Here is a 56,284-nt window from a genome sequence, read left to right as displayed (position 1 = left end):
TTAATCTCTGATACTTTGATTTCTTCTTTACTGTCTTGTTTTAAGGATTTTCCGATAAAACTTGCCCAAAAATAACCAGCTAAAGATACCGGAATGGAAACCGCCAAACCCAATACCAATACCATCCCTAAATCAGCTCCTAAAATTGCTGCTGCAGCCAAAGGACCTGGTGTTGGTGGAACGAATACATGTGCCGCATAAAGACCAGTGGCCAATGAAATGGCAAAAACCAAAACTGGAATACCAGTCTTTTTGCTAATGGCTTTGTTTAAAGACGAAAGAATTATAAATCCCGAATCACAAAAAACAGGTATGGAAATGATATATCCGGCCAAATTCATGGCCAAAGGAGAACGTTTCAGTCCAACAAACTTCAGTACTGTATTTGCCAAGACCTTGGTGCTTCCTGTTTTTTCCAAATAAATCCCAATAACGGTCCCAAAAGCAATAACCAAACCTATTCCTGAAAGTGTTTTTCCAAATCCATCACCAATCGTTGTCATAATATCCTTTGGAGAAAGTCCAAGCAAAAATCCTGTAGTCAGGGCCGCAAGGGTCAATGAAAAAATTGGGTGCATTTTAAACTTCACCGTTGCAAAAATGATGAACAGGACAACTCCTGCCAATATCAGTATTTCCATGCTTAAGTTTTAGGCTACTATAAACTAAATATAAGCTAATATTCCTATTTTAGTATCCATGCGAACAGACAAGGAACTTTTGGTAAAAGGGCTTAAATTTATAGGGTATACGGTGGCATTTATGTTTTTGGCACCTTTTGTACTATCGCAAGCTTTCAAAAATCAAGAACACCCAGCGTACATTCCAGTTTTAATTATTGGGTTAGTATTGGCCGTAGCTGCAATTGGCCTGGGGTTTTATAGCATTAAAATTTTTATGGACGCACTTTTCGGAAAGAAATCGAAAAACTAATTTTTCCCATTGGGGTCATTCTTCCATTTATTGTTAAGCTGGGCATAGTCGTAGTCCAAAACAGATTCTTGCCGCTCTAGCCTATTGGACGCAAATGCTCGTTGTAAAATATCCTCAATCAAATAGTCTTCATGTATTGCTTCAGGATGAAATTCTTCTTTTATGCTGATTTTAAATGCCTTGGCCGTAGTATTGTACCAAAATGCTCGCCAACCACTTCGTAACTCCTTCACCAAATTGAACGCTGTTATACCTGTTTGACGATAAATCAACTTGATTAAAATCTGTCCTTCCGTACGTGTCAGTTTTTTAAGTTTATCGGAAAACTCACCTTCAATATATTTCTGAACTTCTTTGGTATATTTTTTTTTGTGCCTTTTCTTTTTGATTTTGGCCAAACTATCATTCAATTCCACCAAACGTTCTGCTGCAAGTTTTGCATAAGGATATACTTTCAATGTTTTTCTTCGGAGAATATAATATCTGAGCTTTTCCTTTCTATCGGCAAACTCCAATTTTCCAAAAATATAGACTTCATCAAGTTCAATGGAGCTCTGTAAAATGGAATCCCCTTCGAACCTAACATAATAATCCGCAACAGAATCTTTGGTGATTTCCTGAGAAAACCCAAAAGTGAAAATTGCGAAGAAGATAATAACTAAACTGCGGCGAAGCATTTGTTTTATTTATCAAAAGTAATGTCAAAATTAAGGATAAACCTAGGAATTGGCTATTAATTAAAAGTGAATATTGTTATGTTTGTGGATTAAAATATATACATGGCAAGTTCAAAAATCATTAACGCTAAATCTCTTAAGTTCTTCGAAAAATATCTAAATAATGCCTCCCCTACTGGTTATGAATGGGAAGGGCAAAAAATTTGGATGGATTATTTGAAACCTTATGTGGATGATTTTATTACCGATACGTACGGTACAGCAGTTGGGGTCATAAACCCCAATGCCAAATACAAAGTTGTTATTGAAGGCCATTCAGATGAAATCTCGTGGTATGTTAACTACATCACGGACAACGGATTGATTTATGTTATTAGAAATGGAGGAAGCGATCACCAGATAGCACCTTCCAAATGGGTAAACATCCATACCAAAAAAGGCATTGTAAAAGGTATTTTTGGTTGGCCAGCAATTCATACCAGAAATAGAGGGAAGGAAGAACCGCCAAAGCTTGATAATATTTGTATTGATATTGGTGCGAAGGACAAGGAAGAAGTTGGTAAAATGGGGGTCCACGTGGGCTGCGTTATCACCTATCCAGATGAATTTCAAGTTTTAAATAAAAATAAATTTGTTTGTCGGGCCATAGATAATCGTGCAGGAGGTTTTATGATTGCTGAAGTTGCACGTTTATTGCATGAAAATAAAAATGAATTGCCGTTTGGGCTTTACATTACCAACTCCGTACAAGAGGAAATTGGATTGCGTGGTGCCGAAATGATCACCCAAACCATAAAACCAGATGTTGCCATAGTGACCGATGTCTGCCATGACACCACTACCCCCATGATCGATAAAAAGAAAGAAGGAGAAACAGCGATTGGTTCAGGTCCGGTGATTTCCTATGCGCCAGCCGTACAGAACAAGCTTAGGGAACGAATCATTGAAACCGCAGAGGCCAAAAAGATTCCTTTTCAACGTCTGGCTTCATCTCGTTACACGGGAACGGATACAGACGCTTTTGCATATAGTAATGGTGGTGTAGCCTCTGCTTTAATTTCACTTCCACTTAGATATATGCACACTACTGTTGAGACTGTGCATAAAGACGATGTTGAAAATGTGATTCGATTAATATATGAAACGCTGTTGACCATAAAAGAGGGCGAGACATTTAGTTATTTTGATTAAGTTCAAGGTGGAGAGGTCCAAAAGATAGTTTTCGGCATTTAGGTTTTCTCCTATATGGTCGAAACGACTTTTATGTATAGGGTTGAAAATCAATTCCAATGGATGAACTTGTAGACATTCTAGATGAAAACGGGAATTTTACAGGACAGACCTGCCTAAAATCTGAAGCGCATCAAACTGGGCTGTTTCATCCAACGGTCCATGTTTGGTTTTATACAACGGATGGAAAAATGCTGTTCCAGAAACGGGGAAAGGATAAAAAAACTTTTCCGCTGCTTTGGGATGTTTCCGTTGCTGGACATATCGGCGCCAGTGAGCCTATTGTAGAGGCTGCCATTCGCGAAGTAGAAGAAGAAATCGGGTTAAAGGTCTCAGCTTCTGATTTGGATAAAATCGGAATTTTTAAGTCGATGCAAAAGCATTCGGAAAGCCTTATAGACAACGAGTTCCATCATACCTTTTTATGTAGACTGAGTGCACCTCTGCAAGATTTGGTCAAACAAGAAAGTGAAGTAGACGATTTGAATTTATTTACTATTGAAGATTTCAAATCAAAATTAAACCAAAACGAATTTGATAGGTTTGTTCCCCACAAATCAAGTTACTACAAACAGATTATTGCCGAAGTGGAGCAACGGTTATAGTGTATCAATAAAGTTTCCATGATTTTTCAGTGAATAGGTTTCCTGCTCCCCAGTGGCCATGGTCTTTACCACAAATTCTTGGTTTAAAAGCTCACGCTCACCAATCAACACAACATAGGGTACTTTGCGGTTATTGGCATATTTCATCTGTTTCTGCATTTTGGCAGCCGATGGGTAAACTTCAGCTTTAATGCCATTTTCCCTAAGCTTCCCAACCAATTTTAAAGATGCCAAACTTTCTTTTTCCCCAAAGTTGATGCACAAAACATCTATGGATTTATCCAAACGTTCTGGAAAAAGGCCAAGTTCCTCCAAAACCAGGTAAATTCTATCCAATCCAAAAGAAATACCGATTCCGCTAACGTCTTTAAGCCCAAAAATACCCGTCAAATCATCATAACGACCACCACCACCTATAGACCCCATGCTCACTCCTTCCGGTGCGCTTACTTCAAAAATTGCTCCGGTATAATAGTTAAGTCCGCGAGCAAGGGTGACATCTAATTGCAAACTTGCTGATTTCAATCCAAGTTCTTTTACGGTTCTTATGATTTCATCAAGTTCGCTTATTCCAGCCATACCCACTTCTGAATCTGCCAATAAACTTTTTAACTGAGCCAATTGTTCTGCTGCATCCCCATTCATTGCGAATAAAGGCGACGCTTTTTCAATGGCAATTTCAGAAATACCTTTATCTAGCATTTCTTCTTTTACTTTTTCCTCACCAATCTTGTCCAATTTATCCAAGGCAACGGTAAAGTCTATCAATAAGTGCTTTGCTCCTATGACTTCTGCAATACCGGATAATATTTTTCTATTGTTTAGTTTGATGGTACTTCCGGCAAGTTTCAACTCAGTAAAAACTGCATCATATAGTTGTATCAGTTCCACTTCCTGTAACAGGGAATTGGAGCCCACAACATCGGCATCACATTGATAGAATTCCCTAAAGCGTCCTTTTTGGGGTCTATCTGCTCGCCAAACAGGCTGGATTTGATAACGTTTAAAGGGAAAGTCAATTTCATTCTGGTGCATTACTACATAGCGCGCAAAGGGTACAGTAAGATCATATCGGAGGGCTTTTTCAGAAATTTTTGGTAAAAGCGAATTAGACTTCTTTGAACTATAGGTAACATCATCCACTTTTGATATAAAATCTCCTGAGTTGAGTATTTTAAAAATCAAGCGGTCACCTTCATCCCCATATTTACCCAATAGGGTTTCCGAATTTTCAAACGATGGTGTCTCAATGGGTTGAAAGCCATACACCTCAAAATGTTTTTTTATAATCTGGATAATATAATTGCGCCTAGCAACCTCTGTTGGTGAAAAATCTCGGGTTCCTTTGGGTATGGATGGTTTCTGTGCCATGTAGTTATTGTAATTCTCGTGTAAATATACTTAATTGCCAGACCTTTTATTACGCTTTTAATTCCATGTAATTTATTCGATAATCTGGTCAAACCATTTGTATAAATCCCCTTTGGTAATTGTGGCTCCTTGCTTGATTAGATTAAACTTATCCAAATTTTTATCTTCAGAGTACGCTTTGGAAGCGGTTAGATACTCCACAAAATCCGATTGAAAATTGCGTTTGAACCAATTAAACCCAACTGTGGTACGCAGGTCTATTTCTGGATTCATCACTTTTACGGAAAGTAGCTTCATCTCCTTATCCGTTAGGTGAAATAAATGCATCTGCAATTCTGAAACATTTTCCAGATATTCCACTTTAGATAATACACCTTCCCAAATTAAATCACTAAATACATCCAATTCTTCTTCGGAAACTTCTGGCTTTTCCTTTTTAAGGGTTCCCCATTCCTCTGCCGTAATGGACTGTGTTGCCAAAAAATTGATGAATTCAGGTTGCAATTCCTCTAATTGCTGTTGTGTCAATCGTGCATATTTCATTCTGCAAAAATAAAAAAGGCCTCACTCTCGTGAGGCCTTTTTAATTATTAATTGTATCTATTTAATTGAAAATATACCTTACCCCCACTTGTGCCCTCCATCTAGATACTTCAGCTGTGTTTGCGGCAAAAGTACTGGTCAAATTTGGATCAAAGGTATATGTTGGCGTATTTGTGTCATCTACTGTAACTCCCAATAGTTGATTGAAGGTTGGAATTTCAACAACACCCCAATTTGAATTGATAAGGTTACCTAGGTTCAAAATATCCAAACTTAATTGGAACTTATTCTTATCATTTAATTTAATGTCCTGTAAAATTTTCACATCCCAACTGCTTCTCCAGGGTGCCAAACCAGCATATCGATCTGCATATTCACCGCGATTGTCCCTTAAATAGTCGTCTTGCTGTATAAATGCCTCAAAAGCTTCGGCCTGTCCGGCTCCACTAAAATTCATTTGGGCAATTTCTGAAGCCGTAGGAATGTAAAGCAAATCATTTTGGAACCCATCTCCGTTTCCTGCAATATCATCACCATTTATGTTTCCTCCATAAACATAATTGTACCGACCTCCTCTTGCATATTCAAAGAACGTGGATATTGTGGTCCCGGTCTTGAATGACTTTGACAGAACTCCAATGATTCTATGCTTGTCACCATATCTGGCATTGGACAATACAGCCGTATTTGAGTTGCCCACTATTGCATTACCATTGTATGCATCACTGGTAATTTCCGCGTCTATTGAATTTACACTCTTCGCATCCAGAAAACTATATCCCAATTGGGCATAGAGTCCATTATCCCATGTTTTTTGGACTTTCCCAGCAACATTCCAAATACGTCCATTTTCATCTGAATTTGTAAATACATAGGCAGAGTTAGGCGATTTATCTGCATCTGTATAAAATACCCTTTGGTCAAAAGAAGTATTCAGTGTGCTCGATGGCGCATCCAATCCCCAATTTTGGACATGAATACCATTGATGTCCTTTGTATACGATACATCTAACGTTGCTACAATACCGTTTTCAAAACGCTTGTCGGCTCCAATATTGGTTCTCCACACTTGAGGAAACTTGAAGTCTGGATCAACAACGGTATAGAAAAAGAAATTTGGATTTGCTACTTGATTCCCTAACCAAACAAATGGAAAACGACCTGTAAACACACCTGAACCACCTCTTAGTTGTAAGGAAGCATCTCCATTAACGTCCCAATTAAAACCAAATCTTGGGGCAATCAACCAATCATTCGAAGGCATTTGGGTTGAGTCAAAAAACACAGTTTCCCCATTTGAAGGGTCTGTATATTCTACAGTTGGATTATAGCAACAATTGCGATCTATAACATCTTGCGCTTTTTCGGACGTATCAAAAAACAAGGGTCTATCAAAACGAATTCCATAGGTCAGCTTAAAATTATCAGTAATGTCCCATTGGTCTTGGGCGTAAAATGACAGTTGGCCCACATTCGTTTCTGCCAAGGCCCATCCACCAGAAACCCCATCTCCCGCTGCATTAAGGCTTGCATTTGCAGCAATTGCTGAATCAAATGCTGCTTGCAATTGTCCTGAACTTGCAAAAGTTGGGAAATCTGTGATTGTCGAAGTTGGAAAAAATACCCCCTGTGCTCCATAAACTCCCAAGTTAAAAGAGTTGTCAAATTGAAATTTTTCAAAAGAAAAACCAATAGTATAGGTATGGTCACCTTTAAAGAAGTTTAAATTATCAGTGACTTGAAATACTTTTTGATCCAACTCATTATTTATAGAGAAAGGTTCGTGCCCCGCAATAATATAATTGGAAGTACCGGCTGCATCAAGAATTGTGATACTTGGAGCAGGTGTAGAAAATGGATTTCTAAAGTCATCAAAATGGGTGTATCCTATTTGGAGCTTATTTGTGGCGTCATTGGATAGGGTAGAGTTTAATTCTATTTGTACGGATTGAATTCTATTGTTTATCTCATACCCTGCATTTTCAAATTGTAAAGTGGCCAAATCTGGTCCCCTAAACTGAATAGCATTCCTATTAGCAGGTTTTCCTTTTGAGGCATCCAGGAAATTATAGATAACTGCAAGACGGTTATTGTCATTAATATTCCAATCCAGCTTTAAAATACCTTTTGTAGATTCTTGGTCGAAGTTGAATCCGGTAATTCTTCCCGGGTCATAAAAAATATCATTCCCAGATTCATCTTGGCCTATTACAACCTGTCTTAGGAGACCATCAACCAAATCAAAATCTGATTGTGTAACTCTTGATTCATTGGCTGCTCCCGTACCTGTGTTGGGCACAAAACCATCAGTTCCCAATGAGGTTAGGTCATCTTTTTCAAAGTTCACAAAAAAGAACAGTTTGTTTTTAACAATTGGTCCGCCAACACTAAATCCATATTGTTTTTGTTCCAAACCTGTTTTAAAAACGTCATCACCATTTATTTTGCCCCCAGTTAAATCATCATTTCTAAAGAAACCATACACTGTAGCATAAAAATCATTGGTACCACTCTTGGTAACTGCATTTACGGAAGCTCCGGTAAATCCAGATTGCGTTACATCATAAGGAGCTGTGCTCACCTGTATTTGATCAATTGCATCTATAGAAATAGGTGTTGCATTTGTCTGTCCGCCCGGCTGTGCAGCATCAAGCCCAAAAGGATTGTTAAAGATGGCTCCATCTAAGGAAAAATTGTTGAACTGATCATTACGACCTCCAAAAGAACCGGCACTTGCCGTTGGCTCTAAACGTGTAAAGTCGTTTGTAGACCTTGAAATGGTAGGTAATCGAGTAAGTTCTCGTCGCCCTACACTGGTTTCTGCACCAGTTCTGTCACTTCCAAAAGTCCCGGTCTGATCTGAGACAACTATTACTTCATCCAAGACTTGACTATCTGACACCAATTCTGTATTGTAGTTAAATGTTTTACCCAATGAAAGAAACACATCATTTCTAACACTACTTTTAAATCCAACATAAGAAATGGTAACCTCGTACGGTCCCCCAACCCTTAGGTTGAGTAGGTTGAACCTTCCTTCTTCATTAGTAATGGCTCCGTAACGTGTACCTGTAGGCGTGTGAACAGCAACAATATTTGCTCCTAAAAGTGGGACTTGTTGATCATCAACAACAGTTCCTCTGATGTTTGATGTAGTAACTTGGGAAAAAGCTGAGGTAAATACTATGAAAAATAGTATTCCAAGGGATAGAATTTTCTTCATAATGAGTGAGTTAGTTTTTTGAGTGAATACAAACATAGGACAAAAAAAAGAGCTATGCATGCATAGCTCTTAACAAGTTATTAACCAGAGTTGAATTTATTTCGCCTCAGCAATCACTTCAAAAGGGAAGTCTACAATTACTTCTCTATGAAGTCTGATTTGGGCATCATATGGCCCAACTCTTTTTATTGTTCCTCCTTTTATAGTAATGAACTTTCTGTCTATTTCATGACCTGCTTTGCTTAAAGCTACGGCCAAATCAATATTATTTACAGAACCGAAAAGCTTATCACCTGCACCCACTTTCGCCGGGATACGGATTTCCAATTGTTTTAACGCCTCTGCCTTTTTACTGGCTTCGTCGACAACCTTCTTTTCTTTATGAGCTCTCTGTTTTAGGTTTTCTGCTAAAACCTTTTTGGCAGATGGTGTAGCCAAAGCGGCCAATCCTTTGGGGATAAGGTAATTTCTTCCATAACCGTTTTTCACTGTTACGACGTCATCCTTAAAACCCAAATCCTGTATATCTTCTCTTAGAATAAGTTCCATTCTTCAGTATTTTTTATTTCAACATATCGCCAACGTACGGCATTAAGGCTAGATGGCGTGCACGCTTAACAGCTTGTGCTACCTTTCTTTGGTACTTTAAAGATGTACCGGTAAGTCTTCTAGGAAGCAATTTACCTTGTTCGTTTACCAACTTCATTAGAAAATCTGGATCTTTGTAATCTATATACTTAATTCCAGATTTTTTAAATCTACAATACTTCTTTTGTTTGTTAGTCTCAATGTTCAATGGGGTCAAATACCTGATTTCCCCATCTTTTTTTGATTTTGCTTGTTGTTCTATTGATGCCATAACCCTATGCCTTAGCTTTTAATTTAGTTCTTCTTCTTTCTGCCCAAGAAATGGCATGCTTGTCCAACTTAACAGTTAGAAAACGCATGATACGCTCATCTCTTCTAAACTCCAGCTCATAAGGAGAAATTACTTCACCAGGAACGGTGAATTCAAATAAGTGGTAAAAACCACTTTTCTTGTGTTGAATGGGATAGGCCAATTTCTTTAGTCCCCAATTTTCTTTGGAGACCATTTTGCCACCATTCTTAATTAAGAAATCTTCAAATTTCTTAACTGTTTCCTCTATCTGTGTTTCAGACAGAACGGGATTCAAAATGAAAACAGTTTCGTAATGGTTCATATATTATATTTTTAAAGGAGCGCAAAATTAACAATAAATACTTCACCCCACAAGAAAAGCTTAAAATCTTCGTTTAAATAGCAATAGTTATTAACAATTATGAACCAAGCTAACCTACATAACGTATATGGTAATATACACAACAAAATAGACCATGTTTACATCTTTTGTTGCCGTTAAACGCCTTTTTTATGTAATTTGCCGATGATTTAAAACCCTACAAATCACCCCATTCTATGAAATTAAAAAGTATAATTGTAGACGACTCCTCAATGCAGCGGATGGCTGTTGCAAAATTGGTCAACAATCACCCTCATCTTGCCCTTGTAGCTGAGTACAGTAACGCTATTGAGGCCAAAAATGGATTAAAGAACCACGACATTGATTTAATCTTTCTAGATGTTGAAATGCCAATTATTAGCGGTTTCGACCTTTTAGAGGCATTGGAGAACCCTCCACAAGTTATTTTAATAACAGGAAAGCCGGATTACGCTCTTAAGGCTTTTGATTATGATGTAACCGATTATTTACACAAACCTATAACCCTAGCCAGATTTGAAGCTTCTGTAAAAAGAGCTGTTGCCAAGTATGAGCAAATAAACAGGGTTGATGAGGATGAAGAGCATATTTTTGTAAAAAGTAACCTTAAAAAGCGTAAGGTTATCTTAAATGATATTAAATGGATTGAAGCATTGGGAGATTACATTAAATTGGTTACTGATGAAGCCAATATTGTAATTCTTTCTACCATGAAGGCTTTCGAAAAGCAGTTACCTGCTGAAAAATTTCTTAGAATCCATAAGTCTTATATAGTGAATCTGGAAAAGATTGAAAAATTCAATAGTAAGAATGTAGAGGTTGGGGGTAGACAGATTCCATTAAGTAGAAATAAGAAGACAGAGCTGGCTGAAGCTCTTGCCAACGTATAAATTATATGTGGTCCACATTGTAGACCAGTCTTACACTTTTATACTTTGAAATAGCATTAAAGGATTTTTCAATTCCTTTAATGCTATTTTTTGTTTGGGCAATAGATTGTGACTTGGGTGTCTTTATAAGAATGTTTTTTAAATAATCCCTTCGTATTCTGGCCACAGGAGGATATTCCGGACCCAGAATTTGTTGCCCCAATACATTTTGCAAGGAACTGGCGAACCATTGGGCCGCCTCATTTAACTTGTTATAGTCCTTATCCTTTAGAGTAAGCTTAATAATTCGAACAATAGGAGGATATTTAAACTTTTCCCGTTCATACTGCTGTTCTTCAAACATTTTATTATAGCTGTTCGTCGTTACCTGCTGTAATATTTGATGGTATGGATTGTAGGTCTGGACAAGCACTTTTCCCCTTTTCTTTGTTCGCCCTGCCCTACCCGCAACCTGCGTCAATAATTGAAAACTTCGTTCATGGGCTCGATAGTCTGGAAAATTCAACAAAGAATCTGCGTTCATGATGCCCACTAGGTTTACATTTCTAAAATCCAATCCTTTTGTAACCATTTGGGTACCCACAAGAATGTCCATTTCTTGCTGTTCAAATGCAGTGATTATTTTTTCATAGGCATACTTGCCCCTGGTAGTGTCCAAATCCATTCTACCCACATTTGTATCTGGAAAAAGCTGCTTTAATTCTTCCTGAATTTGCTCAGTTCCAAATCCTTTTTTATCCAATGTTGGACTTCCACAGGCAAGACAGGCGTGTTGCAATGCCATGTGATACCCACAATAATGACATCGCAATTGATTTCTATGTTGGTGATAGGTAAGACTAACATCGCAATTGGGACATTGATTTACATTTCCACAAGTTGTACATTCAATAATCGGTGCAAAACCCCTTCTATTTTGAAACAGGATTACCTGCTCCCCACCTTCTAAAGTTTCACCAATTGCATTGAATAGGGTTTCCGAGAAATGACCTTTCATTCGTTTCTTGCGGGTTGCTTCCTTTATATCAACCAAGGTAATATCAGGCATGAGTACATCTCCATACCTGTAATTAATGGATGCGTACCCGTATTTTCCTTTTTTAGCATTATCCATACTTTCAATGCTTGGTGTTGCAGAACCCAAAACACAATGTGCATTATGATATGTCGCTAGAACAATGGCTGCATCCCGGGCATGATACCTTGGAGCTGGGTCAAATTGCTTAAAAGAACTCTCATGTTCCTCATCAACAACCACTAATCCCAAGTTGGAAAATGGTAAAAATAAGGATGACCGCGCCCCGATTACTATCTGTGCTTTATCAGAATTATCCTTTACATTGTTCCAAACCTCTACGCGTTCATGAATACTGTATTTTGAATGATACACAGAAACTTTATTACCAAAATAGGAACGTAATCTTCCTATGAGTTGGGAAGTCAAGGCTATTTCTGGCAATAGGTACAAAGCCTGTTTACCAAGCTCTAGTGATTGCTCTATAAGTTTGATGTAAACTTCAGTCTTCCCAGAAGATGTAACCCCATGAAGCAAGGCAACTTTATTTTCAGTAAAACTTTTATTGATGGTAGTTAAAGCTTCTGTTTGATAAGAGTTTAGCGTAATCCCGTTTATCGAATTGGATTCACCATCAAATTGAACCCTATCTGTTCTAATATGGTATTCTTCAAGAATTGATTTATCAATAAGCGCTTTGATTATAGCCCTTGAACTACCACTTTCTTTTTCCAAATCTGCAATGGGAATTGGCTTTTTAGTTACTGCCTGCATTTGAAAAAGGGCCAAAACAACTTGACTTTGCTTTGGGGCTCTTGATAAATCCAATAACAATTCTTCCAGTTTAGCATCAGTCTGGAATTCTTTGCCCAACTTTACATAGCGGACTAACTTTGGCCTATATTGCTCGTAGAGTTCTTCTTTTTGGATGACAATCCCTTTTTGGACCAACCTATTTACAAGTGGCAAAACATTTTTTTTGTCCACGATTCCACTTATCTCCCCAATTTTTAAAACCGTTTGATGCTGAAATGCCTCATAAACTAAAAATTCATCATCTTTTAAATCCAACTCATCTACCGTAACATCTTTATTGGGGAGCACCAAGGTTTCACTTTCAAGCAAAAAAGCACTGGGGAGTGCACTTCTAACCACTTCTCCAAGCGTACACATATAGTACCGGGCAATCCACTCCCAATGTCTCACTTGGATTTTGTTCACCAAAGGTTTCTCATCCAATATCTGGTAAATTTCTTTAGCTTCATAGGCCAAAGGAGGGTTATTATGGATGTTGTAGGCCAGTGCGGTATAAATTTTTGATTTCCCAAACGGGACAGCAACCCGCATTCCCACTTCTAAAAAATCCGCTTCCTGCTCTGAAATTTTATAGGTGAAAAGCCGCTCCAAGGGAATCGGCAGGACTACATCCAAAAAATAATGCATACTGTTATTCGTCTAGTACTCTTAACCATGTTTGGGTTCTGTACAAAAAGGCTAGATACCCCCTTACCTTGAGCTTATTGCTGTCTTTTGGATCTAACCAAACCCTGCCCCTGAAAGTCATTGCCTGCTCAGGATCAAAGAGTTTACTACCTTTCCATTCTCCTTTGCTGTTTTTTTCAAAATCATACATGATTTGCATTCCGTTGACCGGTTTATCCTTTAACTCTCCTTTACATTTGATACAGAGAGCATTTTCTTTCCCTTTTTCAACAACCTTAAGAACTTTGGCTTGCAAAAGACCATTTTCCTCATAGACTTCTACAATTGCTTTGGTAATTCCATTGCGATCATCAATGGTTCTCCATTTGCCAAATACGGATTGGGACCATGAGGTTTGAACTATCAGTAAACAAATAAGTGCAATAAAAGTATCAAGCCTCAAGCTGTTTTTCATGTTTTTTCTTTAAAGAGTTAAGGGTAGCATTCAATTCAAACCCTAGTAACAAAATATTGGAATTCAACCATATGAATACCATCAAAATCAATAATCCTCCCAATGCACCATAAAGCTCATTATAACGTGCGAACTTTTCAACATAAACTCCAAAAAGATAGGACGTGAGCACAAACAACAAGGTTGTCATCAACGCTCCCGCTGAAAAGAATCTTGCTTTTCTTCCTTCTGCCGTACCAAAGTAATAGAGAATGGCGGTGGTAAGATAGGAAAGTAACATAAAGAACAAAATTTTAGTCACTTGAATTCCTATAGTATCACTTTTTTCAAGATCATATCCTAGTCGCTTTCCTAGATATTCACTTGTATATTCAACAATGTAAAATTCAAAATACACAAAAGTTACAGCTCCAATTACCAACAAAATGGAAAGAATCAACCCAACCATAAAAGCATAAAGGTATTGTCTGAAAAAATTTCTGGTCAATTCTACATGATACGAGTTTTCAAAACCTCCGAAAATTGCGTTTACACCATTGGCAACCAAAAAAATAGAGATTACAAATGTTGAAGATAACAGTCCCCCGCGTTTTTGGTCTTTTATCTGCTGATATATATCTCCGAAATAATCACTTGTTGCTGTCGGTAAAAATGATTCCAAAAACAATAGAAACTGAGCATCAAAATTTTCATTTCCTACACTGGCATATGGGATTACAAAGGGCAAAAGTGTAACCAAGAATATGAGCAGTGGAAACAGCGCCATAAATAAACTAAATGCTATTGAGCTTGCTCTGGAAGAAAGCGTTCCCTCCACAATGCCCACCAAGTACATTTCTATTAAATCGTAAAATGAAAGCCCTTCGAACGCCTTAAGCTTAATGCTCTTCAATAGTCTGACCAACCAGTTAACCACTGGAATCTTTTCTAAACGTTCTTCAATGGCTGTTGACATTAAACTGCTTTTAGGCTTAAATCCATATTATGGACTGAATGGGTCAACGCTCCAGAGGAAATGTAGTCTACCCCGCAATTAGCATAGTCTCTTATGGTATTTTCATTGATGCCCCCTGAAGATTCTGTTAAACATTGATCACCAATCAATGCAACTGCCTTTCTAGTATCATCAAAACTAAAATTATCCAGCAAAATTCTATAGACCCCCTCAGATTGCAGTATCTCCTTGACTTCCTTCAAATTTCTTGCCTCCACAATAATTTTTAAATTCTTATTGGTATCTATGAGGTATTGTTTTGTCTTTTGTATGGCTTGTGAAATTCCACCTGCAAAATCTATATGGTTATCCTTAAGCATAATCATATCATATAGGGCAAACCTGTGGTTCTCGCCTCCCCCGATCTTAACCGCCCATTTTTCCAGAGCTCTAATTCCAGGAGTGGTTTTTCTGGTATCCAAAATCTTAGTGCTTGTTCCTTCTAAAAGTTGCACATAACTTTTTGTCTTTGTCGCAATTGCACTCATACGTTGCATTGCATTCAACACCAATCTCTCTGCTTTAAGTATACTTTGGGAACTACCAGAAACGTAAAACACAATATCCCCATATTTTACGGAAGAGCCATCTGGAACAAGTAGTTCGATTTTTAGATTTGGATCTACATATTCAAAAACCTGTTTTGCAAAATCTACCCCTCCAATAATGCCCTCATCCTTTACCAATAACTTGGCCTTGCCCTTGGCTTCTTCTGGAATACATGCCAAAGAACTATGGTCACCGTCTCCCACATCTTCGCGAATGGCATTTGCAATGATCAATTGTATTTCTTTTTGGAATTGATCCTCTGTTATCATCTAAAAGGGGTTTTGACGAAAATAATAAAAACATTAATCCTATCTATTGTATGATACCAATGTTTGTTTTGAAAATTTTAATTTTGAGTATGCAAATTACGTTAATTGCCATAGGCAAAACAGATAGCCCTGAACTCTCCAAACTTATTGCTATTTATGAGAAGCGGCTAAAACATTACATAAAATTTAAGTTTTTGATTATTCCGGATATCAAAAACAGTAAAACCCTGTCTGAAACCTTGCAAAAGGAAAAAGAGGGGGAATTAATACTTGGCCACATTCAAAATTCTGATGTGTTGACGGTTTTAGACGAGAAGGGAAAGCAATTTTCATCTCCCGATTTTGCCCAGTTCCTTCAAAAAAAAATGAACAGCGGGATAAAAAATCTTGTTTTGGTTGTTGGTGGTCCTTATGGGTTCAGCGAAAAGGTATACCAAAGAAGCAATGAAAAAATAAGTTTATCCAAAATGACGTTTTCGCATCAAATGGTGCGTTTGTTCTTGATTGAACAATTATATAGAGGATTTACTATTTTACGGAATGAGCCGTATCATCATCGGTAAGCACTTTATCAGAACTCACAATATTAAATTTTCCAAGAAAACCTTCAACCTTTCTAATTATCATATGGTGTGGTTTAGCTTGATTTGTGGTTTTTTCCAAAGACTTCAACATATTCTGGGAAACTTTTTTTAACTGGTTTAGCTCTTCCCCAATAAATCCATAAATCTCTTTTTGTCTTTCTGGATTTTTTTCCACTTTCAAAACATATTCGAGGTCGTTAATGTTTTTCATATGTGAATTAAATACTTGGGATTGGTGCCAAGCTATTTCTGAAAGTTTTCTCTTCTGGTCGATAATATTATTGATAATGGGGTTTACAATAAAAAATATCTCACAGAGTATGATTACAATGGAGAATATGGCAAGTTCCAATTCAATAATCATCATGGTCCGTATATCCTTTTCCGCTTTTTTCTGAAACTGGTTCACAATTCCATCCATGATGAACAAAAATCGGTCAACACGATATCTGACATCCGTAAAGGAAACATTCTTGAAATTTTGGTAATTCTTTAATTCACTGTTTAACCATTCCAAATGAGGATATAACCTGCTGAATTCTTTACGGATTTCATCATCATCCAAAGGTTCCAATTTCAAGGTCTCATTTCCCTTTTGCAAAAATTCATTCATCTGGTACAGCTTAGTTAATGTAAGCTTCATTTCGGCATAATCACAATTATGGTACCTACAGGAATATAGCTCGTTGAGCAACCGCTGACTTAGCATTCGTTGTCTACCAGCCAAATTTACGATTAACGCCGTAGACCTCTGTTTATTCAATGAATACTGGGTCATGGTTTGGATGGCAATAGTTAGCAGCACTATAGAAATCACCAACAAATAATAGGCTCTAAAACCTTTTTTGAATACTTCAGTTTTTCCAATTTTCATGGAGGTACATACTTTTTATAAGAATATACCTACAATTTATTTGAAAAAAACTAGTGACGATTATAAATGTTGTGAAACATATGGTTTCTGAAGGTGAACTCAAGTATTAAGTAGGAGTGCAAAATAGATTAGTACAGCACCCTAAATTTTATAGTGTTTTCTACATTCTTAAGGGCTTTTACAACTTCCTTGTTGTACTCCTTATCCAAATCGGTAATGACGTAGCCAACTTTATCATCTGTAGAAAGATATTGACCCGTGATATTCATTTCATATTTAGCCAGAACTTCACTAATTTTTGCCATTACTCCTGGAACGTTCTTATGGATATGTAAGAAACGATGAGCCTTGTTCTGTTTTGGCAATTTGACGTTGGGGAAGTTTACTGCATCCACAGTATTTCCAGAGTTAACGTAGGCCATTATCTTATTTGGTACAAAGCTGGCTATATCGCGTTGGGCTTCTTCTGTGCTCCCTCCAACATGTGGTGTCAGGATTACATTTGGTAGTCCTTGTAAAGGAGTTTCAAAGCTACCATTACTTCTGGGCTCAGTTGGATATACATCTACAGCTGCTCCACCTAATTTTCCGCTTTTTAAACCAGCAGCCAAGGCATCAATATCAACAACAAAACCGCGAGAAAGGTTTATGAGCATTGCTCCATCCCGCATTTGGTTTATTTCCCGTTCCCCAATAAAACCCCTATTTGCCTTATTATCGTCTACATGTAGGGTCACCACATCTGAAACTGATAACAAGTCTTCCAGAGAATTGCACTTTACCGCATTGCCCAGCGCAAGTTGATCGGCCACATCATAATAATAGACCCGCATTCCAATAGCTTCGGCCAAAACGGACATTTGCTTTCCTATGTTTCCATAACCAACAATCCCCATGTTTTTACCCCTAACCTCTTTAGAATTGATAGCCGTTTTATTCCATTGACCTTGATGTATTTCAGTGCTTCGGGTAAATACATTGCGCATTAACATAATGGTCTGGCCTATCGCCAGCTCTACTACAGAACGGGTATTACTGTAGGGTGCATTAAAAACAATTATTCCTTTTTCCTTGGCATGCTCCAAATCTATTTGCGTGGTACCTATACAAAAAGCCCCGACCACCAATAATTTATTGGCTGCATCAAGTACGTTTTGGGTTACCTGGGTCTTAGAGCGAATTCCCAATACATGAACTCCCTTAATTTTTTCTATAAGTTCTTCCTCTGGCAAACTATGCTTGACCAGTTCTACCGAAAACCCATCCTCAGATAAGTTTTCAAAAGCATCTGGGTGCACATTTTCCAATAAAAGAATCTTGATTCTGTTTTTTGGATATGATATGTTTCTTGGTAAATCATTTACAAAAAGAAACTCATCCAAGTTGGGCGTAACGTGGTCGGCATTGCTTGCCGCTTTTTCGCGATGCACATTCTCGGTGTAAGCAAAAAACTTGTCGGCAATACCTGCTTCCCGCATTACATAATCACTATATCCGTCCCCAATAACTTGTACCTCACCATCCAAGTCAAGATTTTTGAGGCACTCTATTTTACCATTATGTGATGCCAGTACGTTTGTTTCATCAAACCCAATAATATCTCCCTCTTCATTAAATTTAAATGTGTTGGCATACACTCTGTCTGATGGTATATTATATTCCTCAACAATAGGGTCTATAAATTCCTTGAATCCGCAGGAAATCACATAAATATCGTCTGAGAATTTTTCAAAAAACTCCTTGTTGGATGCTATGGATTTCGAAATTTTTTGACGAAGCTCCTCAACCAAACCTTCCAAGTCGTTCTTATGGGCATTTAAAAGTTTTATTCTTCTTTCCAAGGATTCGGTGAATGAAATATCCCCATCAATACCTAGATTGGTTATGTCCTGGATTTCTTGGATGACTTCATCTTTATTGGATTTTCCTTGTAATGTCATTTCCGCCAAAACATCCAATGCTTCTACCCTAGTAAGGGTACTGTCAAAATCAAAAACGTATTTTCGTCCCACTTCTACCATGAATTGCCTCAAAAAATTAAGGCATAAAATTAAACATTAATTCCATCTCTTAAATCTTAAGTTATAAAAAACAGTTGATAAATGGATATATATAAAAAATCGTAAGGAAATTGTTTTAAAACTCTGATTTAATCTAAAAACTGTAGTATTTCGATTGAAAAAGATTGGGTCTTGTAGGTTTGATTGTGGTCCCCAACAACAATACGTAGTTTAGAGTTTGGTATTTCATTTTTTAACTCCAATGGATTTCCATTGTCCAAATCTTGATCTCCAGCAATTACCAAGACATCTGCAGCTATCTCTTTTAGCTCTAACTTGGTGGTTACTGGTTGGTATTTTTGCAGCAAATGCAAGATCCGATGATTTGCCCCTATTGAAGTAGCATAATCAACAGCTCCTTGGGTTTCTTCATTTGTTTTACCGTCAAAAGCATTCATAAAAAGAATTCTCCTATCCCATTCTGGATTGGTAAAATCAATTCCCATGCCGCCTAAAATTGCTTTTTTTATACGCTTTTCTTTTATCAAAAGTTTGGCAAGCACAATGCTACCCCTTGAATAGCCTACAGCACTTAGTTCATTCAACTTTAAATAATCTATCAAGTTGGCCAAATCCTTGACTTCTGCGTCATTTTGGTATGTCTCTGGGTTTTCAGGCTTGTCAGATTTTCCATTGCCACGCAAATCTGGAATTATAACCCTATATCCAGAATCCAAAAGCTCTTTTTTTAAAATTGATCTCTCCCACATCGCTCCATTGGTAATAAAACCATGAACGAGCAATACTGTCTGTCCTTCACCTTCATCAGTATACGCTATTTGATTTCCATCAAACGAAGTGAAAAATTGTGTTTGCGCATTCAATGAAAATGCAAACAACAAAATACCCATGTAAAAACACGGTTTTACCCTATTTAAATCTAAAACCATCTTCTGGTCGCTTTACAATACAAAGTATATTCCTTCCCAAATAGCTCCATCAATGCTTGCTCCTCTTTTTTAATCTGAAAATGGTTCATATAATACACAAATCCAGCTGCCAAAAGTGTATTAAACGCATTCCCTAGCTTTAATCCAAAGCCCAATAAAATTAATAGCATGCCCAAATACATAGGATTTCGTGTATACTTAAATATCCCATTGGTCACCAAACTACTGGTCTTTTTCAAATTAATAGGATTTGTAGTGGTTTTTACCCTTGAAAATTGAAATAATGCAATGGTTATCACCAAAAAAGCCAAGGCAACTAGAAAGATTGCCAACTCTCTTCTTCCAAAGAAATCAAAATTGCCAAAAGGCAGTAATAGATTTAAGCTATACATAAAAAACCCAAAAATCAACATCACCAAAGGTGGGAGTATTCTCAACTTCATTTTAACCGTGCTAATGTTTCGAAATTACTATTTTTAGCACTGTTTTTAACCATTTCATGTTTTGAAAATTGTTTTCGCCACCCATAATCAGAATAAATTAAAAGAAGTTCTCGAACTTTTGCCTTCTGAAATTCAACTACTGTCTTTAAATGATATTGGTTGTTTTGACGAAATTGCAGAGACGGGAAAAACTTTGGAAGAAAATGCCAAAATAAAAGCCGATTATGTAACTAAAAAATACGGTTTTGATTGTTTTTCTGATGATACGGGTTTGCTTATTGATGCATTGAATAATGCTCCAGGTGTATACTCCGCACGTTATGCAGGAGAGCAAAAGAACGCAAAAGACAATATGTCCAAAGTTTTGTTGGAATTAAATGTAAACTCCAACAGAAAGGCCCACTTTAAAACAGTTATCCATCTCAATCTCAAAAATGAGAGCTATTCTTTTGAGGGGATTGTACACGGAAATATTACGGAAAAAGAATTTGGTCTCGGAGGATTTGGATACGATCCAATTTTTAAACCTGAGGGACATACCAAGACTTTTGGAGAACTATCTTCAGAAACCAAAAATGCTATAAGTCATAGAGGTATTGCAATCCAAAAATTAGTTGCTTTCTTCAAAAACAGGGCTTTATAGTTACCACCTTAACAAATTGATGTACCTTTGCGCCTTTATTAACGCCGCCGGTATGGGCATGGTGTTGTGAGGGGCTCGGATAGGTAATACAAAATCGCTCTGTACAACACAGCATATTTGCGATTTAAGGTATTTACCACAATGACAAAATTTGAAACCTTGGGGTTGGAGAAACCCCTATTGGATGCTATTTCCGATCTAGGATTTGAGACTCCATCAGAAGTACAAGAAAAAGCAATCCCAATTTTATTGGAACAAGAGACCGATTTGGTGGCCCTGGCACAAACGGGAACGGGAAAAACAGCCGCTTTTGGCTTCCCAATGATTCAAAAAATACAATCTGAGAGTAGGACAACACAAGGGCTCATCCTTTCTCCTACCCGTGAACTTTGTTTACAGATTACAAACGAATTAAAATTATATTCCAAATACGTTAAAGGATTAAATACTGTTGCCATTTACGGTGGTGCCAGTATTACGGAACAGGCAAGGCAAATTAAGCGCGGTGCCCAGATTATTGTTGCAACTCCGGGGCGCATGAAAGATATGATCGGGCGTAGGATGGTCGATATTTCAAAAATTGACTATTGTGTACTTGATGAAGCCGATGAAATGTTGAACATGGGCTTTTTTGAGGATATTAAGGACATTCTTTCAAATACCCCCCAAGAAAAGTTTACATGGTTGTTTTCTGCAACCATGCCTAAAGAAGTAGCTACCATAGCTAAAAAATTCATGCATAAGCCCAAGGAAATTACCGTGGGAACCAAAAATGCAGGCGCGTCAACCGTACAACATGAGTACTATGTAGTTGGTGGGCGTGATCGTTATCCTGCCCTTAAGCGTCTTGCAGATGCCAATCCTGGTATTTTCTCCGTGATATTTTGTCGAACTAAAAGAGATACCCAAAAAGTTGCCGAAAAACTTATTGAAGATGGTTATAATGCAGGAGCGCTCCATGGCGACCTAAGCCAGAATCAGCGGGATTTGGTCATGAATTCCTTCCGTAAAAAACAAGTGCAGATGCTTGTCGCTACAGATGTTGCCGCCAGGGGGATTGATGTGGATGACATTACCCACGTCATCAATTACCAATTGCCCGATGAGATAGAAACCTATACCCACCGAAGTGGACGAACAGGTCGTGCAGGAAAGTCAGGTATTTCCATGGTCATTGTAACGCGTTCAGAATTGCGGAAAATAAAGTCCATTGAACACAAAATCCAACAAGCATTTCTATCCAAAAAAATTCCAACGGGAATCGAAATTTGTGAGATTCAGCTGTATCATTTAGCCAGCAGAATAAAAGAAACTGAAATTAATCCCGAAATCGACAATTATCTGCCGGCAATAAATGATGTACTGGAAGGTGTTGACAGGGAAGAATTGATCAAGAAAATTATTTCCGTTGAATTTAGCCGCTTCTATAATTATTATAGTAAGACCCGGGATTTAAACTCATCAGATGATAGGGGAGATCGTGGAGAAAGAAAAGATCGTTCCAAAGGTGATATCCCGTCCAATGGATCTGTGCGCTACTTTATAAATGTAGGTGAGCGGGACAATTACGACTGGATGTCATTGAAAGATTTTTTAAGGGATACCCTAAATCTAGACAAAGAAGATATTTTCAACGTGGACACCAAGGATAGTTTTTCCTTCTTTAATACCGATGCTCAACATACGGAAAACATACTTCAAACCTTTACCGAATTTAAGGTAGATGGGCGCTTTATCAATGTTGAAGTATCGAAAAACCCAGGTGGCTCAGGAAGAGGTGGCAGAAAACGAGATAAAAAACGTGGACACAGAAAAGGTGGGGATAATAAATCCTTCAGAGGAGGCAGAAAAAACAACTCTGGGAGAAAAGGTGGAAAAAAACGACCCGGTTTTTATTAGTTAATTCTATATTAAATGATGGTGGAGACCTATTTATTTTTCTTTGTTTAGTACTTTTATGACTACAAAGATTGCATGAGAAGAGTTTTACTTACATTTTTTTCCTTTATTTCATTTTTTTGTTTTGCTCAAAATGAGGATGATGCGGTGGTTGAAGGAGAATTAAACGCCACAGTTATCAATGCACAAACAAGCTATCCCATGGTAAGTGTGCACGTTATCAATCTTAATAAAGTTGTTGGTACCATTACCGATCAAGAAGGAAAATTCAAAATTCAGGCTGCAGTGAATGATACACTGTACCTTTCCTTTTTAGGGTTTAAATCCCAAAAAGTTCGGGTTACCAACGATATGTTCAAATTTGAGGGAACTGAAATAGCACTTACCGAGCTTGCATATGCCTTGGAAGAAGTTATTGTAAAGCCCTATCTATTGACTGGATATCTTGAGATTGACGTAAAGAATCTTCCAATCAATAATGCATATCAATATAGCATTTCCGGGCTTCAAAAAAGTTATGAGGGCGGTAGCAAAAGCCCTAGTGCGGTTACAAAAGTATTGGGGGCGATATTAAACCCCGCAGACTTATTGCGGAATCTCTTTGGGAAAAAGCCAAAACAAATGCGAAAACTGCGTCAAATGAAAGAAGACGAAGACATTAGAAATTTATTGGCTTCAAAGTTTGATAGGGAAACACTTACAGAATTGCTACAGTTGGAAAAAGTTGATCTTGAGGACATCCTAAATAACTGTAATTACTCTAGATCTTTTATAAATACCGCGAACGACCTTCAGATTCTTGATGCAATTTCTAGTTGCTACGAAGAATACAAAGTGTTGAATAGACGCTGATAGTACTGCTCACCTCCCGTACATTGAGGATTAGAAGTGATGGGAAATAAATTTTATATTTCCGTATGCATTTTATAGCTTTAGCTAAAATCCCAAAAAATGAAAAAACTACTTGCTGTTATGTCCATGATATACATTCTCCATGGCTGCAATGAAGTAAAAACCCCCATTAAAAAAGACACAAATGTAGTTGAGGAAACAGCTCAAAAAAAGGAAGTCCCTTTTGTTTGGGAAGGAGCCAATGTTTACTTTCTTCTTACGGACCGTTTTAATAATGGTAATACAGAGAATGACATAAATTATGAAAGAACAGAAGAGACAGCTGTTCTGAGAGGTTTTGAAGGGGGGGACATTCAAGGAATTACACAAAAAATTGAAGAAGGATATTTTACAGATTTGGGAATAAATGCAATTTGGTTTACTCCTGTTGTTGAACAAATCCATGGAGCTACAGATGAAGGAACTGGCAATACCTATGCTTATCATGGCTATTGGACAAAGGATTGGACAGCTATTGACCCTAATTTTGGCATACGGAAAGATCTGGAGATATTGGTCAAAACTGCACATGCAAAAGGAATACGGGTTTTATTGGATGTGGTCCTTAACCACACCGGCCCTGTTACCGAAGAAGATCCTGTATGGCCAAAAGAATGGGTGCAAACTGGACCCAAATGTGAATTTACCACTTATGAGAATACAACCGCCTGTACTTTAGTAGAGAATCTTCCAGACATACTTACCGCATCTAACGACCCTGTTGAATTACCTGATGCCCTACTTGCCAAGTGGAAGGAAGAAGGACGATTGAGCCAAGAATTGGATGAACTCCAATTATTTTTTGAAAGAACAGGATACCCAAGGGCTCCGAAGTATTATATTATTAAATGGCTAACGGATTATATCAATGACTTTGGGGTAGATGGCTTTCGAGTAGACACAGTAAAGCACGTGAATGAAAACGCGTGGGGTGAACTGTACAAAGAGGCAGATTACGCTTTTGAGACCTGGAAGAAAAAACATCCGGACCAGGTATTGGACAATAATCCCTTTTATATGGTTGGAGAAGTTTATGATTATGGAATCTCAGGTGGTAGGGAGTTTAATTTTGGCGATACGAAAGTCGATTTCTTCAGCAATGGTTTTAAAAGTCTTATCAATTTTGATTTAAAGATTGATGCTAACAAAGATTATGAGACCATTTTCAAAAAGTACAATCGTTTATTGAATACCAAATTAAAAGGAAAGAGTGTATTGAATTATTTGACTTCCCATGATGATGGAAATCCTTTTGATAAAGAACGCAAAAGACCCATATATGCGGCAAATGTTTTACTGCTGACACCAGGAGCTTCTCAAGTTTATTATGGGGATGAAACGGCTCGAAGCCTAGTCATAGAAGCCACCAATGGTGATGCTACACTACGTTCCTTTATGAATTGGGAAGACTTGGATAGTTTGCCCCAAACAAAAAAAATTCACAAACATTGGCAGAAATTGGGTCAGTTTAGGCGAAACCATCCCGCAATAGGAGCCGGTAAACATAAAAGACTTGCAAAATCGCCCTACGTATTCTCAAGAACCTATACAAATGGAGAATTTAAGGACAAAGTTGTAGTAGGTTTGGATTTGCCCAAAGGCAAAAAATCACTCTGGGTAAAAGGTTTTTTTGGGGATGGAACCAAATTATATGACACCTACTCTGAAACCGAAGTCATGGTCGCCAAAGGAAAAGTCATTCTTGATAATGATTTTGACATCGCTCTCTTAGAATTGGTGGAGTAAATATGAAAGGTTTACTTCCTCGAGTGAAGTGCAATACGATTCCCTTCGGTATCCAAAAACAATCCCATATAACCCACATCTGGGCTTATCTGGGTTTTTGGTTTTAAAATTTTTCCTCCAGCGGCTTCAATTAAATCCAGTTCAATCTGGACATCCGTGCTTGCAAAATACACCAGTACGCCATCCGTTGCGCTAGGCTTGTACCAATCGGGTTGTAAAATCAGTGACCCGGCGGCCCCGTTTTTTCCTTCTGCCCAAGGAAACCATCCCATTTGCGTACCTCCTAAATCCTGAACTTGAATCTTGATTTGAAAAACTTTTTCATAAAACGTCTTGGCCCGTTCCATATCCGAAACAGGAATCTCAAACCATCCAACCATATTTTGTTCCATACCTATTTTTCCAATGTTTCTTTTAGACTGGCCAATCCTTCCTCAAAATCTCCCCCAACAGCTTTGTCCATATTCATGAATAACATAAAAATACTTGTTGGGAATTTATTCTTTCCTGAAAAGCCCCAAGTAACTTTGGTAGTGTCCGAATCAACCTCCTCAGTGGTCAGGTAGGCATCTGAAGTGGATTTCCAAGGTTTTAAAAAGCGAAGTTCAGATTCAACACGTTCGCCATCCACAATCTTGGTAATTTCCTGCTCACCTTCGCCAACATCCTTATTCCCGTTCCAGTAACTTGTAGCTCCAACTTCCCCATCGGTTCCAGTAAACTTTTTTTCCATGTTGGGGTCTTTCTTGTTCCAAGGTGACCAAGCATCTTGATTTTTCAAAAACTTAAGGTTCTCAAACACTTCGGCCTTAGGTTTGGCTATTTCAATAGATCTTGAAACATTGTACGATTTTGGCGCTATAACCGCCAAAAACAGAATCAACAAAACAATCCCTCCTAAAATGTAAAGTACAGTTGTCATTTTTTTAGTTTTAAAAATTGGTTATTGCTAAAAATACAAAAAAGTCATTTTTCCAGGTAACGCCCGATGATCCCTTCCACGTTTTTAATGGATTTTTTGGTCCAATCCAATTGCTTTTCCAGTATTTCAATATCCGAAAGTTGCCACTCAATATCAGTTTTTCTGAGTTTTTCCATCAACTCCTGTATAATGATAGCCGCCGAGACAGAAATGTTCAAACTCTCCGAAAAACCCACCATGGGTATTTTTAAAAACCCATCCGCATTTGCCATTACCTCATCACTCAACCCTTCTTTCTCCGTACCAAAAAACAAGGCTGTTTTTGTTTTCAATTTAAAATTAGAAAGCAAACACGAATCATTGTGTGGGGTCGTCGCAATAATTTGATACCCTCTTTGCCGTAGTGTAGATATACATTCAGATGTGGTTTGATATCTGTTTACATCCACCCACTGCTCAGCTCCCATGGCAATATTCTTATCGAGGCGCTCTCCAAACCTGCCCTCAACAACATGCACCTCCTGAACTCCAAATGCATCACAACTACGTATCACGGCACTCGTGTTATGCAACTGGAAAACATCTTCAATTGCAACCGTAATATACTTAGAGCGGTTTTGTAGTACCTCCAAAAAGCGTTGTTTCCGATCTTCCGTAAGAAAACCCTCAAGATATGTCAACAAATCATCGTCAAACATAAATCACAAGATAACGAAAAATGAAATTCTTATTTTTATGACCAATGAGTGGAAAACAAAAAATCGTTGTGCTAACCGGTGCCGGTATGAGCGCAGAAAGTGGTATAAACACTTTTAGGGATTCAGATGGATTATGGGAAGGGCATGATGTTATGGAAGTTGCTTCACCTCAAGGGTTTGCAAAGAATCCTGAATTGGTTTTGGATTTTTACAACCAAAGAAGGCGACAGCTTTTAGAGGTTTCCCCAAATGCCGGACACAAAGCCCTTGTAGACTTGGAAAAATGGTTTGATGTGAACATTGTAACCCAAAATGTAGACAATCTGCATGAACAGGCGGGAAGTTCCCGTGTAGTGCATTTGCACGGCGAATTGTTTAAGGTTAGAAGCACAGCAAACGAAAATCATGTGCTAACCTGGAAAAAAGATTTGATTCTAGGAGATTTGGACGAAAACGGTCATCAATTACGGCCACATATTGTCTGGTTTGGTGAAATGGTTCCTATGCTGAAACCGGCAATCGATATTACATTGAATGCCGATATCCTGATCATTATTGGGACTTCAATGCAAGTTTATCCAGCAGCAAGTTTGATAAATTATGTATCGGACCAAGTGCCTATTTACTTTGTGGACCCAAAACCTAGTGTAGCTAAGTCAGATTTTAAGAATCTGACCGTAATACCTAAAACAGCTGTAAATGGAGTGCCTAATCTTGTTGCAGAGCTTTCTGATATGGTAACCTAGCCTGTCGTGCCCATTCCAATAAGGTTTTCACCTGGTTTTCGGTAAGTTTGGCTTCTTTGTGTGTCCATGTATATTCATCTAACGGCATTTTTCCTTCCTCAACCTCTTCTATAAGTTCGTCTAATTTATGGTCCTTCTTTTTAGCCGAGTAATTTTGCCAATCGGAAAAGTTTAGGTGCTTCTTCCCATCTCTAATATGATCGTCCAACCAATAGGAAATCGGAGCTACATTGTTGTACCAAGGGTACTCTGTATGGTCACTGTGGCAATCATAACAAGTGGTTTTTAAAATTTCCTTTACTGACTCATTTGGTTTTGTTTCAGCTTCAAAAATTGCTAAATAATCCCCACTTGCCGTGTTTTTTTCAGGTCGATAAAATTGCATTCCAATAAAAATGATCAAGAGTACAATTCCTATTTTTTTTATTACTTTCATCAACTAAGTGTTTTTAGTAAAAATAGTATTTTGTGACCGAACAACAACTCCGCACCTCATTAAATTCAAAGCGACTTTCCAAAATAGAAATCAATCAATTGGTGGTCCAACTGTTGGAATTTCCTGAATTAACATCTTGTCTTCTTCAGGAGATATATATTGAGGACAAACAAGGCACCTTCAATGCAAGTTGGGTGTTTGATCATCTCATGCGAAAAAAATTACAATATCTACTCCCCTATTTTGATGAATTTGCCCAAGGACTCAGTGGGCTTCAATCAGAATCCTGTATTCGACCTATGGCACACGTTTGTCAATTGGTCTGCGAGGCCTATTTTGAGCAGAAAAGCGCCCCATTTCAAAAGCATATCAACGCTATCCAACTTGAACTGATGCTAACCACCTGTTTTGATTGGTTAATAGGAGAACACAAAGCCGCGGCAAAAGTCTTTGCTATGACAAGTTTATATCATCTGGGAACAAAATATGACTGGGTACACCCAGAACTAAAACTTGTATTGGAAGACACAATATCCTCTGGAAGTGCCGGATACAAAAACAGGGCGAAAAAAACCTTGGATATGCTCAAGGAATAAAGGCACTAAACTCTATGACTTTAAGTATCTTTGATGCTTTCAAAATTTGAAAGCAATGTCCTTGAACCAACTAAGTGCCATTTCCCCGATTGATGGCCGTTACCGAAATAAAACAGAAGCCCTAGGTGGCTATTTTTCAGAAGAAGCACTCATTAAATATCGGGTGCAAGTAGAGATCGAATACTTTATTGCACTCTGCGAAATTCCGCTTCCGCAGCTAGCGGATTTTGATACCTCCAAATTTTCTGACTTGCAGAAAATCTATCTTGATTTTTCTTCGGAAGATGCGACTGCTATAAAAGAAATTGAAAAAACTACAAACCATGATGTAAAGGCTGTTGAGTATTTCATCAAGCAGAAGTTTGATGGTTTGGGACTTGAAAAACACAAAGAATTTATCCATTTTGGTCTTACTTCACAGGATATAAACAACACCGCTATTCCACTTTCCATCAAGGAGGCCATGAACAATGTTTACGTACCGCTCTATTTTGAGGTATTTGAAAAATTAAAAGCATTGGCCACAGAATGGGCGGCCATCCCCATGCTGGCCCGGACCCACGGACAACCGGCCTCCCCTACTCGATTGGGAAAAGAAATCGATGTTTATGTAGAGCGATTGAAAGAGCAGTTTAATTTATTAAATGACATTCCCAGTGCTGCCAAATTTGGTGGGGCAACAGGAAATTACAATGCGCACAAAGTAGCTTATGCAACCATAGATTGGAAAGCTTTTGGACAACAGTTTGTTCAGGAAAAATTGGGATTGCACCATTCGTTCCCAACCACTCAAATTGAACATTACGACCACATGGCCGCCTTGTTCGATTGCCTAAAACGGATCAATACAATCTATATTGATTTAAATAGGGATTTCTGGACCTATATTTCCATGGATTATTTTAAACAGAAAATCAAAAAAGGGGAAGTTGGCTCTTCGGCAATGCCACATAAGGTAAATCCCATCGATTTTGAGAATTCTGAGGGAAATTTGGGTCTTGCCAATGCCTTGTTTGAACATTTGTCCGCAAAACTTCCGGTTTCACGCTTACAGCGTGACTTGACCGACAGTACGGTACTAAGAAATGTGGGCGTTCCTTTTGGGCATACTCAGGTAGCTTTTTTATCCACTCTTAAAGGTTTGAACAAGTTGGTGTTGAACGCAGAAAAGTTTGAAGAAGACTTGGAAAACAACTGGGCCGTGGTAGCAGAGGCCATTCAAACCATATTGCGACGAGAAGGCTACCCAAATCCCTATGAAGCCCTTAAAGGTCTTACACGTACCAACGAAAAAATAACCCAAAAGTCCATTGCGGACTTTATTGATACATTGGAGGTTTCGGGTACTATAAAAGATGAGCTCAAAAAAATAACTCCAGCGAATTATACGGGGGTTTAAGAAGTTTTTCAAAAAACAGCTGCTGAATTTGGATTTTCACGAGTATTATAAAACCAAGCAATTAATTGTTTAATTGAGGTTTTGTTCAAACTATTGTAAATTCCTCTAGTATGTCTTTTTTAATTTTTAAGGACGTGTTGTTTTTACAAGATAGTGTTTGGAGAACCCATAAAATCGCCACCGAAGAGCACAATTAAATTTCCAAAATAATATTCATTTACAATGTGATAGTGATAAAATTCTTCGCCATTACTGTGCTGTGTAGCTCCAAGATGTCCGCCTGATTCATCTAAATCCGAAGGATAAGAGCCATCCATCTCTCTTCTGCCATAAATTAAAAACCCATCTGCCATAATCCCTATTAATTTTTCATCATCATGGGAGAGCGTAGTATTTTCAGGAACATCCATAGACTCTGAGTGATAGTGATAACCCGAGGGGCCAACATGGCCTCCGGCATAATCAAATGTTTCTGCAATCTTTTCTTCCAAAGGTCTGCCTGGCCCTTCAGAATCATTAAAAATAGGTACACCAGTTACGGCAATACCGATAGCGCCCAAACTTGTAGCTGTACTCCTTACAGCCAATCCTGGTGCAGCGGGCACAGTGAGCGTATGACTACGATCGCGATGGCTACCCATACGACCTGGCGTTTGGGCAATGGCAACTACAGGTTCAATGTACAGAGAATCAGTTTCTTGCCAATATGGTGTGGTATGGTTAGGAAAACCAGTTGAAGAAATTGTGATTTCATCACCATCAAATGAAATGGTTACCGAATTAGGATTAAATTCATCAAATGCAGATAAAGGCGTGGCTTTACCTGGAGCTGTAGGCACAGCTACATATTCTCTTCTACCTCCTTCAGGTCGTCTTCGATCTCCTTCAGGTGGTCTCCAATCTTCTTCTAGTTGTTCGCCACCTATTTCTTGTTTTCCTTTACTACTTAATCCACCGCAAGAACATAATAGTAGTGAGCCCAATACAAAGAATGTTATTTTCCTATAGATCATATTTTTTGGTTTTATAGTTAGATGTTATTTTAATTGAAAACTTGTGGTTTTTTATTTTTCATTAGTTAGAAAGTATTCTTTTCTAAAGGATAATGTTCCTCGATTATTGTTGTAGTCAGAGAATGGAGGGTCTTTGAAAAGGTCAAGCTAATAATGTTGTGGATGGGCTTAGTTTTACCATGCATCCAGAGATTAAGATATCGTTCGTTTTTAAGGAACTATATCAACCTCGTGAATTCTATTTAAAAACGTAGATTATTTTGATAGATAACCCTTTGGGAAGAATACTATTCAATTAATAATTTGAAAAAGGAAAATCATACTGTGCTTTAAGGTATCTTTTAAAAGAACAGGTATACTGAATCTGGATTACACTTATCGTGTTTATTGGCAACTGGCTTTTCTGTTTTACTTAATTCGAGTTATATTTCTTCCAAAATGGATTTTCCGCTCGATTTATCGCCTGAAGTCCATTTCCAATCTTCGTAAAGTCTGATTTTTCCATTAGGTAGCAGCTCTGGTTTTGAGTGACAAATTCCAGTCATTAATTCTCCTTTTTTATTCACTTGGTGATACCTCATTTCGATGTTGCCATTTTCGTCCACAAGCCCAATTAAATGACCGCTAAGAACTTGTCCTCCATTATATATAGACGTTAGAATGTTTTCTTTTTGTTTGTATATAAAAATCGTTTCGGCTGTAGTTTCTCCGTTTTCAGTATTTTCAACAGGACTAAATCTTTTATTATTGTAATTTATTATCATATCGATTGTTGTTCAGATTATTGACTTTTGAAAATAGCATACTTCTCCATTTTTATAATGTTCTGGCAATCCATTAGTGTTTTCAAGTCGTTTGGCACCTAAAAATTCAAATCCGAATTTTCTATAATGACTTATTAAGCCTTCATTTAAACCAACAGTATCCATTCTGATAAACTTTAGGTCTTTGTTTTTTCCAAATTTATTCGCCCAGTCAATTAGTTTTATAATCAAATTTTGACCTCTAAATTCGGGGTTGGTAGCAATCCGATGAATATATAACGAAGGCTCCTTTTTGTTTCCCCAAATCAATTCGTCATTCAGAGTTGTAGCCCATATACAAGCAATTTTTTCGTCAATCAATAATTTCCATTGTCTGTTTTCTTCTATTTCATTTAAGACTAATTCCTTTGAAAATTCAGGCCAATAAACTTGATTTTTTGATTTCATATATTCAGTTGCTATCCTGTATAAATTAAATATTTCAGAGATATCAGTAAGTCCGCTATTTTCAATTTTCATGTTGTTTAGTTTTTTTGACTACTGTGGTTTTAGCTTATTGCCAACATTAAGCTAAGGACTGTTTTAATTGTCTTTAGTAGCAGATACGTGAAGTTCGGAAATTTTAATGTAAAAATACAAATGTGCTATTTTCCAAATACTGCCTTTTCAACTCAACAGGTTGAAAAAAACAACCCAACATGTTATACTGGGTTTAGTAGGGCTTTTTAAGGTCTAAATAAAATGTTGGATATTAATCAGTACCTTTTTTGGTAGTTATAAGGATTACTCCATTAGCGCCTCGAGCTCCATAAGAAGAAGCGGCAACCCCCTTTAACACCGAGACATTTTTAATGTTTTGGGGAACTAAATTTTTTAACCAATGACTCGGTTGAATAATCCTATCGACTACAATTAAAGCCGCCCCATTTCCATTGATAGAGTTTTTGCCCCTAATTATAACATCTGACCCGCTAACCGCAACATTGGGAATTTGGTTTAATATTTGGTAAACACTGTAAAAATCTGCATACCTTTGGTCATCAGGGTTTACTGATGTAACCGCATTGAGGTTCTTTCCTTCTTTTACATGTCCGTATGCAACTGCAAGTTCTTGGTTCTTTGGATTGGGTTTAAGTTTAAGGTTTATAAAAGCCGTTGTTGTATTTTCAGTAACTCTAAAGGTTTGTGAATTAAAACCTTTGGCACTCACCCTAATTTTATCGCCAGGCAAACAGGTAATTTTAAAAACACCGATTGTATCAGTCAATACCACTTCCTTTGTTCTTACTACTTTAATATTGGCTTTGGCAACATGAATATCCTCAAAAGTTGTAACAACACCTTCAATCATTCTTTCTTGAGCAGTTGAAATTGTAGGGTAAAAAAGTACGAACCCAACAAATAGCAAAAACCTTAGTAGCATTGATTTTCTCATAAGTATTATTTTTTTATCGATAAATCCATTACTGGTTAGTAGCAATCATACCTAAATTATATTGGTATAAGTTACATAATAAAGTGCATTTTTATTTGATTGGTAGCTTTTCAATCCATCTATAACTTCAGGAATTACAAAATACATTAAGGTATCTTAAAAAACGGCTACTGAATTTGGGTTACACTTATCGTGTTCGTGTATGGTTTGTTGTGGAATTACAGCTTGCGTGTGCAACTGAAACTCCGAGGAAAGACGCGAGCAGTAAGGCTCTAATTTTTCCGATAGACAAGATAGTAATCTGTTGGAGGTTTTCCTTGTCTTAACCAACTTAGCAATTAACTATACAAGTTGTTGACTGCAATTTGTATTAAGTTTTTCAATCATAAACAAACTTCCATGTTCCATCTTTTTGTCTTTTCCAGACTGTGTGGAAAATTCCTTTATTCTCTTTTTTTATTCCTAAAGAATCTAAATAAGTGAAAATATAATTCCCATAAGTATAAGCCATATCACCATTTTTACTAACGTCAACAAAAGTAGGAGTCCATGATAGAGATTCATTCGGTCTGACATCCTTTTCATACCATTTGCCAATAGTGGTTTTTCCTTTAATTATGTTTTTTCCTCTTTTTATTACCCCATCTTCTGCAGCAAAATATGAAAAGGCTTTAGCTAATCCGTCATTTTGAGCCATGTCATTGAAAGATTTTTCTACACTCATGATTTCAGTTTTCCACTTTTCAATATCTGAGTTTGCTTCGGGTTTTTTACAACCAATTAAAAGAGCAAGAAATAAAAATGATAAAGTTTTCATATTTAAAATAATTTGACCTCAAATTACTGCCAACGTTAACTAAGGACTGTTTTAATTGTCTTTAGCAACTTATACGTGAAGTTCGGGAATTTTAATGTGAAAATCCAGATATGCTTTTTTCCAAATACTACCTTTTTAAGTCAAAAGGTTGAAAAAAAGAGCCCCAGCATAGAATACTGGGGTCCAATTCAAAAAAATGTTTTCTTTATTTCGATACTTTTTGCACCTCTACCTCGTGTGGGTATGGAATTTCAATGCCTGCTTTATCAAGTGCAAGTTTACAACCTTCGTAGGTAGCAAAATATACATCCCAATAGTCTTCTGGTTTAGAGAAAGGTCTAACAGCAAAATTCACTGAACTATCGGCCAGTTCCAATACATTTACAGATGGAGCAGGTTCTTGCAAAACTTTTGGGTTAGATGTCAAAACTTCCATCAACACCTCTTTAACTTGTTTTATATCCTCTTCATAGGCTACTCCAATAACGGTATCTACCCTAATTTTTCCTTCAGCCGTATAATTGGTAATATTTCCATTGGCCATAGCGCCATTGGGTACTATTAAGAGTTTATTCTCTGGAGATACTAATTTAGTTGTGAAAATCTCAATTTCTTTTACCACTCCCAAAACACCTTGCGCTTCTACCAAATCCCCTATTTTATAGGGTTTAAAAATCATGAGCAAAACCCCTCCAGCAAAATTGGAAAGCGATCCCTGCAATGCTAAGCCTATTGCAAGACCGGCAGCGGCAATTACGGCTGCAAAAGTTGTGACATCAACCCCTAATCTTGAAATAACAATAATTATCAAGAATATTTTTAAGGCCCAAGAGACTAGATTCAGTAAAAACCGTTGCAAGGATTCATCATACTTGCTTTTTGACATTACTTTTCTTGCTGCTCCAATAATCTTTTTGATTATCCAGGAACCTACAATATAAATGAGAATTGCGGTAACCAATTTGGGGCCAAACTCTTTGGCCAATTCCAAACCGTAGTTCATCCATTCTTGTGCTTTTTCCATAGTTTTTGTAATTTGTTAGTGTTCTTACATTGAGACACTAATATAAAAAGAAGGTCACAGAAAATCCTTTGATTTTAAAATTTTGAAAAATAAAAATCCCGAATAACCTAAGCTATTCGGGATTCACATATTTGGATGGTTTGGTTTATCCTTTTAAAAATTCTCCTATTTCTCCCAAGCCTTCTCCATCAAAATCAGATTTTTGAATGGCCTGCATCAATTGGGCAATATGGGCAGGATTCATGTTTTTTCCAAGAACACGTACCAAGGCAAAGCCTTTTTCCTTACTGTCTCCATAAATAATGACCTCATCTATGGCATCTTCATCCCCCAAATATTTAATGACGCCTTTACCATATGTTGAATTGATTTTCATCAACTCTACAAACTCATCATTCTTAAGAATTTCCTTAACTTTTGCTTTCTCCATTTTGTATTCGGCCACATTATCAGCGGTTTTTTTGAAAGCTAGAAGGTTAAACTTGCGCAAGGATTCCACAGCTTCCTGCTGTTTATCCGTTAAGTTGGCACCTTCCATTTTAAGAATGCTTGCTGGAACATCAACTGCAATGAAATTAGGATTTTCAGAATTGTCTACATAATATTCCTGTAGACTTTGTTGTGAGGAACAAGAGGCCAAAAAAACCAATCCCATTACCAATACTCCTTTTAAAATATGTTTCATCTATTCTTTTTTTGATTGATTTTTAATCCCTATCAATGTTTTTCACCCACTTTGTTCAATCCGTGGTGCAAATCCATTTTTTTTGTCAATGCACCAACTTTGGTCAAATCAATATCGCCGGTCATCGTCAATAAGACTGTTTCAAAATTATGATATCCTTTATTTCGCTTATTATCCTCTATCCCTGTGACAAACATGAGTAACTCCTCAACATGATCATCATCTTTCCCATTCCTAATATAAAACCTAAGATTGGTATCCCCATCCCTAACCTTCATTAATTCCTCCAGTTTGGACGACCTAACATATTGTTTCATAGTCGTAGTCATATCTGCAGCGGCACCTTTATCTTCAGACATAAAAATTTTAATAGAATTGATTCCTCTTGCCAATTCTACAAACTCCTTGCTTTCCTCATCTGAATTATTGGCCATAGCACTTGCTACAATACCTAACATCCCTTTACTAATGGTTATGGAGCCAACTCCATCAGAATCTTCAAATTTGTCAAATATGGATTGTGAAGAAAGCTGAGCCGATACCAACACGCAAATTAATACGATTAAATTTTTCATGAATATTGTTTTTGATTGATTGATTTTATAGTTGTCAGCTATCAATTTCCAGTTGACAGAAAATTTATTCTCTGCCAACCGAAAACTGTTTATTGCTTCTTACCTGCCTTGTTCAGTTCATCTGGCAAGTTCATCTTATTGGTCAACGAATTGATTTTGTTTAAATCAATATCCCCTGTTAGTGACAATAAAACGGTTTCAAACTTTCTCCCGTCGGCTTCCACATCCTTCAGACCAGTAACGAACATTAACAACTCACTTACATGATCGGAATCCCGGCCCTCTTTAATATAGAACTTAACATTGGCATCCTTGTCCTTTACACGCATTAACTCTTCCATAGTTGAAGACTTAAGGTATTTGTTCACGGAAGCTTTCATATCCGCCCCAATAGCTTGATTGTCCGTAGTGAACACTTTTAAACTTTTAAGACTACTGGCAATATCCATAAAATCCTGAGCTTCCTTATCGTCAACCTCAACATCTATCTTTGCCAATAGATTGAACATGCTCTTGTTCACCACTACCGAGGTAACGTCATCCAAATCTTCGAATTTATCGAACAGTGATTGCGAAAAACCTGAAAGTGGTAGTACGGCTATTAAAATGATTAAAATATTCTTTTTCATTATTTACGATTTAATTATTGTTATAAATTTTTTGTTTCGCGACTTCAAACTCCTGCAAATAGGCCACCTTTTCTGTGCCTTTTCCAAAATTATCCGCTAAGAGTTCAAAAGCCTTTTTTGTCTCATTATAGGCATATTCTGCCTGTTTTCTCTCTTGGTATTCATTACCAAAATAGATGCCAAAGGTTAAAACTGCTACGGCCGCTACGGAAATCCATTTGTAATAGTTTCTTCTAGGTTTTAATGGAACCTGCTTGGTATACCGCTCTTCCTTGGCGTTGGAAAAATAGTTGAACATGGGTCTATACTGCTCCAGATGTGTTGCTACACTTTCTTGGGAAAAATACGCCTGTAATGTTTTTTCCTCTGCAACAGTTGTTGTTGCATCGAAATACTTTTCCAATAATTTTTCTATGTTATCCAATTCCATAGCTATGTTTTTTTATTAATTCTTGTCGTACCATTTTTCTTGCTCTTGACAGTGCTACTCTAACTGCTGTTGGTTTCATATCTAAAAGCTCACATATTTCCTCAAACTCATATTGCTCTACATCTCTCAATTGCAATACCATTTTTTGTTGTTCTGGAAGTTCTTCCATAATGCGCTCCATCCAAGCAATACTATCTTCAGTCTCCAGTTGTCGTTGCAATGATGTTTTTTCATCCTCATAATTGCTATGGACCAACTTTAAGTTACCAGCCTGCTTGGATTTTAATCGGTCCAAACAGAAATTCTTGGTCATAGTCATCGCAAAGGCCTCCACATTTTTATATTCTTCCATGGCTTCATTTTTTGACCATAGTTTTAGCAAAATTTCCTGTGTGGCATCTTCTGCTTCTTCCCTAGAAACCAATAAACGTTTGGCCAACCTAAAGAGCTTATCCTTAAAGGGCATCACCACGTTTAAAAATTCGGCCTGTTTCATTTAGTTTTTTAGTTGTTGGTAAGCTATTTAATTTTGCCTACATAATCACGACGACACATATCGAATTTTGTTACAAAAAATTTGTAATCTCCTTTTATGTCTCTATTTTGTATCCAAAAATTGTAAGAATTTATAATTTTATCCCACATACCTACTATCCTTCTTTATTTAAGTGGAACGATAATTGATGATTTTTATCAAAAAAAAGCTATGAAAAAATACTTGATCCCCTTATTTGCGCTGTTGCTTTTTAATATTGGCTGTAAAAGTGATGACGATGGAATTGTCAATACAGAAACTCCAGATCCTGATCCGGGTTCCGATGTTATTGCCCAAAATTTTATGTGGCAGGCAATGAACCTATGGTATTTTTGGCAGGGAGAGGTTAATGATCTCTCAGATACAAGGTTTGCAAATGATACTGAGTTTACGGAATTTCTTGAGCAAAACTCCGACCCTTCAGATTTTTATTTTGATGTGCTCCTGTTTGAGGAGGACCGCTTTAGTTTTTTAAATGAAAATTACGAGGAATTGGTAAGCAATTTATCAGGAGTTTCAAAAAGTAATGGTTTGGAGTTTGGTCTTGTTCAGTTTTCTGGTAGTGAAGATGTTTTTGGCTTTGTTGAATATGTTCTACCTGACTCTGATGCATCAACAAAAGAGATAAAAAGAGGCGACATTTTCACAAGGGTTGATGGTCAACAATTAAATCTTGGCAACTATATAGATTTGTTATTTGGTGATAACGATACCTACACTTTGGGATTGGCAGACATTGAAAATGGTACAATTACAGATAATAGTACGGAAGTATCCCTTACCAAAATTGAGAATCAAGTAGAAAATCCAATTTTGGTAGCCAAAACTTTGGATGTGGGAGGTACAAAAATTGCTTATCTCATGTACAATAGGTTTTTAAGCAACTTTAATGAGGAATTGAATGCTGCTTTTGGCCAATTTGTTGCCGATGGAGCTACAGAATTGGTGTTGGACATGCGTTACAATCCAGGTGGCTCCGTAAATACCTCACGTTTATTGGCGAGCATGGTTCATAGCACGGACACTGATAAACTTTATATACGACAACGTTGGAATGATAAAATTCAAGTGCAACTGAGTTCAGCCCAATTAGAGGATTATTTTGCAAGTTCAACAGGAGTGACTGCTATCAACACCCTGAATCTAAGTAAGGTGTATGTGTTGGCCACCAACAGTTCGGCTTCGGCAAGTGAACTTGTGATGAATGGATTGGCACCCTATGTTGATGTGGTGCACATTGGGGAAACTACCCGTGGCAAAAATGAATTTTCCATCACTTTGGTCGACGACCCAGAAGGAAGTTTCATATATAATGAAGATCGTGAAGATGAAATAAATTCAGAAAATAACTGGGGTATACAACCCTTGGTAGGAAGGAATGAAAATGCTGATGGATTCTTTGATTATACTTCTGGTTTGGCCCCGACATATGTGCTTGAAGAAGATTTGGCGAATTTAGGAATCTTGGGTGAACCCGATGAGCCACTGTTAGCCAGAGCAATTGAGGAAATTACAGGAGGGGTTAGCAAACGAAGCTTTGCTGTAGAAATGCCCGCAAAAAGTTTTACAAGCTCAAGGATACAAACTCCTTTAAAGGATAATATGTATTTGGACAAACCTCTAAATTTGAACAAATAAAAAAAGCGGCTAAAAAGCCGCTTTTTTATTGAACTACTTTTATCTTGAACGGTGTATACTTATTCATTAACCTGTCCGGTACCTTCAATACATCTCGATGAAAGAGACCTGCCAAAAGCTCAATTCCATCAACAAGGGTATTGGCAGAGGACTGGGTGAACATATCAAAATCTGCAATAAAAACGGCATTATCCTGAACTGCTTTTAGGTTACCCCAACCTTCTTTCTCGGTTAATATGTGCATTTCTTCCAAAGTTCGGTTGACAGTAAAACCGCAAGGAGCTATAATCAACACTTCAGGATCATACTTTACAATTTTATCCCATTGCGTCACAATACTGTCTCCCGAGGGATTGGAAAGCATATCTACTCCCCCAGCGTATGCTATTTGATGTGGAATCCAATGACCACAATTAAAAATGGGGTCTAACCATTCCATAAGCATAACCCGTTTAGGAAGCGCTTTCGTTTCTCTTAACGTATCAATAACTGTATCGATACGTTTATGTAGACGGTCCAAATAGGTGTAAGCCACTTCTTCCCTACCTATTGCCTTGGCAATGGTGATAGCCGATTGAAAAACATCATCCAATGACTCTGGACTTATTGAAATCAATTCGGGTTGTTTTTCAAGATTTGCTACAGCTGCAGCTGTACATGCTGTATCAATTTGGCAGATATCACACATATCTTGGGTAAAGATGATATCCGGAGAAATCTGCTCCAAAATAGGTTCGTCAACATAGTACAGGTCTTTGCCTTGATGTTTGCTGGCAGAAAAGAGCGCATCAATCTCTTGACTGGACAGGTTTTTTCCTTCCAAAATACAGCGAACCACAGGTTCTTTCTCCTTTAAGGCTTGCTCTGGACACTCAAACGTAACTCCATATAAATGCCCATCCAAACCCATATCATAAATCATTTGGGTAACAGCGGGCATAAAAGAACAAACCTTCAACATAGTATCAAATTAATCAATTACAAGCTTAGATTAAAACCAGCGCTAATATTTCTTCCTTTTGTAGTAAAGCCAATAACCTCTACAAATTCCTCATTTAAGAGATTATTGGCATTGATGAACAACTTAAAATTATCGCACAGTTGGTGTTCTGCATAGAGATTCACCAACGAAAAAGGTTCCAATGCAACGTCTTCAAAAGTTCTAAAGTCCGTATCAAATCGATCTCCTGTGTATTGATACGTAAGAGAAACATAGGTTTTATCCGAAAATGCGTACGCAAAAGAAGCGTTGACCTTATGTTTTGGAATACGGATAGCATTATCTCCTTTACGCTCTGTAAAGGCATAGTTTATATCTACAGTCGAGGTTGATGATGGCTTCCATGTTATTTCGGTTTCAATACCAGTAGCATCTATCTCGTCAGAAATATTGGCGCTTATAAAATTTTCATCTGCACCAATTCTATTTCTTTCATTTCTATTAAAATAAATAGTACTTAACCGTAACTTATCATTAACGGCATATTCCACTCCGCCTTCAATTGTCCTATTTTCCTCAGGTTCTAAATCCTCATTTCCAAAACTGCTGAACAATTGTGTTAAATTAGGCGTAATGTATGAAGTGGCATAAGAACCTAACAGCTTTACATACCCATTGGTTGTAGGAAAAACGTAAGATGGATTAAAGTTGTAGACTAAGTGATTTCCATATTCGGAATGGTTATTGAACCTTGCCCCAGCGTTAAGATTAAGACCAAAATCTGATACAAAAACCACGTTTGCATAAGGGTCTAAAATAGTCTGTTCCTCAGTATCCGTAAAAATAGCTTCGTCTTTTAAATAGTCAACACCCACAACGGTATAAATCTTGTCCGCATAAACATATTTGTTATAAAGATTCAGTACAAGATTCTTTCCTTCTGATAAACTTTCTCCAAAAGTGGATTTGGAATCCGTTTCATAATCGGAATAAGCGGCATTCACATGCAGTGAACCTTTTCCATATGTAAAGGACGATGAAACGCCTATTCTTTCTTGGTCCAATTTGGTTTGATTTGGTGCTTCGGTAAATGAAGCATCAAACTCGGTGTCATATTTGGTTTGATTTCCATAAACATTTAGTTCAAATTTTTCCGAAAATTGATAGCCAAGCTTAATAGTGGTGCTAAACTGTGAAAAACTATCTTCCTCATTTTCCGGAGTGGTCGCTGCCGATATCCCATCGGAATATCGATTTGAAAAGCCTACGCTATAGCTAAACTTATTTAAGCTGCCATTCACCAAAGCGCTGTTGGCAAAACTCGCTAGGTTATAGTTTTGATCATCTGAGGTCTGATTTGTCCCTACAGTAGATTGGAAATTTCCAGAAACCTGTTCCTTAGAACTTTTCTTTGTAGTAATATTGATGACAGCGGTTGCCGCATTGGTACCATAAAGCGTACTAGCTGCTCCTTTAATAATCTCAATGGATTCAATCTCTGGTGTTGATAGCAGTCTTAAATCGTACTCAGCAGAAAAAGATGAAGGGTCCGCCACTCGTACTCCATCAATGATAATCAATACTTGCTTGCCTCTACCGCCACGGGCAAAAACACCAAATACAGAGCCGTCACGCCCCCTGCTTCCCGTAATTTCAATACCACTTTTAATATTGATAAGCTCTGTAATCGTTCTTCCTTGATTACGCTCCAATTCTTCGGCGGTAATCTTGACAACCGTTTTTCCTGAATTTTCACGTTTCAACTCAAATCGTGAATCACTCACAACAACCTCATCCAGTTGTTGAATTTGAATGGAATCTTGCTGTGAATTTTGTGCAAAGAGACCTGTGCCTGCTAAAATAGCAGCGCATAACAATAAATTACCTTTTTTCATTTCGTTTACTAGAATAAACGGGAGAATAGTATGTCTGTACCCATACGTAAACCTTTATCCCGAAAGTTTAACATGTTTGTTTGAATTTGGCAGGTCTCCTGACTTGCTCAATGTTGTTTTGCCTTCCCATTCCAAAAGAACAGTGGCTTTGAAGAAAACAACATCCTCCTAAGAGGTACCAAATCAAGTTTGGTATAAACTTACAGTTGCGGGAACAGTTCCGGATTTACACCGGATTCCCTTTTAATCGCACGATAAAAATCTTCGTGCAAACCAAAATTCAGCGCGAATGTAATCATTTTGTTTAATCTTTTTTTGAAAAAGTTAAATAACCTTACATTTGGGGCTATGTCCAAAAAACAGTTTTTAACACAAGTGTTTAGCATTCTATTTGTTGTTATTTTTTCTGGTTGCACGGAAAAAAAGAAGTCGCTACACGTTGAACAAATACAAAAAGAATCTGCACTTCGGTATGCAACGGGATTTTCTATTGAGGAAAACGATAATTTTAAAGTTTTGGAAGTTACTTCTGCTTGGCCTGGGGCAGAAACCAAGTTCACCTATGCCCTTGTTCCCAGAGAAAAATTGGCTTCCATCACACTTCCAAGAGATGCTTACGATGCTATAGTGCCCGTTCCAGTTGAAAAAATGGTCATTACATCCACCACGCATATTCCCTCACTGGAAGCTTTAGGGGTATTGGACGCTGTAGTAGGTTTTCCTAATACTGATCTGATTTCTTCTCCTGAAGCAAGAAAACGAATCGATTCCGGATCCATAAAAGAATTGGGAACCAATGAAGAAATAAATACAGAAATTGTTTTGGAGCTAAATCCTGAAGTTGTTATTGGATTTGGCATCAACGACACCAATAAAGCCTATGAGACCCTAAAAAGATCGGGTATCCCTATAATTTATAATGGCGATTGGACAGAGTCCACTCCTTTAGGTAAAGCTGAATGGATTAAATTTTTTGCACCTTTTTTCAATAAAGAAAAAGCGGCCGACAGTATTTTTAATCGCATTGAAAAATCCTATACTAAAGCCAAAACCCTTGCGCAAAAAGCAACACAAAAGCCAACAGTTTTAACAGGTGGACTTTATAAGGATGTATGGTATGTTGCCGGTGGAAATAGTTGGATGTCACAATTTCTAAAAGATGCAAATGCCAATTATTTATGGGCAGATACTAAAAAGACGGGTAGCATTGGACTAAGCTTGGAAGCCGTTTTAGAGAAGGGAGTACAAGCCGATTTTTGGTTTAACCCTTCCTTATATACTACCTACGAAGAGCTTCATGAAGCCAATTCGCATTATCAGAAATTTTCAGCATTCACTAATAAAAAGATATTCTCAAATGCTATAAATAAAGGTGCAACGGGCGGACTTCTTTTTTATGAGCTGGCTCCCCAACGACCAGATTTGGCATTGCTAGATCTTATTTCCATTTTGCATCCGGAACTTTTAACGGATCACAAGCCTCAATTTTATTTGCCCCTGCGCTAAATGAAAGAACCCAAAATATATCGTATTTCCTTTGTGCTTCTTATCCTAGCATTGCTTTTTGCATGGATTTTGAACATAAGTTCGGGTTCCATTGCAATACCATTTAAAGCTATGCTTACTGTTCTCTTCGGTGGCAAAGTTGACGTTGATTCATGGAATTATATCATTTGGAACTATAGAATTCCAAAGGCTTTTACTGCTATTTTGGTGGGTGGAGGGCTTTCCATAAGCGGATTACTGATGCAAACCTTGTTTCGCAACCCACTAGCAGGACCTTTTGTTCTGGGTATCAGTTCCGGAGCCAGTTTAGGAGCCGCCCTACTTTTAATGGGGACTTCATTGATTACCGGTTTTACTTCTTTTACATTCTTAAATGATGCTTCACTTGCCATAGCCTCTAGTATTGGTAGTTTTTTGATCTTATTAGTTGTAGTGCTTGTTGCAAATAGAATAAAGGATACCATGGCACTATTGATTATTGGTTTGATGTTCGGGAGCATTACTGCCGCCATTGTAAGTGTTTTAGCTTTTTTTTCCGATGCGGAGAACTTACAACGCTTTGTCTTTTGGTCCTTTGGAAGTGTTGGAAACCTATCAGCGCAGCAAGTAATGTTACTCGGTGGAATTGTTGCTCTAGGAGTTTTATTGAGTATTCTTTCCATTAAAACGTTGAATACCTTTTTATTGGGAGAAAATTATGCTCAAAGTCTAGGCATTTCATTAAAAAAATCAAGACTACTGATTATATTGGCTACGGGATTGTTAGCAGGCGTAATTACTGCCTTTGCAGGGCCTATTGCTTTTGTGGGCTTGGCTGTACCACATCTAACCCGACAAATTTTTGACACCATGAATCACCGAGTGTTGATACCCGCAGTTTTTCTTTATGGAGCTATTTTAATGCTGCTTTGCGATACCATCGCACAACTACCGAATTCAGCTAATGTGCTTCCCATAAATGCAATAACTTCCATGGTCGGAGCACCAGTCGTTATCTGGTTGTTGGTACGAAAACGTAAAATGTTGTTTTAATGTCGGAACAGAAGAAGGTAACCATATCAACCCAAAATCTAGCAATTGGATATAAAACCAAAACCGTTGCCAAGGACATCAATTTCTCTTGTAATGCCGGAGAATTATGTGCAATTGTTGGCATCAATGGCGTGGGTAAATCCACATTGCTGCGAACTCTGGGTAATCTACAACCAAAACTATCAGGTTCAATCAGAATAAAAAATAAAGCTACAAATGAGTATTCTTCCTCGCAATTGGCTCAAGAGCTTGGTATAGTGCTAACAGAACAACCCTCTTCTAAAAATCTTACCGTTGAAGAGCTCATTGCTCTGGGAAGACATCCCTATACCAATTGGATTGGCTCCTTATCTTCTTCGGATAAAATGTATGTTCAACATAGTTTGGAGGCATTTTTATTGAATGATCTACGCCACAACAAATGCCACGAGTTAAGCGATGGTCAATTGCAACGTGTATTAATTGCCCGAGCAATGGCACAGGATACTCCCTTGATTTTGTTGGATGAGCCAACTACCCATCTAGATTTATACCATAAGGTTCAAATTCTAAAATTGTTGCAACAATTAGCTCATGAAAAACAAAAGACCATCATCTTTACCACCCATGAAATTGATTTGGCCATTCAGTTATGCGATACTATATTGATATTGGATGGAGTCAAAAATACTTTTGGAGAACCTTGCAAACTAATTGAACAAAAGCATTTTGAAAAGCTATTCCCAACCGAAATGGTAAAGTTTGATGCCAAAACCGGTTCTTTTAAGGTGAATAAGTGACACAGGTCATTTTGAACCGAGTTTTATAGAGCGTGAGAAATCTATATTAGATTCCTCTTCGCTTCGTTCCCTCGGAATGACATTAATATTATCTTTATCCAGTGAAACAAATTCTATGAGCAACGAATTGATTTATGTAATTGTAGGAGTGTTGGCAATAGCAATTGGCTTGTTTTTGGGCATGTATATCCAAAAATTAAAGACCAAATCCAATGAAAGTGTTTGGAGCGAACGGGAACAGCAATTGAACAGTACAATCAACAACTTAAACAATAAGTTACTTACTGGAGATGAGGAGAAAAAACAAATACAATCCGAAAAAGAACAGCAGGGGAATCAAATAGTTCGTTACCAGGCCGATTTAGAAAATCTGCAGCGCATTAATACGGAACAAAAGGAAGAGGTAGAGAAGCTACAGGAAAAATTCACCAAGGAATTTGAAAATCTGGCCAATAAAATTCTTGATGAAAAAAGCACCAAGTTTACGGAGCAGAATCAAAAAAACATAAAACAAATTTTAAACCCGCTTCAGGAAAAAATTCAGTTGTTCGAGAAAAAAGTGGAAGCCACCCAAAAGGAAAACATCAGTATACATTCTGCATTAAAAGAGCAATTGCTCAACCTTCAAAATCAGAATCTTAAAATTACCCAAGAGGCAGAAAATTTAACCAAGGCCTTAAAAGGAGATAGTAAAATGCAAGGAAACTGGGGAGAATTGGTTTTGGAGCGTGTTTTGGAAAAATCTGGTTTGGAAAAAGATCGCGAATACAGCGTGCAACAAAGCTTTACCCTTGAAGATGGAAGTCGTGTTTTACCAGATGTAATAATCCACCTTCCAGATGGTAAAAAGATGGTGGTAGATTCCAAGGTTTCATTGACCGATTATGAACGTTATACCAACGCCGAAGATGAACTCAAGGAAAAACATCTAAAAGACCACATCAATTCGTTGAGGAAACATGTAGAGCAGCTCTCGGCCAAAAAGTATGAGGATTTGTATGAGATGGAAAGCCCTGATTTTGTGTTACTCTTTGTTCCTATTGAACCTGCATTTGCAGTTGCAATAAATCATGATAACTCCTTGTATAACAAAGCATTCGAACAAAATATCGTTATTGTTACTCCATCCACCCTATTGGCTACGTTACGAACCATAGACACTATGTGGAACAATGAAAAACAGCAAAAAAATGCTATTGAAATTGCACGACAAGCAGGTGCGCTTTATGATAAGTTTGAAGGGTTTGTAACCGATCTGACCAAAGTGGGCAAAAAAATGGACGAGGCAAAAACAGAATACCGTGGTGCCATGAACAAATTGGTGGAGGGTCGTGGGAACATTGTTACCAGCATTGAAAAATTAAAAAAAATGGGAGCGAAAGCAAAGAAGTCAATTCCAGAACCCATTTTAAAACGTGCTGAAGAAGATGATTATGAAGAACCAACCCTTGAACTGTAAATAATGAGAAAAATTCTATTTATAGGTATTTCTGTTATCCTTATGGGAATTGCTGCTTACTTTGCCTTTATCTATTATGTCCCGTTTAGTGAGGGTTATCGCTCGGGAGAGTTAATCAAGTTTAGTAGAAAAGGTGTTTTGGTGAAAACTTGGGAAGGGCAAATAAGCCAAGGAGTATCGGGGACAAATATTTTTTCCTTTTCGGTTGAAGATAGTCAAGAAGAAGTCATTGAAAGTATGAAGGAATATCAAGGTCGATACGTGAAAGTCACCTATAAGGAACGGTATTCCACATTCTTTTGGTTGGGCGATACCAAATATTTTATCACAAACGTGCAACCCGAAGCATCGCCACATTTCAAAAATTAGCATGAAAAAATTCAAGACATCCCAAGAATCAAACGTGGCCATAACTGAACTTATGCTTCCCTCCCATTCCAACTTTGGCGGAAAGGTACACGGAGGACATATTTTAAATTTAATGGACCAGATTGCATTTGCCTGTGCTTCAAAACATTCGCAAGCCTATTGCGTAACTGCTTCCGTGAATCGGGTAGATTTTTTAAACCCCATTGAGGTTGGGGAATTAGTTACGCTGAAAGCTTCCATTAATTATACCGGAAGAACTTCTATGGTGGTGGGTGTTCGGGTGGAATCTGAAAATATTACGACTGGGAAAACCAAACATTGTAATTCCTCGTATTTTACAATGGTTGCCAAGGATACCAATGGAAAGAATATTGTTATTCCGGGTCTAATTTTGAACAATAAACAAGGGATACGGCGTTTTGCAAGAAGTATGGAACGAAAGGCTTCAGCTAGTTCAAGGGACAACAAATATGAATCTTCAAATTTTAAAGTGGACGAATACCTGGAGTATCTTGCCAAGGAAAATGTACAACTGGATTTAGATTAATTCAGTCCAGAAGCGGCATCTTCATCCAAAAACCAAATTAATTTCCCAGAATTTGGGTTTACCAAAGAAGCCGGATACGTTTCATAGCTTTCTCCTTTTTCAAGAATAGCCGTTACTTTTTCTGCTTTTCCCGAACCCGTAACCAAAAAAGCAACTTCTTTAGCCTTGTTAATGACTTCACCATTGATAGAAACCCGTTTTTGACCCGAATCTGGATGCGTGGCCACTACACAATGATCTTTAGCATTCCAAAGTTCAATTTCATGTGGAAAAATTGATGCAGTATGGCCATCATCTCCCATTCCCAGAATCACCAAATCAAATTGCGGAGTACCTTCCACTCTATCCAAATTGATTTCCAAAAGGTTCGCATAACGCATTGCTTCCGAAATCGGGTCGTTTTCCCCTAAAATTCTGTGGATGTTTGTTTCAGGGATTTCAATCTTGGAAAAAAGATGTTCCAATGTCATTTTATAATTACTATCATCATCAGTTGGCGCTACACAGCGCTCATCCCCCCAATAAAAATGAATCTCTCTCCAGTCAATTTTATCACCGTAATCCGAAGCAAGTACATCAAATACTATTTTAGGAGTGCTTCCCCCGGATAGCGCCACATGGAAATTGGATTTCCCTTTCACCAATTCAGCAAAATAGTCTGAAAACTGTTGGGCTACTTCGTTCTTATCTTTATATATTTTTAATTCCATAACAATTGATTGATTAGTTCTCGACTGCGCTCGAACTGACTACTGATAACTGATAACTGATAACTAAACCTAACAAATAACACAAAATCCAGGGTCGTCCGCTAAATTCTCTCCAGGGTTACGCCATGTCCCTAAATCATCTATAAGTTCGTCACCATTCTCGGGTCCCCAAACACCAGCTGCATAACCATACATTCGTACATCCTTTCCATTTTTCCAGTAGTCCAGAATTGGGTCCACAAATTCCCAGGCCGCTTCAACCTCATCAGCTCTTGCATATAAAGTGGCATCTCCCTGCATAGCATCCAACAAAAGTCGTTCATAAGCTTCCATTACATAGGTTTCCGCTAAACTGGAATAATAGAAATCTAAATTCGCACGCTCCACCTTAAAACCTTGTCCTGGAACTTTCACCCCAAACTTGATCAACACTCCCTCATCAGGTTGAATGCGAATTATCAATTTATTATCCTTGCTGCTAGCACCGGAATCCCTAAAAATTTGATGATGTGGGGGCTGAAAGTGAATAACTATCTCCGTTACCTTTGTTGGCATCCGTTTTGCTGTTCGCACATAAAAAGGAACGCCGTGCCATCTCCAATTATCTACGAAAAATTTTACTGCAGCATAGGTTTCGGTTGTAGAATCTGGGTCAACGCCATCTTCTTCTCGATACCCCTTTACTTTTTCTCCGTTAATTTCCGAGGCCACGTATTGTGCTCGAATGGTATTGTCAAAGAGGGTTTTCTCATCGCGCATAATTCGCAATGACTTCAATGCCTTGACTTTTTCATTCCGGATTTCTTCAGGCTGATCACCAATTGGAGGTTCCATCACAACAAGGGAAACTATTTGTAAAAGATGGTTTTGGAACATATCCCGCAACGCACCCGACTTGTCATAATACCCGCCTCTTTTTTCAACACCTCCGCTTTCGGCATTGGTAATCTCAACATGATGAATATAGTTTCTGTTCCAAAGAGGTTCAAAAATGCTATTGGAAAATCGAGTGACCAACAGGTTCTGTACTGTTTCCTTACCCAAGTAATGGTCAATTCTGTAAATCTGTGGTTCCTTAAAGTATTGTTGAAGTCCTGAATTCAGTTTTTTGGCACTTTCCAAGCTATACCCAAAAGGTTTCTCCACAATCAACCTTTTCCATCCTTCTTGCTGACTGCTTAAACCAACTTCTGATAGGTTTTTTGCAATGGTTTCATACAAATTTGGAGGTGTGGACAGGTAAAACATATAGTTGTTATCTGTACCATGCGCTATATTTAATTTTGATATGCGTTTGGAAAGTCCACTATATTCAGAAGTATAATCTCCACCCAAATCTTCGTAAAAAAACATATCCGTAAAGCCCTTGATAAAATTTTCTTTTAAGTCATCTAGCTTAGCTTTCAGATATCGACTTTTATTGACCACTTTATCCCTGAACTCTTCATCCGTAAGGTCACTTCTACTTGCTCCTAAAACCACGAAATTTTTGGGCAATTGTTTTGCAACATATAAATTGAACAAAGCTGGTATTAGTTTTCTTGCGGTCAAATCTCCCGAAGCTCCAAAAATAACAAGCATTTGGTTGTTGGTCTTTTTCATAAAGGTATTTGTATTCCCGTTTAGGGTGTCCAAAACTAGAAGGCTCAAAATGTTATTTTCAAAAAAACATTTTACAAAACCATTTAATTTTGAGCATAACGAATATAACGTTTATTTTAGGTTCGGAATTGAACAAACAACTTACTTAGTTTTTGATTAGCGCTAGGTGAAAAAACAATGAGAATGGCAAATACATACGATTTTGGTCTGGTAGGACTTGGGGTGATGGGGCGTAATTTTATTTTAAACGTTGCGGATAATGGTTTTACTGCTTTTGGCAACGATCTGGATGAAGAAAAAGTAAGCGCACTGATTGAAGAAGGTGGAGATTCTGCGAAAGTAAATGCCACTTCGGATGTTGTCACTTTTGTGAATGGATTGAGTACACCAAGAAAAATTATGTTGCTAGTGCCGGCTGGAAAAGTTGTTGATATTGTTATTGAAAATTTACTTCCACATTTGGACAAGGGAGATATCATTATTGATGGAGGGAATTCCTTTTTTACCGATACAGACCGTCGAGAGGCCTATTTACAAGAGAAAAGCATAAATTTCTTTGGGGCCGGGGTCTCCGGTGGAGCCAAAGGAGCAAGAAAAGGGCCAAGCATTATGCCTGGAGGCTCACGGGATGCTTATCAACATGTGAAACCCATTTTTGAAGCGGTTTCCGCAAAATATAAGGGAGAACCTTGTGTAGCCTATTTAGGTCCTAAATCGGCAGGGAATTATGTGAAAATGGTTCATAATGGCATTGAATATGGATTGATGCAGCTGACTTCGGAAATCTATGACCTTTTGAAAAAAGCTGGGGATTTGACGAATGAAGAACTCCATGAGACCTATGCTTCATGGAATGCTGGACGATTACAATCCTTCCTAGTTGAAATTACATCTGAAATCTTTGAGCAAAAAGACGATTTGGGAGAAGGGCATCTGGTTGATAAAATATTGGACAAGGCAAAACAAAAAGGAACCGGGAAATGGACCTCGCAAAATGCCATGGACTTAGGGATTCCTGTGCCAACCATAGATATTGCGGTAAGCATGCGTGAAATATCTGCTCTAAAAGAAGAACGGGTAAAAGCAGATGCTCTGTACGGTCGTCCTACACCAGAACCTGTAGTAAAGAAGACTTTGATAAACAAGACCGAAAGTGCATTGTACTTTGCCTTTATTATTACCTATGCACAAGGCATGCATCAATTGGCTGATGCCTCAAAGGAGTATGGATATGAGTTGGAACTGGGTGAAATTGCCAAAATCTGGAGGGCAGGCTGTATTATTCGCGCCGCACTATTGGCCGATATTACGGAAGCCTTTAAAGTTGAGCCTGGGTTACAAAACTTATTGCTTTCACCTTCTTTTGTTGATAAAGTACAGGAAACCGTTGGTTCTGCCCGCGAGTTGGTCGCTTATGGAGCTGCAAATGGCATTCCATTGCCGGGACTTTCCAATGCCTTGACTTATTTTGATGCATATACCAGCAGCCGATTGCCCTTAAACTTGATACAGGCGCAGCGAGACTATTTTGGTTCCCATACCTATGAGCGATTGGATAAAGAAGGAGTTTTTCATACGGAATGGGAGGATTGACACCTACCTCCTAATAGAAGGTTAAAATCAAGATTAATGATGAAGTATGCCAAAACAACTCTTCCATCATTTTAATAAATATCTGGAACTAACTGAAGAGCATTTTCAGGAAATACTTCCTTTTTTTGAAATTAGGATTTTAAAGAAAAAAGAAGTGCTCATGGAAGCAGGGAATATGTGCACGCATAACCATTTTGTATTGGAAGGCTGTCTCCATATGTTTTTTTTAAATGATAAGGGTACAGAGCGTACAGTTCAATTTGCGATTGAAAACTGGTGGATAACAGATGATTTAGCTTATCTAAATCAAACTACAACAGATTTTTCCATTCAAGCTGTCGAGAACACACGACTCCTTACAATTACGCATGACAAACAAGGACAATTATTAAAAGAATTTCCACAACTTGAAAAATACTTCCGTACCATTTATCAAATTTCCTATGGCGCTGCCTTGGTTAAAATGAGGTATTTGTTTGGTCTTACTAAAGAGGAGATCTACTTTCATTTTACCGAACAGTTTCCATTATTTGCCCAACGCGTTCCCCAATATCTAATTGCTTCTTTTTTGGGCCTCACCCCAGAATATGTAAGTGAAATACGCGCAAAAAAACGTTCTTAAACCTGTTTAAGTTTTTTGAGGATTGGTACTAATAACTTAGCGTCAAAATTTAAAAAACACTTAAAAATGGATAAAAGAATTCAAATTGATGAAGCGGAACCTTTAGCCTATAAAGCCATTTTTGGTTTAGAGGATTATATGAAACAAAGTGGATTAAGTAAGGTTCATTACGAGCTAATAAAAATTAGAGCTTCGCAACTTAATGGATGTGCTTTTTGTATAGACATGCATACAAAAGAAGCCATAAAAAATGGTGAAAGTCAACAACGTCTTTTTTTATTGGATGCTTGGAAAACCGCTGACTTATTTACAAAGGAAGAAAAGCTTATTCTTCAAATTACCGAAGAAGTTACCCTGATTCATAGAAATGGGTTGACCGATGAAACCTATCAAAAAGCAATTTCGCTATTTGACAAACATTACTTTTCACAGATTATCATGGCCATTGCCACCATAAATGTCTGGAATAGGATTGCAATCAGCACGCATAAACCGCTTTGGGATTGATCATGGTACGCATACCATGATACTCCCCTATTTATTGGACTTGATAAGTGAATTCAATTTTATATTTTTAAACTGACAAATGGTTTCATAGTCAAATGGTTAAAATTATAAATTGATGCCTTGGGTTCCATGCCAGTCATATGCAAATAAATGAAAAAACACAATTATAAAATTAAAGTTGAGTGGACCGGAAATGAAGGAAAGGGCACGCAAAACTATAAAGCATACAATAGAAACCATAAAATATCCACCGATGGAAAATATGATTCTATAAATGGTTCTTCGGACCCTTCATTTTTAGGAGATAAGTCAAAATACAATCCTGAAGATTTGTTTTTGTCCTCCCTCTCTGCATGTCACATGTTATGGTATCTGCATCTATGTTCTGTACATAAAATAGTAGTCACTGAATATGTTGATAACGCCACAGGGGTGATGGAAGAAATGCCAGATGGTAGTGGAAAATTTTCCGAAGTAACCTTAAACCCTATTGTGAAAATCAAAAATTCGGATAATACACAAAGAGCAAATGAGCTGCATGTAGAAGCAAATAAGATGTGTTTTATTGCCAACTCCTGTAATTTTAAAATTGGACACAATCCAATGATAATTGCAGTATAAACTGTTGCCAATAGACCAATTTAAGTTTCGAAATTCACTATTTTTAAACTTCAAAACCGCACTGCATTTTTGCATGGTATTCAATTTGAATAAATGTCAAAACTTTTAGACCATATTACTCCTACCTTAAAAGAGTTTATAGAAAATCAAAAAATATTCTTTGTTGCGACAGCAGCAAGTGAAGGGCGCATTAATTTATCGCCAAAAGGGATGGATTCCTTTAGGGTGATTGAGAAAAATAAGATTGTTTGGTTGAATTTAACCGGTAGTGGCAATGAAACTGCCGCACATTTGCTGAAAAATGATAGAATGACAATCATGTTTTGCGCTTTTGAAGGTAAACCCCTAATCCTAAGATTGTATGGTCATGCAAAAATTTACCACAATAGGCACGAGCAGTTCAACAAATATGTAGCGTTGTTTGATGAAAATACAGGTGCTAGACAAATTATTGAGATGGATATTGACCTTGTTCAAACTTCTTGTGGATTCGCCGTTCCGTATATGGATTTCAATGAAGAAAGAACCATGTTGGATTCTTGGGCCCAAAAACAAGGAAAAGAGGGAATAGAGGCATACTGGAGCAATAAAAACACTGAAAGTATTGATGGATTTGAAACAAAAATACTTGGTGATTAAGAATGCTACAATAGGATAGCGTAATCAATAAAAGTTAAGCACATGATAGATAATTTGCCAAATTGGATTGAAATTTTGTTTTTGATAACGTGTCTAGCGACAATTGTGTTGTTTCATTATGCCAATGGAAAGTCACGTTTTCTGACCTTATCCATTGTTGTTTGGTCAATAATTCAGTCGATTCTGGCGTACACTGGATTTTATCAGGAAACAGAAAAAATACCCCCTCGATTTGCATTGGTCTTAATTCCTATAACCCTATTTATAATCCTGGGTCTTACACCAAAGGTTTTAAAGTGGATGGATAAAAACAGAAATATACGAATCAGTACTTTTCTGCATATCATAAGAGTACCCGTTGAAATTGTATTGCTCTATCTCTTTATATATAAAATGATTCCTGAACTAATGACTTTTGAAGGAAGAAATTTTGATATTCTGGCTGGACTTACCGCCCCAATCATGGGTCTACTCTATCTCAAAAACAAAGTATCGAAAAAGATACTGATTGCATGGAACTTTGTAGGTCTTTTTTTGGTAAGCTTTATTCTGACAAATGGGATATTATCGGCTGAGCTCCCATTTCAACAATTTGCATTTGACCAACCCAATAAAGGGATAAATTATTTTCCGTTTGTTTTATTGCCAGCTACTATTGTGCCGATTGTAATCTACACCCATATAACAGACATTATAAAACTGAGGAGGGAAATTAAATCATAGTTCCAACCAAATCTGATTTATCTCAAACCCAAATTAATGAAAAGAGGTGTTTACAAAAATCATTATAAACACCTCTTTTAACATTCATTCGCAACAAGCATTACATAATCACAAGGAAAAATTCACATATACAGACAAGCGTTCATTAGCCTGCACGTTTCCTCCAAATAAATCCTGGGAAATTGGCAACGATGCATTTGCACCAAGTATGAATTGACCAATTGTGCATTCCGCGCCAAATGTTCCGTTTAAAATCTGACCATCAGTATCTTGAAGCGTCTCCCCAAACTGCTTAATAGTATCATAATCATCTCCAGAAATCCCAACAAAAGGCATCAATGAAAATGTATTTAAAGCCAATTTATAGTACAGGTTTCCAGCATAGCTCCATTGATTGCCAAAACGGTATTCATTTTTATTTTCCCCTTTTTGGTAATAGGTAAAAAGTGCATTGAAGCCAATTTTGTCCCCTCCATAATTATATCCCAATGAAAAAATTCCGTCAAAACTACCAGTCCCTACCTGAAAACCAGGATTTACTCGATTGGTTAGCCGTTCCTCAAATTCTCCGGTTGGCAGTTTAGCTCCTATACCAATCTGGATGGAATGTCTGGAAAGGGGACGCCCTACCGGGTAAGGTATAGAGTCATTATTCTGCTTTTTTAAAAACTGTAATTTATACCAGCCCATCACATTTGCATCACCTATACCTTTGAGTGATTCAGTTGCCGAACCACTCTCAAAGGTTCTTTTCAAATCTTGATAGGGCAAACTGGCCGTTATATAAAAGCTTTGGAATACTGGTACTTGCGTCCAAAGTTGATAGGTGTTCAAGTACTCATTACTACTGGGTGAATCACTAAAAATCCCATCTCTAGACTCAAAACTCTGGTGGATATAGCGAAAACCAATAAAATTGCTGTTGGACAGT

Annotated in this window: 61 protein-coding genes and 1 riboswitch (2 of these 62 cut by a window edge); of the genes, 25 read left to right on the top strand and 36 right to left on the bottom strand. The window is 37.5% G+C overall.

Annotated features, from left to right (window positions below):
* Positions 1-641, bottom strand: the 5' end (the start) of a protein-coding gene (locus tag AAY42_RS02265; RefSeq protein WP_055392383.1) for a GntP family permease. The gene continues 682 nt to the left of window position 1, outside the view; 641 of the gene's 1,323 nt are visible here — the first part of the coding sequence; it begins with the start codon at positions 639-641; the stop codon falls past the left edge of the window.
* Between the two features lie 58 nt (positions 642-699).
* Between AAY42_RS02265 and AAY42_RS02260 the strand changes: the two genes are divergently transcribed.
* Entirely contained in the window at positions 700-933 is a 234-nt protein-coding gene (locus AAY42_RS02260; protein ID WP_055392382.1) for a DUF6095 family protein, read from the top strand.
* Here the strand turns inward: AAY42_RS02260 and AAY42_RS02255 are convergent.
* Positions 930-1,610, bottom strand: coding sequence for a DUF4294 domain-containing protein (locus AAY42_RS02255; protein WP_055392381.1), 681 nt, complete (start codon positions 1,608-1,610; stop codon positions 930-932). The genes AAY42_RS02260 and AAY42_RS02255 overlap by 4 nt on opposite strands.
* 102 nt (positions 1,611-1,712) lie before the next feature.
* Here AAY42_RS02255 and AAY42_RS02250 point away from each other — a divergent pair, with 102 nt between their 5' ends.
* Together AAY42_RS02250 and AAY42_RS02245 are read left to right on the top strand one after the other, a co-directional pair.
* Positions 1,713-2,801: a M42 family metallopeptidase gene (locus AAY42_RS02250; RefSeq protein ID WP_055392380.1), complete on the top strand. Its 1,089-nt coding sequence runs from the start codon at positions 1,713-1,715 to the stop codon at positions 2,799-2,801.
* Positions 2,802-2,899: 98 nt separating this feature from the next.
* Positions 2,900-3,445, top strand: a complete 546-nt coding sequence (locus AAY42_RS02245) for an NUDIX hydrolase (protein WP_055392379.1) — start codon at positions 2,900-2,902, stop codon at positions 3,443-3,445.
* On the opposite strand, the gene hisS is transcribed toward AAY42_RS02245, so the two are convergent.
* The 6 genes from hisS to rpsF form a co-directional block, all read right to left on the bottom strand.
* Positions 3,440-4,816 carry a histidine--tRNA ligase gene (hisS, locus tag AAY42_RS02240; RefSeq protein WP_055392378.1) on the bottom strand — a complete coding sequence of 459 codons (1,377 nt, stop codon included), beginning with the start codon at positions 4,814-4,816 and terminating at the stop codon, positions 3,440-3,442. The two genes, AAY42_RS02245 and hisS, sit on opposite strands and share 6 nt — an antisense overlap.
* A gap of 72 nt (positions 4,817-4,888) precedes the next feature.
* Positions 4,889-5,359 carry a DUF6495 family protein gene (locus AAY42_RS02235; protein WP_055392377.1) on the bottom strand — a complete coding sequence of 157 codons (471 nt, stop codon included), beginning with the start codon at positions 5,357-5,359 and terminating at the stop codon, positions 4,889-4,891.
* Between the two features lie 61 nt (positions 5,360-5,420).
* Positions 5,421-8,582 carry a TonB-dependent receptor gene (locus AAY42_RS02230; RefSeq protein ID WP_055397689.1) on the bottom strand — a complete coding sequence of 1,054 codons (3,162 nt, stop codon included), beginning with the start codon at positions 8,580-8,582 and terminating at the stop codon, positions 5,421-5,423.
* Between the two features lie 96 nt (positions 8,583-8,678).
* Complete coding sequence (rplI, locus tag AAY42_RS02225) at positions 8,679-9,131, bottom strand: 50S ribosomal protein L9 (RefSeq protein ID WP_055392376.1); 453 nt, start codon at positions 9,129-9,131, stop codon at positions 8,679-8,681.
* A 13-nt stretch (positions 9,132-9,144) separates the two neighbouring features.
* Positions 9,145-9,441, bottom strand: coding sequence for a 30S ribosomal protein S18 (gene rpsR, locus AAY42_RS02220; RefSeq protein WP_055392375.1), 297 nt, complete (start codon positions 9,439-9,441; stop codon positions 9,145-9,147).
* Between the two features lie 4 nt (positions 9,442-9,445).
* Positions 9,446-9,784, bottom strand: a complete 339-nt coding sequence (gene rpsF / locus AAY42_RS02215; RefSeq protein WP_055392374.1) for a 30S ribosomal protein S6 — start codon at positions 9,782-9,784, stop codon at positions 9,446-9,448.
* Positions 9,785-10,020: 236 nt separating this feature from the next.
* Here rpsF and AAY42_RS02210 point away from each other — a divergent pair, with 236 nt between their 5' ends.
* The gene (locus tag AAY42_RS02210) at positions 10,021-10,713 is read left to right on the top strand and encodes a LytR/AlgR family response regulator transcription factor (protein ID WP_055392373.1); all 693 of its coding nucleotides are present in this window, start codon (positions 10,021-10,023) and stop codon (positions 10,711-10,713) included.
* A gap of 1 nt (position 10,714) precedes the next feature.
* Here the strand turns inward: AAY42_RS02210 and priA are convergent, their stop codons facing one another.
* The 4 genes from priA to nadC are packed head-to-tail and all read right to left on the bottom strand — an operon-like array spanning position 10,715 to position 15,437.
* Positions 10,715-13,171, bottom strand: coding sequence for a replication restart helicase PriA (priA, locus tag AAY42_RS02205; protein WP_055392372.1), 2,457 nt, complete (start codon positions 13,169-13,171; stop codon positions 10,715-10,717).
* A 4-nt stretch (positions 13,172-13,175) separates the two neighbouring features.
* Complete coding sequence (locus tag AAY42_RS02200; RefSeq protein ID WP_055392371.1) at positions 13,176-13,625, bottom strand: DUF2147 domain-containing protein; 450 nt, start codon at positions 13,623-13,625, stop codon at positions 13,176-13,178.
* Positions 13,603-14,580 carry a YihY/virulence factor BrkB family protein gene (locus AAY42_RS02195; RefSeq protein ID WP_055392370.1) on the bottom strand — a complete coding sequence of 326 codons (978 nt, stop codon included), beginning with the start codon at positions 14,578-14,580 and terminating at the stop codon, positions 13,603-13,605. Before AAY42_RS02195 ends, AAY42_RS02200 begins: the two co-directional genes overlap by 23 nt.
* On the bottom strand, positions 14,580-15,437 hold the full coding sequence (nadC, locus tag AAY42_RS02190) for a carboxylating nicotinate-nucleotide diphosphorylase (RefSeq protein ID WP_055392369.1): 858 nt from the start codon (positions 15,435-15,437) through the stop codon (positions 14,580-14,582). Before nadC ends, AAY42_RS02195 begins: the two co-directional genes overlap by 1 nt.
* Positions 15,438-15,526: 89 nt before the next feature.
* Here nadC and rlmH point away from each other — a divergent pair, with 89 nt between their 5' ends.
* Complete coding sequence (gene rlmH / locus AAY42_RS02185; protein WP_055397688.1) at positions 15,527-16,000, top strand: 23S rRNA (pseudouridine(1915)-N(3))-methyltransferase RlmH; 474 nt, start codon at positions 15,527-15,529, stop codon at positions 15,998-16,000.
* Here rlmH and AAY42_RS02180 read toward each other — a convergent pair.
* The 4 genes from AAY42_RS02180 to AAY42_RS02165 form a co-directional block, all read right to left on the bottom strand.
* Positions 15,966-16,895 (bottom strand): type IV pili methyl-accepting chemotaxis transducer N-terminal domain-containing protein, encoded by a 930-nt coding sequence (locus AAY42_RS02180; RefSeq protein ID WP_055392368.1) that lies wholly within the window; start codon positions 16,893-16,895, stop codon positions 15,966-15,968. The two genes, rlmH and AAY42_RS02180, sit on opposite strands and share 35 nt — an antisense overlap.
* A 128-nt stretch (positions 16,896-17,023) precedes the next feature.
* Positions 17,024-18,916 carry a phosphoglycerate dehydrogenase gene (gene serA, locus AAY42_RS02175; protein ID WP_055392367.1) on the bottom strand — a complete coding sequence of 631 codons (1,893 nt, stop codon included), beginning with the start codon at positions 18,914-18,916 and terminating at the stop codon, positions 17,024-17,026.
* A 128-nt stretch (positions 18,917-19,044) separates the two neighbouring features.
* Positions 19,045-19,806 (bottom strand): alpha/beta fold hydrolase, encoded by a 762-nt coding sequence (locus AAY42_RS02170; protein WP_055397687.1) that lies wholly within the window; start codon positions 19,804-19,806, stop codon positions 19,045-19,047.
* A 29-nt stretch (positions 19,807-19,835) separates the two neighbouring features.
* Positions 19,836-20,288, bottom strand: coding sequence for a methyltransferase family protein (locus tag AAY42_RS02165; RefSeq protein ID WP_055392366.1), 453 nt, complete (start codon positions 20,286-20,288; stop codon positions 19,836-19,838).
* A gap of 61 nt (positions 20,289-20,349) precedes the next feature.
* Here AAY42_RS02165 and AAY42_RS02160 point away from each other — a divergent pair, with 61 nt between their 5' ends.
* From AAY42_RS02160 to AAY42_RS02145, 4 genes are all read left to right on the top strand, one after another.
* Entirely contained in the window at positions 20,350-20,931 is a 582-nt protein-coding gene (locus AAY42_RS02160; RefSeq protein ID WP_055392365.1) for a non-canonical purine NTP diphosphatase, read from the top strand.
* 141 nt (positions 20,932-21,072) lie between these two features.
* Entirely contained in the window at positions 21,073-22,830 is a 1,758-nt protein-coding gene (locus AAY42_RS02155) for a DEAD/DEAH box helicase (RefSeq protein ID WP_055392364.1), read from the top strand.
* Between the two features lie 75 nt (positions 22,831-22,905).
* Positions 22,906-23,682: a carboxypeptidase-like regulatory domain-containing protein gene (locus AAY42_RS02150; protein ID WP_055392363.1), complete on the top strand. Its 777-nt coding sequence runs from the start codon at positions 22,906-22,908 to the stop codon at positions 23,680-23,682.
* A gap of 99 nt (positions 23,683-23,781) precedes the next feature.
* Positions 23,782-25,467, top strand: a complete 1,686-nt coding sequence (locus AAY42_RS02145) for an alpha-amylase family glycosyl hydrolase (protein ID WP_055392362.1) — start codon at positions 23,782-23,784, stop codon at positions 25,465-25,467.
* Positions 25,468-25,478: 11 nt separating this feature from the next.
* Here AAY42_RS02145 and AAY42_RS02140 read toward each other — a convergent pair whose 3' ends face one another.
* From AAY42_RS02140 to AAY42_RS02130, 3 genes are read right to left on the bottom strand one after another with little or no spacing between them, the layout of a single operon-like run.
* Positions 25,479-25,859: a VOC family protein gene (locus tag AAY42_RS02140; RefSeq protein ID WP_055392361.1), complete on the bottom strand. Its 381-nt coding sequence runs from the start codon at positions 25,857-25,859 to the stop codon at positions 25,479-25,481.
* A gap of 2 nt (positions 25,860-25,861) precedes the next feature.
* Complete coding sequence (locus AAY42_RS02135; RefSeq protein ID WP_055392360.1) at positions 25,862-26,389, bottom strand: SRPBCC family protein; 528 nt, start codon at positions 26,387-26,389, stop codon at positions 25,862-25,864.
* 44 nt (positions 26,390-26,433) lie between these two features.
* Complete coding sequence (locus AAY42_RS02130; RefSeq protein ID WP_055392359.1) at positions 26,434-27,087, bottom strand: TrmH family RNA methyltransferase; 654 nt, start codon at positions 27,085-27,087, stop codon at positions 26,434-26,436.
* A 44-nt stretch (positions 27,088-27,131) separates the two neighbouring features.
* On the opposite strand from AAY42_RS02130, the gene AAY42_RS02125 reads away from it, so the two are divergent.
* Positions 27,132-27,833, top strand: a complete 702-nt coding sequence (locus AAY42_RS02125; protein WP_055392358.1) for an SIR2 family NAD-dependent protein deacylase — start codon at positions 27,132-27,134, stop codon at positions 27,831-27,833.
* On the opposite strand, the gene AAY42_RS02120 is transcribed toward AAY42_RS02125, so the two are convergent.
* Positions 27,796-28,269 carry a heme-binding domain-containing protein gene (locus tag AAY42_RS02120; RefSeq protein ID WP_055392357.1) on the bottom strand — a complete coding sequence of 158 codons (474 nt, stop codon included), beginning with the start codon at positions 28,267-28,269 and terminating at the stop codon, positions 27,796-27,798. The two genes, AAY42_RS02125 and AAY42_RS02120, sit on opposite strands and share 38 nt — an antisense overlap.
* Positions 28,270-28,301: 32 nt before the next feature.
* Between AAY42_RS02120 and AAY42_RS02115 the strand changes: the two genes are divergently transcribed.
* Together AAY42_RS02115 and purB are read left to right on the top strand one after the other, a co-directional pair.
* Positions 28,302-28,865, top strand: a complete 564-nt coding sequence (locus tag AAY42_RS02115) for a hypothetical protein (protein WP_055392356.1) — start codon at positions 28,302-28,304, stop codon at positions 28,863-28,865.
* A gap of 55 nt (positions 28,866-28,920) precedes the next feature.
* The gene (purB, locus tag AAY42_RS02110) at positions 28,921-30,264 is read left to right on the top strand and encodes an adenylosuccinate lyase (RefSeq protein ID WP_055392355.1); all 1,344 of its coding nucleotides are present in this window, start codon (positions 28,921-28,923) and stop codon (positions 30,262-30,264) included.
* Positions 30,265-30,407: 143 nt separating this feature from the next.
* Here the strand turns inward: purB and AAY42_RS02105 are convergent, their stop codons facing one another.
* The 11 genes from AAY42_RS02105 to AAY42_RS02055 all read right to left on the bottom strand — a co-directional run bounded on the left by AAY42_RS02105 (position 30,408) and on the right by AAY42_RS02055 (position 38,132).
* Entirely contained in the window at positions 30,408-31,277 is an 870-nt protein-coding gene (locus tag AAY42_RS02105) for a YHYH protein (protein ID WP_055392354.1), read from the bottom strand.
* A gap of 422 nt (positions 31,278-31,699) precedes the next feature.
* Positions 31,700-32,041 (bottom strand): avidin-fold protein, encoded by a 342-nt coding sequence (locus tag AAY42_RS02100; RefSeq protein WP_175288711.1) that lies wholly within the window; start codon positions 32,039-32,041, stop codon positions 31,700-31,702.
* A gap of 12 nt (positions 32,042-32,053) precedes the next feature.
* Positions 32,054-32,560: a GNAT family N-acetyltransferase gene (locus AAY42_RS02095; protein ID WP_055392353.1), complete on the bottom strand. Its 507-nt coding sequence runs from the start codon at positions 32,558-32,560 to the stop codon at positions 32,054-32,056.
* A gap of 232 nt (positions 32,561-32,792) precedes the next feature.
* On the bottom strand, positions 32,793-33,476 hold the full coding sequence (locus AAY42_RS02090) for a TonB-dependent receptor plug domain-containing protein (RefSeq protein ID WP_082433299.1): 684 nt from the start codon (positions 33,474-33,476) through the stop codon (positions 32,793-32,795).
* A gap of 379 nt (positions 33,477-33,855) precedes the next feature.
* Positions 33,856-34,293 (bottom strand): YybH family protein, encoded by a 438-nt coding sequence (locus tag AAY42_RS02085; protein ID WP_055392351.1) that lies wholly within the window; start codon positions 34,291-34,293, stop codon positions 33,856-33,858.
* Positions 34,294-34,498: 205 nt separating this feature from the next.
* Positions 34,499-35,317, bottom strand: coding sequence for a mechanosensitive ion channel family protein (locus tag AAY42_RS02080; protein ID WP_055392350.1), 819 nt, complete (start codon positions 35,315-35,317; stop codon positions 34,499-34,501).
* Between the two features lie 145 nt (positions 35,318-35,462).
* Positions 35,463-36,002 (bottom strand): DUF4252 domain-containing protein, encoded by a 540-nt coding sequence (locus tag AAY42_RS02075; RefSeq protein ID WP_055392349.1) that lies wholly within the window; start codon positions 36,000-36,002, stop codon positions 35,463-35,465.
* Positions 36,003-36,034: 32 nt separating this feature from the next.
* Positions 36,035-36,577 carry a DUF4252 domain-containing protein gene (locus AAY42_RS02070; RefSeq protein ID WP_055397683.1) on the bottom strand — a complete coding sequence of 181 codons (543 nt, stop codon included), beginning with the start codon at positions 36,575-36,577 and terminating at the stop codon, positions 36,035-36,037.
* An 89-nt stretch (positions 36,578-36,666) separates the two neighbouring features.
* Positions 36,667-37,206, bottom strand: a complete 540-nt coding sequence (locus tag AAY42_RS02065) for a DUF4252 domain-containing protein (RefSeq protein WP_055392348.1) — start codon at positions 37,204-37,206, stop codon at positions 36,667-36,669.
* Between the two features lie 10 nt (positions 37,207-37,216).
* Positions 37,217-37,636, bottom strand: a complete 420-nt coding sequence (locus tag AAY42_RS02060; protein WP_055392347.1) for a hypothetical protein — start codon at positions 37,634-37,636, stop codon at positions 37,217-37,219.
* On the bottom strand, positions 37,623-38,132 hold the full coding sequence (locus tag AAY42_RS02055) for an RNA polymerase sigma factor (protein ID WP_055392346.1): 510 nt from the start codon (positions 38,130-38,132) through the stop codon (positions 37,623-37,625). The genes AAY42_RS02060 and AAY42_RS02055 overlap by 14 nt, the downstream gene beginning before the upstream one ends.
* Positions 38,133-38,342: 210 nt before the next feature.
* On the opposite strand from AAY42_RS02055, the gene AAY42_RS02050 reads away from it, so the two are divergent.
* Positions 38,343-39,809: a S41 family peptidase gene (locus AAY42_RS02050; protein ID WP_055392345.1), complete on the top strand. Its 1,467-nt coding sequence runs from the start codon at positions 38,343-38,345 to the stop codon at positions 39,807-39,809.
* 25 nt (positions 39,810-39,834) lie between these two features.
* Here AAY42_RS02050 and AAY42_RS02045 read toward each other — a convergent pair whose 3' ends face one another.
* Positions 39,835-40,770, bottom strand: a complete 936-nt coding sequence (locus tag AAY42_RS02045) for an ABC transporter substrate-binding protein (RefSeq protein WP_055392344.1) — start codon at positions 40,768-40,770, stop codon at positions 39,835-39,837.
* Between the two features lie 17 nt (positions 40,771-40,787).
* The gene (locus AAY42_RS02040) at positions 40,788-42,644 is read right to left on the bottom strand and encodes a TonB-dependent receptor plug domain-containing protein (RefSeq protein WP_055392343.1); all 1,857 of its coding nucleotides are present in this window, start codon (positions 42,642-42,644) and stop codon (positions 40,788-40,790) included.
* Between the two features lie 71 nt (positions 42,645-42,715).
* Positions 42,716-42,937: riboswitch (cobalamin riboswitch) on the bottom strand.
* A gap of 55 nt (positions 42,938-42,992) precedes the next feature.
* Between AAY42_RS02040 and AAY42_RS02035 the strand changes: the two genes are divergently transcribed.
* The 6 genes from AAY42_RS02035 (at position 42,993) to AAY42_RS02010 (ending at position 48,336) form a co-directional block, all read left to right on the top strand.
* The gene (locus AAY42_RS02035; protein WP_055392342.1) at positions 42,993-44,150 is read left to right on the top strand and encodes an ABC transporter substrate-binding protein; all 1,158 of its coding nucleotides are present in this window, start codon (positions 42,993-42,995) and stop codon (positions 44,148-44,150) included.
* On the top strand, positions 44,151-45,182 hold the full coding sequence (locus AAY42_RS02030) for a FecCD family ABC transporter permease (protein ID WP_055392341.1): 1,032 nt from the start codon (positions 44,151-44,153) through the stop codon (positions 45,180-45,182).
* Positions 45,182-45,961, top strand: coding sequence for an ABC transporter ATP-binding protein (locus AAY42_RS02025; RefSeq protein ID WP_055392340.1), 780 nt, complete (start codon positions 45,182-45,184; stop codon positions 45,959-45,961). The genes AAY42_RS02030 and AAY42_RS02025 overlap by 1 nt, the downstream gene beginning before the upstream one ends.
* 115 nt (positions 45,962-46,076) lie before the next feature.
* Positions 46,077-47,420, top strand: coding sequence for a DNA recombination protein RmuC (locus tag AAY42_RS02020; protein WP_055392339.1), 1,344 nt, complete (start codon positions 46,077-46,079; stop codon positions 47,418-47,420).
* A gap of 3 nt (positions 47,421-47,423) precedes the next feature.
* A complete protein-coding gene (locus AAY42_RS02015) occupies positions 47,424-47,789 on the top strand; it encodes a hypothetical protein (RefSeq protein ID WP_055392338.1) in 366 nt (121 codons plus the stop codon).
* A gap of 1 nt (position 47,790) precedes the next feature.
* A complete protein-coding gene (locus AAY42_RS02010; protein ID WP_055392337.1) occupies positions 47,791-48,336 on the top strand; it encodes an acyl-CoA thioesterase in 546 nt (181 codons plus the stop codon).
* On the opposite strand, the gene pgl is transcribed toward AAY42_RS02010, so the two are convergent.
* Together pgl and zwf are read right to left on the bottom strand one after the other, a co-directional pair.
* Complete coding sequence (gene pgl / locus AAY42_RS02005; protein ID WP_055392336.1) at positions 48,333-49,046, bottom strand: 6-phosphogluconolactonase; 714 nt, start codon at positions 49,044-49,046, stop codon at positions 48,333-48,335. The genes AAY42_RS02010 and pgl overlap by 4 nt on opposite strands.
* Positions 49,047-49,115: 69 nt before the next feature.
* Positions 49,116-50,648: a glucose-6-phosphate dehydrogenase gene (gene zwf / locus AAY42_RS02000; protein ID WP_055392335.1), complete on the bottom strand. Its 1,533-nt coding sequence runs from the start codon at positions 50,646-50,648 to the stop codon at positions 49,116-49,118.
* A gap of 183 nt (positions 50,649-50,831) precedes the next feature.
* Between zwf and gndA the strand changes: the two genes are divergently transcribed.
* The 6 genes from gndA (at position 50,832) to AAY42_RS01970 (ending at position 55,353) form a co-directional block, all read left to right on the top strand.
* Complete coding sequence (gene gndA / locus AAY42_RS01995) at positions 50,832-52,241, top strand: NADP-dependent phosphogluconate dehydrogenase (protein WP_055397682.1); 1,410 nt, start codon at positions 50,832-50,834, stop codon at positions 52,239-52,241.
* Positions 52,242-52,287: 46 nt separating this feature from the next.
* The gene (locus AAY42_RS01990; protein ID WP_055392334.1) at positions 52,288-52,863 is read left to right on the top strand and encodes a Crp/Fnr family transcriptional regulator; all 576 of its coding nucleotides are present in this window, start codon (positions 52,288-52,290) and stop codon (positions 52,861-52,863) included.
* Between the two features lie 66 nt (positions 52,864-52,929).
* Entirely contained in the window at positions 52,930-53,370 is a 441-nt protein-coding gene (locus AAY42_RS01985; protein WP_055392333.1) for a carboxymuconolactone decarboxylase family protein, read from the top strand.
* A 150-nt stretch (positions 53,371-53,520) separates the two neighbouring features.
* Positions 53,521-53,991, top strand: a complete 471-nt coding sequence (locus AAY42_RS01980; RefSeq protein WP_055392332.1) for an OsmC family protein — start codon at positions 53,521-53,523, stop codon at positions 53,989-53,991.
* Between the two features lie 93 nt (positions 53,992-54,084).
* Positions 54,085-54,630 (top strand): pyridoxamine 5'-phosphate oxidase family protein, encoded by a 546-nt coding sequence (locus AAY42_RS01975; RefSeq protein WP_055392331.1) that lies wholly within the window; start codon positions 54,085-54,087, stop codon positions 54,628-54,630.
* Between the two features lie 42 nt (positions 54,631-54,672).
* Positions 54,673-55,353, top strand: coding sequence for a hypothetical protein (locus tag AAY42_RS01970; protein ID WP_139063615.1), 681 nt, complete (start codon positions 54,673-54,675; stop codon positions 55,351-55,353).
* Between the two features lie 108 nt (positions 55,354-55,461).
* Here AAY42_RS01970 and AAY42_RS01965 read toward each other — a convergent pair whose 3' ends face one another.
* A protein-coding gene (locus AAY42_RS01965; RefSeq protein WP_055392330.1) for a transporter family protein crosses the window boundary here: on the bottom strand, positions 55,462-56,284 show its 3' portion. It continues 167 nt past the right edge of the window; the window shows 823 of its 990 coding nt (coding positions 168-990); the start codon falls outside the window, past its right edge; the stop codon is at positions 55,462-55,464.

Origin of the sequence: Flagellimonas eckloniae (assembly GCF_001413955.1) — a bacterium.
GTDB classification, from domain to species: domain Bacteria; phylum Bacteroidota; class Bacteroidia; order Flavobacteriales; family Flavobacteriaceae; genus Flagellimonas; species Flagellimonas eckloniae.
Note: the sequence above shows the minus strand (reverse complement) of the source record. Positions and strands in the feature narration are given on the sequence as shown.

Excerpts from the sequence above, each read along its gene's own strand:
- AAY42_RS02025 (WP_055392340.1), top strand. The coding sequence starts at position 45,182 with ATGTCGGAACAGAAGAAGGTAACCATATCAACCCAAAATCTAGCAATT.
- zwf (WP_055392335.1), bottom strand. The coding sequence starts at position 50,648 with ATGAAAAAGACCAACAACCAAATGCTTGTTATTTTTGGAGCTTCGGGA.
- AAY42_RS02055 (WP_055392346.1), bottom strand. The coding sequence starts at position 38,132 with ATGAAACAGGCCGAATTTTTAAACGTGGTGATGCCCTTTAAGGATAAG.
- AAY42_RS02015 (WP_055392338.1), top strand. The coding sequence starts at position 47,424 with ATGAGAAAAATTCTATTTATAGGTATTTCTGTTATCCTTATGGGAATT.
- nadC (WP_055392369.1), bottom strand. The coding sequence starts at position 15,437 with ATGATAACAGAGGATCAATTCCAAAAAGAAATACAATTGATCATTGCA.
- AAY42_RS02145 (WP_055392362.1), top strand. The coding sequence starts at position 23,782 with ATGAAAAAACTACTTGCTGTTATGTCCATGATATACATTCTCCATGGC.
- AAY42_RS02235 (WP_055392377.1), bottom strand. The coding sequence starts at position 5,359 with ATGAAATATGCACGATTGACACAACAGCAATTAGAGGAATTGCAACCT.
- AAY42_RS02130 (WP_055392359.1), bottom strand. The coding sequence starts at position 27,087 with ATGTTTGACGATGATTTGTTGACATATCTTGAGGGTTTTCTTACGGAA.
- rpsR (WP_055392375.1), bottom strand. The coding sequence starts at position 9,441 with ATGGCATCAATAGAACAACAAGCAAAATCAAAAAAAGATGGGGAAATC.
- AAY42_RS02230 (WP_055397689.1), bottom strand. The coding sequence starts at position 8,582 with ATGAAGAAAATTCTATCCCTTGGAATACTATTTTTCATAGTATTTACC.
- AAY42_RS02080 (WP_055392350.1), bottom strand. The coding sequence starts at position 35,317 with ATGGAAAAAGCACAAGAATGGATGAACTACGGTTTGGAATTGGCCAAA.
- AAY42_RS02155 (WP_055392364.1), top strand. The coding sequence starts at position 21,073 with ATGACAAAATTTGAAACCTTGGGGTTGGAGAAACCCCTATTGGATGCT.
- AAY42_RS02200 (WP_055392371.1), bottom strand. The coding sequence starts at position 13,625 with ATGAAAAACAGCTTGAGGCTTGATACTTTTATTGCACTTATTTGTTTA.
- AAY42_RS01990 (WP_055392334.1), top strand. The coding sequence starts at position 52,288 with ATGCCAAAACAACTCTTCCATCATTTTAATAAATATCTGGAACTAACT.
- AAY42_RS02105 (WP_055392354.1), bottom strand. The coding sequence starts at position 31,277 with ATGATCTATAGGAAAATAACATTCTTTGTATTGGGCTCACTACTATTA.
- AAY42_RS02120 (WP_055392357.1), bottom strand. The coding sequence starts at position 28,269 with ATGAAAGTAATAAAAAAAATAGGAATTGTACTCTTGATCATTTTTATT.
- AAY42_RS02085 (WP_055392351.1), bottom strand. The coding sequence starts at position 34,293 with ATGAAAACTTTATCATTTTTATTTCTTGCTCTTTTAATTGGTTGTAAA.
- AAY42_RS02020 (WP_055392339.1), top strand. The coding sequence starts at position 46,077 with ATGAGCAACGAATTGATTTATGTAATTGTAGGAGTGTTGGCAATAGCA.
- hisS (WP_055392378.1), bottom strand. The coding sequence starts at position 4,816 with ATGGCACAGAAACCATCCATACCCAAAGGAACCCGAGATTTTTCACCA.
- AAY42_RS02195 (WP_055392370.1), bottom strand. The coding sequence starts at position 14,580 with ATGTCAACAGCCATTGAAGAACGTTTAGAAAAGATTCCAGTGGTTAAC.
- AAY42_RS01975 (WP_055392331.1), top strand. The coding sequence starts at position 54,085 with ATGTCAAAACTTTTAGACCATATTACTCCTACCTTAAAAGAGTTTATA.
- AAY42_RS02060 (WP_055392347.1), bottom strand. The coding sequence starts at position 37,636 with ATGGAATTGGATAACATAGAAAAATTATTGGAAAAGTATTTCGATGCA.
- AAY42_RS02125 (WP_055392358.1), top strand. The coding sequence starts at position 27,132 with ATGAGTGGAAAACAAAAAATCGTTGTGCTAACCGGTGCCGGTATGAGC.
- pgl (WP_055392336.1), bottom strand. The coding sequence starts at position 49,046 with ATGGAATTAAAAATATATAAAGATAAGAACGAAGTAGCCCAACAGTTT.
- AAY42_RS01985 (WP_055392333.1), top strand. The coding sequence starts at position 52,930 with ATGGATAAAAGAATTCAAATTGATGAAGCGGAACCTTTAGCCTATAAA.
- purB (WP_055392355.1), top strand. The coding sequence starts at position 28,921 with ATGTCCTTGAACCAACTAAGTGCCATTTCCCCGATTGATGGCCGTTAC.
- AAY42_RS02260 (WP_055392382.1), top strand. The coding sequence starts at position 700 with ATGCGAACAGACAAGGAACTTTTGGTAAAAGGGCTTAAATTTATAGGG.
- rpsF (WP_055392374.1), bottom strand. The coding sequence starts at position 9,784 with ATGAACCATTACGAAACTGTTTTCATTTTGAATCCCGTTCTGTCTGAA.
- rlmH (WP_055397688.1), top strand. The coding sequence starts at position 15,527 with ATGCAAATTACGTTAATTGCCATAGGCAAAACAGATAGCCCTGAACTC.
- AAY42_RS02035 (WP_055392342.1), top strand. The coding sequence starts at position 42,993 with ATGTCCAAAAAACAGTTTTTAACACAAGTGTTTAGCATTCTATTTGTT.
- serA (WP_055392367.1), bottom strand. The coding sequence starts at position 18,916 with ATGGTAGAAGTGGGACGAAAATACGTTTTTGATTTTGACAGTACCCTT.
- AAY42_RS02180 (WP_055392368.1), bottom strand. The coding sequence starts at position 16,895 with ATGAAAATTGGAAAAACTGAAGTATTCAAAAAAGGTTTTAGAGCCTAT.
- AAY42_RS02010 (WP_055392337.1), top strand. The coding sequence starts at position 47,791 with ATGAAAAAATTCAAGACATCCCAAGAATCAAACGTGGCCATAACTGAA.
- AAY42_RS02070 (WP_055397683.1), bottom strand. The coding sequence starts at position 36,577 with ATGAAAAATTTAATCGTATTAATTTGCGTGTTGGTATCGGCTCAGCTT.
- priA (WP_055392372.1), bottom strand. The coding sequence starts at position 13,171 with ATGCATTATTTTTTGGATGTAGTCCTGCCGATTCCCTTGGAGCGGCTT.
- AAY42_RS02210 (WP_055392373.1), top strand. The coding sequence starts at position 10,021 with ATGAAATTAAAAAGTATAATTGTAGACGACTCCTCAATGCAGCGGATG.
- AAY42_RS02170 (WP_055397687.1), bottom strand. The coding sequence starts at position 19,806 with ATGGGTATTTTGTTGTTTGCATTTTCATTGAATGCGCAAACACAATTT.
- AAY42_RS02075 (WP_055392349.1), bottom strand. The coding sequence starts at position 36,002 with ATGAAACATATTTTAAAAGGAGTATTGGTAATGGGATTGGTTTTTTTG.
- AAY42_RS02250 (WP_055392380.1), top strand. The coding sequence starts at position 1,713 with ATGGCAAGTTCAAAAATCATTAACGCTAAATCTCTTAAGTTCTTCGAA.
- AAY42_RS02045 (WP_055392344.1), bottom strand. The coding sequence starts at position 40,770 with ATGTTGAAGGTTTGTTCTTTTATGCCCGCTGTTACCCAAATGATTTAT.
- AAY42_RS02135 (WP_055392360.1), bottom strand. The coding sequence starts at position 26,389 with ATGACAACTGTACTTTACATTTTAGGAGGGATTGTTTTGTTGATTCTG.
- AAY42_RS02140 (WP_055392361.1), bottom strand. The coding sequence starts at position 25,859 with ATGGAACAAAATATGGTTGGATGGTTTGAGATTCCTGTTTCGGATATG.
- AAY42_RS02100 (WP_175288711.1), bottom strand. The coding sequence starts at position 32,041 with ATGATAATAAATTACAATAATAAAAGATTTAGTCCTGTTGAAAATACT.
- rplI (WP_055392376.1), bottom strand. The coding sequence starts at position 9,131 with ATGGAACTTATTCTAAGAGAAGATATACAGGATTTGGGTTTTAAGGAT.
- AAY42_RS01970 (WP_139063615.1), top strand. The coding sequence starts at position 54,673 with ATGATAGATAATTTGCCAAATTGGATTGAAATTTTGTTTTTGATAACG.
- AAY42_RS02030 (WP_055392341.1), top strand. The coding sequence starts at position 44,151 with ATGAAAGAACCCAAAATATATCGTATTTCCTTTGTGCTTCTTATCCTA.
- AAY42_RS02050 (WP_055392345.1), top strand. The coding sequence starts at position 38,343 with ATGAAAAAATACTTGATCCCCTTATTTGCGCTGTTGCTTTTTAATATT.
- AAY42_RS02165 (WP_055392366.1), bottom strand. The coding sequence starts at position 20,288 with ATGAAGTTGAGAATACTCCCACCTTTGGTGATGTTGATTTTTGGGTTT.
- gndA (WP_055397682.1), top strand. The coding sequence starts at position 50,832 with ATGGCAAATACATACGATTTTGGTCTGGTAGGACTTGGGGTGATGGGG.
- AAY42_RS02090 (WP_082433299.1), bottom strand. The coding sequence starts at position 33,476 with ATGAGAAAATCAATGCTACTAAGGTTTTTGCTATTTGTTGGGTTCGTA.
- AAY42_RS02150 (WP_055392363.1), top strand. The coding sequence starts at position 22,906 with ATGAGAAGAGTTTTACTTACATTTTTTTCCTTTATTTCATTTTTTTGT.
- AAY42_RS02095 (WP_055392353.1), bottom strand. The coding sequence starts at position 32,560 with ATGAAAATTGAAAATAGCGGACTTACTGATATCTCTGAAATATTTAAT.
- AAY42_RS02040 (WP_055392343.1), bottom strand. The coding sequence starts at position 42,644 with ATGAAAAAAGGTAATTTATTGTTATGCGCTGCTATTTTAGCAGGCACA.
- AAY42_RS01980 (WP_055392332.1), top strand. The coding sequence starts at position 53,521 with ATGAAAAAACACAATTATAAAATTAAAGTTGAGTGGACCGGAAATGAA.
- AAY42_RS02255 (WP_055392381.1), bottom strand. The coding sequence starts at position 1,610 with ATGCTTCGCCGCAGTTTAGTTATTATCTTCTTCGCAATTTTCACTTTT.
- AAY42_RS02065 (WP_055392348.1), bottom strand. The coding sequence starts at position 37,206 with ATGAAAAAGAATATTTTAATCATTTTAATAGCCGTACTACCACTTTCA.
- AAY42_RS02245 (WP_055392379.1), top strand. The coding sequence starts at position 2,900 with ATGGATGAACTTGTAGACATTCTAGATGAAAACGGGAATTTTACAGGA.